We start from the raw sequence: 56222 nt of genomic DNA, 5'->3' as shown, positions 1-56222 counted from the left end.
AGTGAGCTGGGACAGGGGGCAGTGGCGATGTCGGCTCCGTCGGCGCTCGGCGGCGATGAGCCGGGCGGTGCGCCCGCTCCCCGGCCTCCGGGACCTCTTCGGGCATCCCCCCGATTGCCGGCATCACCGCGATTCCGAGCCGGGGCGGCGGGGCGGGCGGAACGGGGGCGGGCCTGGGCGGCTCAGATGTTGCTGCGGGTCCTGCCTTCTCCCCGCCGGTGCGGGGAGAAGGCAGGACCCGCGGGCTGGTTCAGGGGGTGGTGAGGCCGAACCAGTACTCGAAGGTGTCGAGGAGGCCGTTGAGCGTGTTGAGCGGGTCGATGGTGCCGCTGGTGACGGTGAGGGAGCCGTCGTCGAGGAGCTGGTCGGGGGTGGCGGCGGCGATGGCGAGCCGGTTGAGGCCGTCACGGGTGATGCCGTAGACGGCGTCGGCGGTGGCGGGTTCGAGGGTGCCGGGGTACTGGACGAGGACGCCGTTGCGCACGCGCAGGGTGTAGGTGGCGGGGTCGTCCGGGATGCCGCCGGTGACGGTGAGGCCGATGGTCAGGGGCTGCCCGGCGGCGTTCGGCCCGTTGAGGCGGATGCCGAGGTAGTCGAAGAGCATGTCCAGCGGCATCGCGGCGAGGACCGGAGGGGTGATGATCTGCGGCGAGGGCAGGGTGACGGGGCTGTCCGCCGGGCGCACGCGCAGTTCGTTGGCGGCGGCGAGGTAGAAGTTGCGCCAGGGGCCGCTCTCGGCCTGGTAGCCGAGCTGTTCGAGGATGTCGGCCTGGAGGCCGCGGGCGCCGGTGTTCGTGGGGTCGGCGAAGACCACGTGGGTGAGGAGCTCGGCGGCGAACCGGTAGTCCTGGGCGGTCTTGCCGTTCTTGAAGAGCAGGTGGGTCGGGACCGCCCTGACGCTGTACTTCGGCGGTCTCAGGAGGCGGAGGGCCCGATCTCCCCCGCGAAGACGATGACCTGGTCGATGAGGCTGCGCCGCAGATGGACGACGTCCGTTCCCGCCAGGCTGGGGCCGCCGTCCGGCGTGGTGAAGACCCACTGGTACCGGGCCCACTCGCCGGGCATGTCCACCGCCGAGCAGCGCGCCATCGTGCCGGGTCCCGCCGGGTGGCGCCGGAGGTCCAGCACGAACCGCTCGACCGCCGCGATTCCTTCGCTGCGCCCCAGCGGCCCCCAGAAGACCACGTCCGACGTGAGGGCCTGGGAGAGCAGGGCCGTCACATAGCTGTCGTCCGAGGCGTTGAACGCGGAGATGAACGTGTCGATCGCGGAACGTGCCGTCTCTTCCTCCATGCCCCCAGTAATACCAGCAGTTGCGTGTGCGATCGTCCCGCGAGCCACCTTCCGATCACGGTGGACCGTCCCGGTCACCGCACCGGGAACCCCTCGACCCCCGGTTTCAGGGCGGGCGGCACGTCGGCCGACTCCGTGACGATCAGGCGGACTTCCCGCCCGGGTTCGAGCCCGTCGCCGTGCTGACGGCAGGCGTGCCCCCGGGGGTTCAGCCCCCGGAGGCGCCCAGGAAGCGCAGCACGGCGAGCACCCGGCGGTGGTCCGCGTCGGCCACCGGCAGGTCGAGTTTGGCGAGGATGTTGTTGATGTGCTTGGCCACCGCGCTCTCGCTGACCGTCAGCGCCTCGGCGATGCCGGCGTTGGAGCGGCCCTCCGCCATCAGGGCCAGTACCTCCCGCTCGCGCGGGGTCAGGGCGGCCAGGGGGTCGCTGCGGCGGAGCAGGAGTTGGGCGACGACCTGGGGGTCCAGCGCCGTTCCCCCCTCGGCCACCCGCCGTACGGCTGCCGCGAAGTCCTGGACGTCGGCCACGCGTTGCTTGAGCAGGTAGCCCACTCCGCTCGTGTTGGTCGCCAACAGGTCGGCGGCGTACCGCTCCTCCACGTACTGCGAGAGCAGGACCACCGCCGTGCGCGGCCGGTCGCGGCGGATCACCGTGGCCGCCCGCACGCCCTCGTCGGTGAAGGTGGGCGGCATCCGGACGTCCACCAGGGCGAGTTCGGGCTGGTGCTCCTCGACGGCGGCCAACAGCGCTTCCGCGTCGCCGACTTCCGCGACGACCTGGAAGCCGCCCATCTCCAGCACCTTGACCAGGCCGACCCGCAACAGCACCGAGTCCTCGGCGATCACCGCGCGCACGGCAACTCCACCATCACGCTCGTCGGTCCCCCGACGGGGCTGCTGAGCCGGAAGACACCGTCGACGGAGCCCACCCGCTTGGCCAGCCCGCTCAGCCCCGTACCACCGGAGGGGTCGGCGCCGCCCAGCCCGTCGTCGGTGACGTTCACCCGCAGGACCGTCCCGACCCGTCGGACCGTCACCTCGACCCGCGAGGCGCCGGCGTGCTTGGTCACGTTCGTCAGCGCCTCGGAGATCACGAAGTACGCGACCGACTCCACGGCGGGCACCGCCCGTTCCGGCAGCTCGACCCGAAGGCGCACCGGCAGCGGAACCCGGGCGGCCAGTCCGGACAGCGCCGCGTCCAGGCCCCGGTCTTCGAGCACCGCCGGGTGCAACCCGCGTACCAGATCGTTGAGTTCGTCGATCGCCGCCTTCGCCTCCAGGTGCGCTTCCGCCAGCGCCTCACGGGCCTCGCCCGGCAGGTCGGGGCGGGTGGCCATGGCCAGTCCCAGGTTGACCGCCAGCGAGACCAGCCGCTGCTGGGTGCCGTCGTGCAGGTCGCGCTCGATCCGGCGGCGCTCGGCGTCGACCGCCTCGATCAGGTCGGTGCGGCTGCCCGCCAGGTACGCGACCCGCTCCTGGAGCCGATCGGCCCGGCTCGGGCCGAGCAGCGCCGCGGCGGAGCGCGACTCCGCCAGGGCCACCACTCCGGCGAGCCAGGGCAGGAGGGACAGCAGGAAGAGGCCGAGCACGGTGTAGCACGGCATCAGCGTCGCCCAGCCTAACCAGTCGCGCCGCACCCCGACCGGCAGCGCCCACACCCAGCCGTACCCGGTGGCGCCCGCCAGCCCCGCCGCCGCCACCACCAGCACCAACAGCTCCGACAAGGCCACCAGCGGGCCCAGCAGCAGGTGGTAGCCGACCTGGCGCCAGGCGCGCGGCGAGGAGAGCCACCGCAGGGCCGTGGTCGGCGACCACCGCTGCGGCACGGGCGCCGAGCGACGGATGTCCACCCCGAGCAGCGCCCGGTGCCGGTACCGCTGGACCATCGTCAGCACCGGGACGCCGCTCAGGACCAGGGCGACGGACACCGGGAGCGTGAGCGCCCAGTTCCCCGTCCTGGCCGTGGTCGTCGCGCCCCAGGCCCACACGGGCACCAGCGCCAGGTGCACCGGGACACCCGTGGCCAGGAAGCCGGTGTCCCGTCGCGCCCGCCGTGCCAGGCGCCCCAACCGGGGTGGAATCGTCATGGCTCGACGTTAGAGCACGTCAACCCGGGTCCGCCATGGATCTTGTATCCGCATCCATGGTGAACCCAGTACCACCATGCGGGGGCCGGTCCCAGAGGAGGTCGAGTCCCGTTTCTGACGGTTCGGTACCGCTCGATCGCAGCAGGGCCGGGATGATGCCGGGTTGGTGGCGGCGTCTCCGCGGGTGCTCCGTCCGTGCCCGGTGCGGGACGGGGGCCGGCGGGTCAGGTGTCCTCGTCGGGCGGGGTCGTGCGCAGGGCGGTGACGACGCCCAGGGCGGCGATCGCGCCGGCGAGGGTGAGGAGGGCGGCGAAGGCCGTCCCGATCAGATACCTCACGAGAAGTCCCGTTCCGCGTCGAGGAGCAGGACGAGGAGGTTGAGGAGAGTTGACGCGGGCGCGGTGTTGAAGCGGACGAGGACGCGGCCGTCGAGGGTCTGGTCGGTGGCGGCGGAGGGGAAGATCAGGCCGAACTTCCGCCCCCGCTCTTGGACTTCGGTGAGCAGGGTGCGGATGTGGTCGTCGGTGTAGTGCCGGATCCGGGGGTCGGTCGGCAGCATCGGGTGGCGCCGGGCCCTCACGCGGCACCGTCCAGCTCGAACCAGACGGACTTGGCGCGCTCGTGGGGCTCCACGCCCCAGCGGTGGGTGAGGGCCTCGACCAGCTGGAGGCCCCGGCCGGACTCGGCGAGGAGGGACAGCGGCGGGGTGGTGGGAAGGATCGGGCTCTGGTCCGTGACCGAGACGTGGAGGTTGCCGTTGGTGGAGATGACCTGGACGAGCGGGGCGGGGGTGTCCCCGTGCCGCCAGGCGTTGACGAGGAGCTCGCACAGGGCGAGCTGCGCGTCGAAGATCACGGACGGGGCCCAGCCGACGCCCGTCATGGTGCGGTGGAGGCTCTGACGGGCGATGGCGATGGTGGGGGTGTTGATGTGACGCATGGGAGTTCTCCCGAGGCGTGAGTGAGGGGAAGAACCGGCGGAACATGTGTCGCCGTGAGCCAGGCCGGTGGAGATGGACGTGGCTGTTCTGCGGTGCTTGCTAGCAGGCGTTACTGACGATCCGTCGGATCGGGTACTGAGATCGACCGTAGCGCACCCGTTCCTGAGTTTTTAGGCCAACGCCTATAAATTCGCTCTATCGTGTGGCTCTCAGATGGACCTGCACGCCGACAGCGCGGCACACTGACCCCAGCACCGCCAGAGAGGAAGCCATGCCCCTTCGCTCCAATCCGACCCTCCGTCAACGGCGGCTTGGCGCTGAGCTGCGGAGAATGCGGGAGCAAGCCGAGCTCGGCGGCAGCCAGCTCGCCCGCACTCTCGGCATCAGCCCCGGCCAAATGACGCAGATGGAGAAGGCGAAGATCGGCGTCAGCCCCGAGCGCTTGCGGACCCTGGCCTCGGCCTGCAACTGCGTCAACCAGCCGCTGATCAACGCCCTCGTTGACATGGCACTGGAGCGGGAGAAGGGATGGTGGGAGAAGTACCGTGGCACCCTCACCATCGACTTCCTTGAGGTTGCAGAGCTTGAGAACCGCGCCAAGCGGCTGACGATCTGCACGACCACCTACGTACCCGGCCTGTTGCAGACCAGCGGCTACGCCTCGGCCGTGTTTGCCCGGATCTTCCCTCCGCTGCCCCCTCAAGACATCGAGACCAGGACAGCCTTCCGAATCAAGCGACAAGAGGTCGTTCGCTCGGGCGCGATTCCTCTCCAGGTGTTCATCCACGAGGCCGCACTGCGGATGCAGTTCGGTGGTCTCAAGGTCCTCGTCGACCAACTCGGCTCGCTGCTCGACGATTCAGAGCAGCCCGGCATCTCGGTCCGCGTCGTGCCCTTCGCCGTCGACACCTTCCCCGGCTCCGGCGAGAACCTCACGTTCGCTGAAGGTCCCGTCCGCGAGTTGGACACCATCCAGATGGACGTCGCCCAAGGTGCACTCTTCTTCGACTCCCCAGCGGACCTGGCCAAGCACCGGGCGATCTTCGCTCGCCTGGACTCGACAGCACTCTCCGAAGAAGGATCACGTGATTTCATTCGATCCGTCATGGAGGATGTGAACCGCACATATGCGTAGTTCTGATTGGCAGAAGTCCAGCTACAGCGCCGCAAACAACGAGTGTGTGGAGGTCCGCACGGTCGCCGGAGCGGTCGAACTCCGCGAGTCCGACGAGGGGCACCTCGTCCTCCGCACGACCCCCACCGCCCTGGCCTCCCTCCTCCATGCCCTCAAGGCCGGCGAATTCGACCACCACGCCTAACCGCCCCACCCCCGCGCCCCTCGCCCACCCGGGCGATGGGCGCGACCAGAGAACCGCTCAGGAGGCGTGGACCCCCGCGTACTCCAGCGGCGGCGCGATCGCCTGCGCGTCCACCCCCTCCCCCACCCACAGCCCGATCAGGAAAGCCGCCGTCGCCTCCAGCAGACCCGCGCGGTGGAGTCCTCCCCCGTTGACCGGCACGCAGCCGAGATCACGCACGAGTCCCCGCACCGTCTCCAGCGCCACCTCGTCGTCCCCGCACACCGGTACCGCGAGGGGCCGGCCGTCGAAGACCGGCGGCGTCAACCCCCACACGCTCTCGTGGCAGAGGTTGAACGCCTTGACCACCGACGCCCCGGGCGCCGCCGCCGCGATGCGCTCGGCCGCCGAAGGCCCGCCCGCCGTCTCCAGGACGAACCCCGCCACCACCGGGTTGGTGCAGTCGATCAGCGTCCGGCCCCGTACGGCGTCGCCCAGCCCCGCCGCCACGCCGGCCGCCGCCGCGTACGGCACCGCCAGCAGCACGGCGTCCCGGCCGTACCGGGCCGCGTCCCGCAGGGTCCCCGCCCGCGCGCCGATCCGCTCCGCCAGCGCGGCGGCGCGCTCGACGTCCCGCCCGCCCACCAGGACGTCGTGTCCGGCCCGCGACCATCGGGTGCCCAGCACCCGCGCCATGGTGCCCGTACCGACGATTCCGATCCTCATCATGTCCAGCCTCCTGTGGGTTCCGTCCGTCCGTCGAAAACCGGGACCACAGTAGGAAGCGGCTCGGGCACCATCTGGTAAGTGACCACTGATCAGGACTTCCTCGCCGACTGCCGTGCCCGGCTCGCCTTCGACCTGCTCGCCAACACCTGGAACGCGGTGGTGGTGTGGGCGCTGCGCGAGGCGCCCGCGCGCCCCGGCGACCTGCGCGAGCGGATCGGCGGGATCAGCCCCAAGGTGCTGACGGAGACGCTGCGCCGGCTCCAGTTCAACGGCCTGGTGGAGCGCCGCGCGTACGCCGGGTCGCCGCCGCGCGTGGAGTACTCCCTCACCGGGCTGGGGCGGACGCTGCTGGAGCCGATCGAGGCGTTCGGCGCCTGGGCCTTCGAACACGGCGAGGACGTGATGGCGGCCCGGGAGCGGACCGAGGGCGTTCCTCAGGCGCCGGGCACCGCTGCCCCGCGCCTCTGACACAGAACTGCCGGAACCGCCGCGTGCGGGTCACGGGCCCGGGACGGCTACGCGCCGGCCGGCCGCCCGTCGGGTGCTCAGCGCCTCCTCAGCCGGCCCAGGAGGCTCTGGCCGCGGGTCGTCTGCCAGCGCGAGCGCGCCAGTCGCAGCACCGTGTCCCACTGCTGGCGGACCTCGTCGTCCGGAGGGCGCTCGCCGCGCCCGATCCGGTCGAGTTCGTCCTGCACCTCCCGTCCGATCGCCGCCGAGGCCACGGTCGCGAGCATGGCCCCGAACAGGGCCGAGAGCATGGCGAAGACCGCCCCGATCGCGCCGTAGCGGTCCGTGCTGGAGTTGAAGAGGCGGGGCAGGTAGACGCTCATGGCCACCGAGTAGCCGGACAGCAGGGTCGCCCCGATGCACCCGAACGGCACGAGGGCGGACCGGGGGATCCTGCCCGCGGACAGCAGCCGGCCGCCCCAGACGAGGAAGACCGCCGTCAGCGGCGCCTCCACCACGGCCGCCGCCAGTTCCAGCGGTCGGCGGCCGAGAGCGGCGTGGACCCAGCCGCTCAGTGCGGCGTACGCGGCCAGCAGCGCGATCCACTTGAGGCCGTTGACGGTGTTGCGCACGCTCAGCGGCTCCAGCTCCCAGCCCTGCTCGAACAGCCGCTGGGCGGCCCGCGCGAAGCTCAGCACCGAGACGAGGAGGAAGGCGAGCCCGAAGATCCCCGCGGTGCTGCTCCACTCGCTCGCCGGGGAGAGCATGTCGCGCACGGCTTCGGCGCCGCCTCCGGTGAGGCCGTAGCGGTCGATGACGCGTTCGGCGGCGTCCTTGCCGCCCAGGTGGACCACGAGCGCGCTGCACAGGACGGCCAGGGGCACCAGGGCCGTCAGCGCGGCGGAGGCCAGGGCCATCGAGCGGTCGAAGCCCACGAGCCGCTGGAACCGGCTGACCACGCGCAGCGCGAACGCCGGGCGGAGCCAGAAGGTCGCCGTCCTCAGGATGGTCTCGCGGCTGATCCGTCTCGTGTGGCCCTCCGGAGTGGCAGTGGTGGGGTGTCGGCGCGGGAAGCCGGGGAAGCCCGGGGGGAACCGGAAAAGCACGCCGCCGGTGTGATCTTCGCGCGGCGGGCTCGGCCCGCCCCGGCAACCCGCCGGAACGCGTGCCTCCGGCTGCGACCCAAGGGGTGGCCCACGGCGCGGGATGCCCCCGCCTGCGACCCGAGGAGTGGCCCGCGGCGCGGGAGCGGACCTCGGCCGGCTGCTGTGCTGTCGGGTCGGGCCCGTCCGTGGATCCCGGGTCGGGCTGCGGGGTTGCCGAGGAGCCCCCCGGTCTCGGGCACCGCACGGCGGTGCCCGAGGCCCTACGACCGGTCAGACGGTGAGGAGTTCCGTGGAGGTGGTGGCGGCCTGCAGGGCGTCGGGGTCGGGGACGATGCCGATCCCCGGGCCGGTGGGGACGGTCAGACGGCCGTCCTGGAGGACGAAGGGGTCGGTGATGTCGCGGGTGTAGTAGCGGGCCGAGGCCGAGATGTCGCCGGGCAGGGTGAAGCCCGGGAGCGCGGCCAGTGCCAGGTTGGCCGCCCGCCCCAGCCCGGTCTCCAGCATGCCGCCGCACCACACCGGTACGCCGTTCGCCAGGCACAGGTCGTGGATCCGGCGGGCTTCCAGGTAGCCGCCGACCCGGCCGGGCTTGATGTTCACGATCGAGCACGCCTCCTGCCGGATGGCGGTGGCCGCGTCCCGGGCCGAGGTGATCGACTCGTCCAGGCAGATCGGGGTGTCCATGCGGGCCGCCAGCCGGGTGTGCGAGAGCAGGTCGTCCGGGGCGAACGGCTGCTCGATCAGCGTCAGCCCGTAGGCGTCGAGCCGGCGCAGGTGGGGCTGGTCCGCCGGACCGTAGGCGGTGTTGGCGTCGACCTGGAGGGCGATGTCCGGGCCGAACGTCTCCCGGACCGCGCGCAGCGGCTCGATGTCCCAGCCCGGTTCGATCTTCAGCTTGATCCGGGCGTAGCCCGCGCGGAGGTAGCCGTCGACGGCGCTGATCAGCTCGTCGACGGTGTCCGTGATGCCGACCGACACGCCGACCGCGAGTTCGGTGCGCGTCGCCCCGAAGTACTGGGCGAGGCTGATGCCGGCGGTGCGCAGTTCGGCGTCCAGTACCGCCATCTCGACGGCCGTCTTGGCCATCGGATGGCCTCTGACCGGCCGGAGCAGCTCGGGCACCAGTGCCGCGGTCAGCCCGGGGGCCCGGGACAACCGGGGCAGCAGGAACTCGCGTACCACTTCCCGGGCCCCGGCCAGGTACTCGGCGCTGTACGTCGGATCGTCGTCGGCCACGCACTCGCCCCAGCCGACGGCTCCGTCGGCCGTGGTCACCTTGACCAGCAGCGAGTTCCGGTGTTCCTGGGTGCCCAGTGCGGTCCGGAACGGCGCGACCAGGGGCAGGGCCACCTCGCGCAACTCCACCTGTCGCAGCTTCATTGCGGTGTTTCCTTCCGTCGCAGGACGTACCAGCCGGACCGGTCGAACCCGTCGATCCGGTAACCGTTCTCCAGGGCGCCGCCGAGCGCCTGGCGCATCGCGGACCGCCAGCGCCGGGCGGCGGCCGGGTCCGTTCGCCGCAGGGACTCCGCGTCCACGGGGGTGGCACAGCGCAGTACGCCGCCGGTCGCGGCGCGCGGTACGGGCTCGCCGTTGCCGTCCGCTTCGAGCACGGGTTGCGCCGCGGCCAGGCCCGGCAGCGGTGCCGGTGCGTGCGGCGTCCCGTACGGCGTCCCGTGCGACGTCCCGTGCACCGGCCAGCTGACGAACAGCCGGTCGGAGGCGTCGCCGTCGTTGATGCCGTCGGCCAACGGCCCGTAGAAGTCGGGCAGGTACGCCTCCGCGACCGCCCCGAGCCGCCGCAGATTGAAGTGGGCGTTGCGGCGGATCAGCGGATCGTACGTCCACGAGATCGACGACAGGCCCGCCTCGGCGGCCCACTCCCGCTGGTGCGACTTCATCGCCGCGCCGATCCCGCGCCCGCGCATCGCCGGCAGCACGCCGGCCACGTGCGAGTGCAGGCTGTCCCCGATGGTGCGGAACCCGGCGGTCACGCCGACCATCGCCGTCCCGAGGTACGCCGCCGCGACGTAGCCGCCGGTGTGGGCGAGCGCGCACATCACGTCCAGGGCCAGCGGTGGCTCGGCGGTGTCCGGGGTGTTCCACACGGTGCGCAGCACCGCGTCGGCCTGCTGGAGTTCGGGGACGGTCCGGAGCAACCGGATGCGGACGTCCGGCCGTTGCGCGCCGGCGGAAGGAGATTCGACCATGTGACGAGTCTGCTCGGCGGACCGCCCCGGGGCATTGGCGTCCGGGCCCACGTTCACCTGGCCTCCTTTGTGCCGATGTCCGGCAGCCGTAGCCGCAGTTGCAGCGCCAGCGCCAACCGCAGGTCCGGATCGTCGATGTCGATCAGCTCGGCGAGCCGGCGCAGCCGGTGCCGCAACGTGTTGGGGTGCAGCGTCATGGCCTCGGCGACCCGTGGCACGTCGTAGTGCCCGGCGATCCAGCAGCGCAGTGTCTTCTCGTACTCCGTTCCGTGCCGGGCGTCGTGGTCGAGCACCGTCGACAGGGGCTCCCCGTGCAGGGCCGGACGGTACCGGAGCGCCTCGTGGACGTCCCGCAGGAAGATCGGGGCGGCCAGTTCGTCGTGCCGTCCGATCTCCGTCCTGCCGAACGGTCCGCACACCACTTCGAGCGCCTGCCTGGCCTGGCTCAGCCCGGTCGCGGCGTCGGCGAGGCCGGGGAGGGTGCGGCTGATCCCCGCCCGCCAGCCGCCGCCCAGGGTGTCCCCCGCCCGGGCCAGCACGGTCGCGATGATCAGCTGGAGCACGGGCGCGTCGGACGCCGTGTCGACCACCGCCACGGCCTGGCCGTCCAGTGCTCCGGCGGCGGCTCCCAGCCGGTAGGCGCAGAGCCCCATCCGCAGCAGGTCGCCGACGTATTCGGCGGCGGAGTCCGGCGAGACGCCTCGCGCGTGGCCGGCCGGGTCGCCGGAGCGGCCGATCGCCAGCACGGTCGCCGGGGCGTCGGAGCGTATCCCGAAGGAGTCGGCGAGCTCCCGGGTCGCTCCCCGGCCGCGGAGCAACCAGCCCAGGCGCTCGGTTCGTTGCCGGCGCTCGGCGTCCGCCGCGAGGCTGACCCGGGCCAGGTGGGGCGCGGCCAGCCGCGCGCCCTCGGCGAGGACGTCCGCCGCCTCCTCCGTCAGGGGCTCGTCGCCCTGGAGCGCCCAGATGGTGCCCAGCGCCTCGCCACCGTCCCGGATGGCGATGGCGAGGCGCGGCCGGTACTCCTTCGGCTCGTGGCTCCAGACCGCGGTGTCGGAGCGCAGGACGGCGGCGTACTCCTCGGCGTGGGTCGGGTGGTCCGGCACCCGGCGGCCGAGGATGCCGTCACGGCGCGGGTCGTCGACCAGTTGGCCCGGGACCGTGGAGTAGGCCAGCACGCGCATGGACAGGTCCTCGATCGCCACCGCGCCGCCGGCGCGCACGGCGATGTCGTTGGCGAGGGCGAACAGGTCGGTGGACCGGTGCCTGTTCGGCTCGAACACCGGGCTCGTGATCGCCCGCAGCGCGTCGATCAGGGTGTAGAGCTGCCCCCAGGAGATCTCGGCGCCGCGCTCCAGGAGCGCCACTCCGGTCCGTTCGGCCGCCTGTGTCAGCGCTGCCGTGTCCGTGGTGCCGGCGCGCATGACCACCGCCTTGGCGTGGTGCTCGGCCGCCCACTCCAGGACGTCGGCGGTCAGTCGGCCGGGTACCAGGACGATCGCGTCGGTCAGCGCTGTCCCGGGGGCGTCGGTGTCATGGATCGTGGGCGCCCCGACGGCGACCGCCCGGCCGTGCGGCAGTGCGAGCGGCCGCAGGAGGCCGGTTCCCAGGCTGTCGAGCACGACCCCGAGGGTGATCCCGGCGGGGGCTGTCATCGCCGCTCCGATCGCCGGATCGCCTCGGACGGATCCACCGTGCCGGCGTCCCGCACGTAGCCGTCGGGCTGTCGGACGAAGCGCATCCGGTGGACGCCGGGCGTGCTGATCAGGAGGTCGTCGCCGCTGGGGCGCAGGCTCATCAGGCCGCCCGCGCGGAACGCGCCGTCCGGTGCCGGTTCGATCGTCCCGACGAACTCCAGGCCGAGTTCGAGCGTGCCGTCCCGGGTGACCGTCGCCAGGACGCCGAGTTCCGGACTGCGGTAGACGGCCGGTGGCAGTGCGGCACCGGCCGCCGCGGGGGGACAGCGCCGGTACTGCGTGGCGCGGCCGGGGCGGTACACCGATCCGATCCTGATCGTGCCGGACGACACCCGCAGCCAGAAGCCGGCGCTGTCCTCCAGGCCCTGCCAGCTGCCGTCGACGGCCGGGGCGAACTCGCCGGCGGACGGCGCGTCGTGGATGCGGATCCGGCCGTTGCCCACGGCGTCGATCCGGAGGGTGAGGCCGGAGAGCGGATCCAGCCAGTCCCCCGCCAGCCGGGCGGCGGGCCCGGCGGCCACCGGGTCCGCCAGCAGCGCGACGGGATCGTCCTCGGGCAGCCCGGCGGCCAGCCGGAGCACCCGGGTGGCCAGCTTCGCGGCGTCGATCGAGGAGTTGTTGCTCAGCAGCGCCACGCCGAGGCCGGCGTCCGGCATGAACAGCAGCTGGGACCGGTACCCGGGGACACCGCCGGCGTGGCCGAACGCCGGGTGGCCCGCGATCGTCGTGTGGTAGAGACCCAGCGCGTACGGCCACTCCTGCCCGTCCCCGGAGTCGGTCTGCCGCACCAGTGCGTCGCGGATGTCGGCGCCCAGGACCCGGCCGTCCCGCAGGAACCCGAACCACGGCGCCAGGTCGGCGACGCTGGTGGCCAGGCCGCCGTCGCCGACCGCGGACTCCTCGGTGTCGGCGCGCCGGACGGTACCGCGGGTGACGTCGTACCCGTAGGCGAACCGCGGCAACGGCTCCCGGCTGTCCTCGCGGAACACGGTCTCGTTCATGCCCAGCGGTGTGAACATCCGGTCCGTGGTGAACTCCCCCAGGGTGCGGCCGGTGAGCCGCCGCACGAGCGAGGCGACCAGGACGTACCCCGTGTTGGAGTAGGAGAACGCGGTCCCCGGTTCGAAGTCGACCTCGGTCATCCCTGCCACGAAGGCCAGCGTCTGGTCCTGGGTGATCCTCGTCAGCGGGCGGCCGGCGATCGTCGTCAGGGCCAGCCAGTCCCGCAGGCCGCCCGTGTGCCGCAGACACTGACCGACGGTCACCGGCACCGCCAGCTTCAGCTCGGGCAGGTGCGTGCGGATGTCGTCGTCCAGCGACAGCCGCCCGTCCCGGCACAGCAGCAACGCCGCCGCGGCGGTGAACTGCTTGCTCATGGAGGCGATGTCGAACCGTGTGCGGGTGTCGACCGGCGCCTCGAACTCCACGCTCGCCAGCCCCGCCGACGCGTGGTGGATCAGCTTCCCGTCGGTGTAGATCCCGACGGACAGTCCCGGGTCTCCCGGGCGTACCGCCGCGCCCACGACCTCGGACAAGGGTGTTGAGATGGCCATGCGCCCCAGACTCTCAGCCGCTACCGCCCGGAGGGTTTGTCCTGACCGGCAAAGTCCGCTCGCCCGACGTTGGCCGAAAGGACATGCCCATGTGCCTGCTGACGTCAGGAGCACTGTCCGGGCGGGGGCGCGACCGTACGCGGCGTTCAACGGGGACCGGGCGCCGCTGCGCCGAGCCGCTGGTAGAGGACCTGCCGGGACCGACGGGTGCGGGTCACGAGTCCGGCGCGGTGCAGGAGTTGGAGGTGGTAGGAGACGGTGGCCGGGCTCAGGTAGAGCCGCCGGGCGAGCTCCGTCGTGGAGCGCGGCTGGCTCAGCTCCGCCAGGAGCCTCAGCCGCGTCGCGCCGATCAGCGGATGGTCCCGCTCCGGCGGAAGGCAGTCGACCTGCGCGGCGGGGTAGACGACCAGCGGCAGACGCGGGGCCGGCGCACCGGGCGGCTCACCCGCGCAGAAGAGCGCCCAGTCGACGAAGACGCTCGGCGTCAGGATCACCGCGTCCGCGTTCAGCGTCAGCCGGTGGGCGTTCCCCGGGCGGAGGTGGACGAGCAGCTCGCCGTCGCGCCACTCCAGGTTCGGGGCCAGCCGGTTGAGGACCTCGGCGAGCCCGCACCGGGCGATCTCGGCGGCCCGGGCGCCGACGTCGGCCTCCAGTCGGGCCCGGATGGCCGGCCACGACGGCTCCAAGGCCTCACTCCAGAACCGCGCCATCTCGTCGGCGAGACGGCGCGCGAAGTGGTCCTCGCCGCGGTCGAGGGCCCGCAGGAGCTGGGGCGGCGGCGGGTGGCCGCCCGGGTCCCAGGAGTGGCCGTTGACGGCGGCACCCAACTCGTAGCGGATCCGCTCCCGCGGAGTCGTCGCGATCTGGTGCAGCGCCGTGTCGATGTCGGTCAGGAAGGCCGGGGGCTCCGGCCGCAGAAAGTCCGGGGCGTAGCCGAGGGGGCCGCCTCCGCCGACCACGGCCAGCAGCCCGAGCCGGTGCCGGGACAGCACGTCGGTGGCCCTGGTCCGCCACGACGGGGTCAGCGTGCCCGGGCTGTAGCCGACGAGGCGGAGCAGGTCCTTCGCGGAGCCCACCGGCGAGACCGCGAACCTGACGCCTCCCAGCCCCCGGGCGCCCAGGCGGATCCGGATCACGAGCGTTCCCCCTTCGCCGGCCCATTCGAAAGAAATCGAATCATTCGACCGGTCAACCGGCGTGGCGTTTGCTGGATTCACCGCACAGCCCCAGCCCGCCGGGCTACGTCCCGACACGAAGGGAACACCACATGCGACTCACCGGCCGCAAGGCGACACGCACCCTGACGAAGCTCGGCGCGGGGGCCACGGGGCTCGCCGCGATCGCGCTCGCGGCGGGGGTGGCGCCGGCCTCGGCGGCGGCGCCGACCGCGACGGGGCAGCGCGGCGCGATCTCCTCCCCCTCGGTCAGGGACGGGGAGATCGTGGAGCTCTGGAACCTCAACAGCCAGCACTGCCTGTCGGTCGGGGGCGGGAGCACGGCGGGCGGGGCCGGGGTCATCCAGTGGTCCTGTTACGGCGGCGCCGAGCAGTACTGGGGCCTCTACCCCCTCCCCAACACCGGCGGCGGCTACGAGATCCGGAACAAGAACAGCGGCAAGTGCCTGGCCGATCCGGCGAGTTCGCAGAACGCCGGCGTCCAGCTGATCCAGTACGGCTGCGACAGCGGGCCGGAGCAGACCTGGTACTTCGGCTCGAACCCGGACACGGGCTTCGCCCAGATCAGGAACCGGGTGAGCAACATGTGCGCCGCGGTCGGCGGTTCGAGCACGACACCGGGCGCCCCGGTCGTCCAGTGGCCCTGCACCGGCGGCTCCGAGCAGCGCTGGACGGCCTCCGCGTAACGGCCGACCGGCCGGCCGCCGCCGCCCGGTGACCGACGTCCCGCGGCTTCGCCCCACCGAAGCCGCGGGATCCGCCCCGCGCCCCTCGCCCTGCCCGGGCGAGGGGCGCGACACCCGCGACACCCGCGACGCGGGTGCCGCCCGGGACTGGTGAGGCGCGGCGCCGTCTGCCCGGCGGCCGGGCGATTGGGTGGCGACCGCTATTGATCCCGCACTGTTCACCGGGGCCTGCTGGAGTGGACGGGCTCCCCACTCCCGTCGCCCCGCCGACAGAGCAGGTGAACGCCATGTCCGACCGCCCCCTCCGGTCGCCCCGCCCGCCCCGCCCGGCCCGGCCCGCGCTGTACCTGCGCTGCTACCCCGCCGACGCGGCGGGCCTGGAGTACCAGCGCGCGGTCCTGGAGCGCCTGGCCCGGCAGCGCGGACTGCCGGTGCCCGCCGCCTTCCTGGACGACGGGGTGCGCTCCGGCGACCGGCGCCCCGCCCTGGAGCGGCTGCTGGAGCGGGCCGGGCAGGGCTGGGTGAACGTGGTGCTGGTGCCCGGGCCGTTCGTCTTCTCCCTCGACGACCGCAGCGCGCGGGCCACCGTGCGCAGGCTGGAGGCGCTGGGCTGCACGGTCCTCGAACTCACCGGCCGGGGCGCCCTGCCGCTCCACGCCCTCACCGCCTGAACCCGGCGCCCGGACACACCGCCTGAACCCGGCGCCCGGACACACCGCCTGAACCCGGCGTCCGGACACACTGCCTGAACACAGCACCTGAACACCGTCCGCACACCCCCGCACCGCCCGTACCGCGACGGCGCCCCGGCGGTCACGGCCGGAGGCCGTCACGGCATGATGGGCCCATGGCCTTCGCAACCCTCCCCGGCGAGCGCCGCGCACCCGAACCGGCCGGGCGGCCGTGAGCCGGCCCGTCGAGCAGGGCGTGCCCGGCGCCGGTTTCGCGTTCGTCGGGCGCCACCCCGAACTGGACCGCCTGACCCGGGCGATGCTCAGCCCGCCCGCCGTCGTGCTGGTCGAGGGCGAGGCGGGCCTGGGCAAGTCCCGCCTGGTGGCCGAGGCCTCGGCCCGCGCCGCCGCCGAGGGCCGCCTGGTGCTGACCGGCTTCTGCCACCCCCTGCGCGAGCCGCTGGCCTTCGGCCCGGTGGTGGACGCGCTGCGCGGGGTCGGCCCGTTCCTGCCGCCCGCCGACCGCATCCCCGCCAGCGCCGGGGCGCTGCGCCCACTGCTGCCCGACCTCGCCGACCGGCTGCCGCCGCTGCCCGCGGCCGCCGGCGAGGGGCCGCCCGGGCTGCGGCTGCTCGTCCAGGCGGTGCGCGCCCTGCTCGGCGCGCTCGGCGAGACGGTGCTGGTCGTCGAGGACCTGCACTGGGTGGACGACGCGACCCGCGAGCTGCTCCTGCTGCTGGCCCGGGACGTGCCGCCGGGCCTGGCCCTGGTGCTCACCTACCGGGCCGAGGACCTGCCGCCCGACACCCCCGCCCTGGGCGCCGCCTACCGGCGCCCGGCCGGGGTGGGCGGCGCGCTGGTGCGGCTGGCCCCGCTCGCCGAGGCCGAGGTCCACGAGCTGGCGCGGGCCGCGCTCGGCCCGCGTGCCACCGCCGCCCTCACCCGGGTGCTGTTCGACCGCAGCGAGGGCCTGCCGCTGGTCGCCGAGGAGGACCTGATCACCCTGGGCGAGCGGCGCGGCGCCGACGAGCTGACCAACGCCGCGGACCTGGCCGCCGACCTGGAGCAGTCCGAGGTGCCGCGCGGCCTGCGCGACGCCGTCACCGAGCGGCTCGCCGCACTGTCCCCGGACGCCGCCGCGATCGCCTCCGCGGCCGCGGTGCTCGGCGTGCCGGCCGGGGAGGACCTGCTCGCCGCCGTGGCCGGACTCGGCCCGCAGGCCGCGGAGGACGGCCTCACCGAGGCGCTGCGCGCGGCGGTGCTGAGCGAGAAGCCGCTGGCCCGCTACGGGTTCCGGCACGTCCTGGCGCAGCAGGTGGCCTACCGTCGGCTGCCGGGGCCGCGGCGCAGCGCCCTGCACCGGCGCGCGGTGGCGGCGCTGGGCGCGCGCGAGCCGCGGCCGCTGGTGCAGATCGCCCATCACACCCTGGCGCTGGGCGACCGGGCGGCCTGGCAGGAGGTGGCCGAGGCGGCGGCCGGGCAGGCGGTCGCGCTCGGGGACAGCGGCAGTGCGGGCGCGCTGCTGCGCCGGCTGCTGGACGAGCCCGACCTCGATCCGCGCCGGCGCGGGCGGGCCGCGCTCGCGCTGGCGCGGATCGCCGCCGACGGCGTGGACTCGGTGGCCAGTGCGGCGACGCTGACGGCGATCATCGCGGACCCGCGGCTGCCGGTGCCGGACCGCGGCGAGATCCGGCTGTCGCTGGGCTTCCTGATGGCCGTTCACGGCGGGGACCGGGCCGGTTTCGACCGGATGGAGGAGTCCCTGGAGGAGCTGGAGCAGCGTCCGTCCCGGGCGGCCCGGGCGATGGTGGCGCTGGCGATGAACGAGCGCGACGGCGCCGGCGAGCGCGCCTGGCGGTGGCTGGAGCGGGCCGAGCGGACGCTCGCCGCGAGCCCGGACGAGGAGGTGGCGGCCGCGGTGCGGGCCACCCGGCTGACCTTCCTGGCGCGCGAGGGCGACCCTTCGGTGTGGGAGCGGCTGGAGGAGCTGCCGCGCAGCTCGCGGTGGCCGGAGATCGTCCGGCAGACCACCCGCGCGCTGTACAACGCGGGTGAGCTCGCCGTCGAGCTGGGCCACGACCGGCGGGCGGCGCAACTGTTGGAGGAGAGCCGGCGCCTGGCCCGGCAGGCGGCGATCCCCTATCTGGAGTGCTACAGCCGGATCGCGCTGGTGCGGCTGGACGGCCTGGCCGGGCAGTGGGAGGGGCTGGAGGAGCGGCTGGCGGCGCTGGGCGCGGAGTTCCCCGACCTCGCGATGGCCGGGGTCGAGCAGGCCCTGCTGCTGGGCCGGCTGGCGGCCGCGCGCGGTCGACTCGCGGTGGCGCACGCCCATTTCGCGGAGGCGGGCCCGTACGGGGAGCGGGAGTCGCAGGTGACCGGGGCGCTGCGGGCGGCGGCGGGGCTGGCGGCGTTGCAGCTGGCGGAGGGGGACGTCGCGCGGGCGGCGGCCACGCTCGGGCCGGCGCTGGAGGCGCTGCGCCGGGCGGGGGCCTGGCCGCGGGCGGCGGAGCTGCTGCCGGTGGCGGTGGAGGTGCTGCTGGCGGAGGGCGATCGGGCGGGTGCGGCGGAGCTGGTCGAGCAGGCGCGGGCGCGGCTGGAGGGGCGGGACGCGCCGGCGGCCGCGGCGGCGCTGGCCTTCGCCCGCGGTCTGCTGCTGGCGGACGGGGATCCGGCGGGGGCGTGCGGGCAGTTCGTGCGCTCCGGTGAGCTGTGGCAGCGGATCGGCCGCCCGTACGAGGTGGCGCGGGCCGAGGAGCGGGCCGGCGTGGTGTCGGCGGCGGGCGAGCGGGCGGCCGGGGTCGAGCGGGCGGCGGCCGGGGAGCGGATCGCGGCCGCCGAGCGGGCCTATCTGGCGCTGGGCGCGGCCTCGGACGCGGCCCGCTGCCAGCGGCTGCGCCGCGAGCTGGGCCTGGGCCGGGCGGCCTCGCCGGGTCGGCGCGGCTACGGGGAGCGGTTGTCCCCGCGGGAGCGTCAGGTCGCGGCGCTGGCCGCGCAGGGGGCGGCGAACCAGGACATCGCCCGGGCGCTGTTCCTGTCGACCCGTACGGTCGAGCACCATGTGGCGAGTGCGCTGCGCAAGCTCGGGGTGGGCCGGGCGGGGCTGGGCGAGGCGCTGGCCGCCGCGGACGACGCCGGCGCCTGAGGCCGCCGGGGGAAGAAGAGGGGTCCCGCCCGCTCCCTCAAGAAGGCGGGACCCGGTCCGGGGTCAGCCGTGCTGGTGGTGGCCGGCGCGTTCGACGAGCCGGGAGAGGCGGGCCAGCCGGGCCAGGCCGGGCCGGCGCAGGCCGCTGCGGCGGGCGGGCAGGACCAGCCCGGGGTCGGGGGCGGTGAAGTGCGTGTCGGCGTAGAGCCGGAGACGTTCGCGGCGGGTCATGGGCGACCTCCGAGGGGGGTGAGGGCCGTCGGTGTGGGGCGGGCTCCAGGAAACCGGCCGCAGGGGGGCGGGAACAATGCGTACCGCTACCCAATCGCGCGCCGAATCCTGGGTACCCGCTGTTCCCGCGCCTCGGACGGGCCGTCGGCCGGGCCGTCGGACGGCCCTTCGGCCGGTCCGTCACGAGGTCCGTCGGCGGTCCGTCACGGGACCCTGACGGCCGGTCCGTCAACCGGTGCTGGTCCGGGCGGGTGAAGATCCCGTCCATCAGGCTTCGGCGCCCGTCCGCGCAGGTACGAGGTTCTGCTGTTCGTGTCGCCTCCCGACAGCGAGGTTCCCGTGTCACCTGTCCGACGAATGCGTCCGCGCCCACCGCACGTCCTGTCCGCGCTGCTCGCGGTGGTGCTCGGCGCGGGCGCCGCCGCCCTGGCCCCACCGCTGCCGGCGGGGGCACCGCACGCCGGGCACGCCGAGGCGGCGCAGCCGAAGCCGCGCGGTGCCGGGACGCAGCGCCCGATCGGCCCGGACCCGGTGGTCGACCTGTTGGCGCACGGCAACCTCACGATGGCCTCCAACTCGGTGCTGACCTGCGACGACAGCGACGGCACGGTCTGTTCGGACACCGAGGGCTCGAACAACGGCCGCACCAAGTTCGTCAAGGTCGACCCGAACGCGCCGGGCCCCAACGCCTCCTCCGCCCAGCTGCTGCTGCCGGCCGGGGCGAGCGTCCTGTCGGCCCGGCTGTACTGGCAGTTCAACCCGACCAACACCAGTACCGCGGGCGGCACCTCCGGTGACATCAACCTGGGCAACCGGGTCTCCTGGAAGGTCCCGGGCGCGAGCGGCTACCAGCAGGTGACCGCGGACACCTACGACTGGTTCGACCAGATGGTCGGCGGGAACCCGCCGGAGCCGCTGCTGGCCGCCGGGGCGGTCAAGGACGTCACCGCGGAGGTCCGGGCGGCCGGTCCCGGCAGCTACACGGTGGCCGACATCCAGGCGTGCGCCGGCCGTTCCTCGGCGCAGAACTTCGGCGGCAACAACGTGGGTTGCTGGGGCGGCTGGTCGCTGGTGGTCGCGTACGAGGACGCGGCCGAGCCGCTGCGCTACCTCCAGGTCTGGGACGGCTACCAGCTGCTGCGCGACCCCAACGCCGAAACCACGCTCGTCCTCGGCGGCATCCGCACCCCCGCCACCACGGCCCCGCGGGCCACCATGGGGATCACCGTGGGCGACGGCGACGCGCCGATCGCCGGGGACACCCTGGCCGTCGGCTCCTCGGAGAGCAACCTGACCCTGCTGCCGATGCCCGGCCCCACCGGGGTCGGCACGGAGAACGCGTTCACCAGCCGCATCGACCACGTCGCGGCGGACGGCACCGGCACCAACATCACCGCCCGTGACCCCGACCCGGTCAACAACTACGGCTACGACGCCCGGATCATCGACGTGACCGGCAAGATCCCGGCCGGCAGCCACCAGGCGCTGGTGCGGATCAGCGGCGCCGGCGACGCTCTGGAGCCGCAGGCGGCCTGGCTGGCCGTCGACGCCCTGGAGCCCGACCTGCGGATCACCAAGGCCAACAACCCGCCCGGCACCCCCGACGGCAACCCGCCCGGGCTGGTCGGCCCCGGCGAGACCATCACCTACTCCTTCACGGTGGCCAACCGCCGCCAGGACGGCAGCAGCACCGACCTCGACACCGCGACCGGCGTCACCGTGACCGACGCGATCCCGGCCGGCACCACCTTCGTCCCGGCCTCCAACCCGGCCTGCCAGGCCAGTGGACAGACCGTCACCTGCGCGGTCCCGGACCTGGCGCCGGGCGCCGAGGCCACCGTCTCCTTCCAGGTCACCGTCGACGCCTCGACCGCCGTCGGCACCCACCTCGACGACACGGCCACGCTCCACTTCCGGGGCAGCCAGACCGAGCGCGCCCAGGAGCGCACCAGCAACACCGTCGGCAACACCGTCGCCGCCGTGCCCGGCTACACCATCGTGAAGACGGCCGACCCCACCACCGCCAAGCCCGGCGACACCGTCCGCTACCGGATCCAGGCCACCAACACCAGCCAGACCGACGCCCCCGGGGTGACGTTCACCGACGACCTGTCGGGCGTGCTGAACTCCGCGGCGTACAACAACGACGCCACCGCGGACCACGGTCAGGTCCAGTTCGCGGGCACCGCGCTGACCTGGACCGGTGACCTGCCCGTCGGGGCCACCGCGACCATCGGCTACTCCGTCACCGTGCGCTCCCCGCTGGCCGCCGACGCGGTCCTGCGCAACACCGTCTCCTCCTCCACCTACCCGAACAACTGCCCGCCGGACTCACCCGACGCCCGCTGCCGCGCCGAGGTCCCGGTCACCGTCCCGAGCCCCAGCCCGAGCCCGACGTCCTCGCCCAGCCCGAGCCCGACCTCCTCGCCCAGCCCGACGTCCTCGCCCAGCCCGAGCCACAGCCCGAGCCCCTCGCCGCACCCGAGCCACAGCCCGAGCCACGAGCCCCCGCCCGGCCACGGCGGCCAGCTGCCCGAGACCGGCAGCAACGCGGCCCGGCTGCTGCCCATCGTCGGCCTGGCCGCGCTCGGCGCCGTCGCCGCGGGCGCGCTGCTGCTGATCCGCTCCCGCCGCACCCGCTGATCCCCGCACCGACCGCACTCCCCCGGCCGCGCCCACGCCCCGCGTGGGCGCGGCCCCGCGCTTTGCGGCCGGTGCCCGCCCGGACGCGCCGCGGCCCCGTACCGCCGGGGACGGTACGGGGCCACGGGGGTGGCCGGACGGGCGGCCGGGGTCGAGGGCGGGTCAGTAGCGCAGGACGGCGGCGATGCGGTCGCTGTCGGCGAGGGTGCCGTCGGGGACGAAGCCGACCTGGCCGCCGGTGTCCAGGGTGCGCTCGATGACCTCGTCGACGATGTCCTCGCGGGCGCCGCTCTGGTCGGCCTCGGCGGGGACGAGGTGCCCGCCGTCGTCGCGCACGGTGGCGCGGTAGTTCTCCTCGACCACCAGGCGGGCGATCCGGCCCTCGCCGACGGTCTGCCAGACCTCGTCCAGGCCGGCCGCGAACTGCTGGGCGCCGCGGGCCTTGTCGAGCTGGGCGAGGTGCTCGGCGACCTCCTGCTCCGCGTGGGCGCGTACGGCGGGTTCGACCACCTTGCGGACCGTCTCGGCGTCGGCCTGGGCCAGGCCGCCGTGCGGGAGCTGCGCGGCGGCCTCCTTGGCGATCGGACCGACGGCGTCCAGCAGAGCCAGCGCGGCGGCCTCGCCGACCACGTACAGCGGGCGGGGGGCGGCGGCCAGCAGCTTGCCGACCAGGGTGTCGGCCTGGCGCAGGAAGGTCTTGGTGGCCTCGTCGCGGAAGGTGCTGGGCGTGTCGCCGATCTGCTCCTGCCGCTCGGGGTCGGGGTTGTCGAAGACGCGCACCAGCGGGAAGCCGCGGCCCTTGTCCTCGGTGGCCTTCTCCTCGGTGCCGTCCCAGAGCACCACCTTGTCGGCGGCGACGGCGAGCACCCAGTGCGGGCGCTCGGCGGCGTGCGAGGCGACCAGGTTGCGGGTCAGGTAGGTGTCGGAGAGGACCACCCGGGCGGGGGCGGTGCGCCCGAGTGACCAGACCTGGTGCTCGCCGGGCGCGGCGAAGATCGCCAGGCCGTCCTCGGCGTGCACCAGGTCGACCTCGGCAAGGGCCCGGTCGAGCTGTTCCAGCACGTCGATCCGGTCGGCGCGGGAGACCTCGGGGTCGGCCTGGACGCGCTCCTTGGCCTCGGCCAGCAGGTTGCGCAGCCGGACCGGGTCCTGGGTGTTGTCCGGCTCCCGGCGGTGGGTGGGCATCAGGATCGACACCGCCGGATAGGGCCGTGGCCGGCGCAGCTCGGCGAGGACGGCGGGGCTGAGGTCGGGGCGCATGGGGACCCTTTCCGAAGGCGGTCGGCCTTCTCGTGGACGCGCGAAGCCTGGCACTGCTGCCAAATGTCGTCAATGTACCTATTTGCGGCTTCTGTGGCGCGCGAGCACGGCCCGGGCGGGGTCGGATCCGGGGTCCGCGTACGGGTCCGCGGTACGGGCGGGCGCGGTACGGGCGGGCGCCCCGCAGGCGCCGCCCGGGGTCGGGCGGCGGCGCCTGCGGGGCGCGGCGGTCAGAACTGCACGTCGGTGCAGGAGTAGAAGGCGTTGCCGGTGTCGGCGACCTCCCAGACGGCGACGATCACCTGGTGGCCGGTGCGGCCGGTGGGCAGGGTCCCGGTGTGGGTGGTGGTGGCGGCGGGCTGGCGGCCGTTGTAGGGGACGGTCAGGAACGGGGTCAGGTCCAGGGCGGCCCGGGTGATCGGCTGGCTCGCGTTGTAGCCGGGCTTGGTCAGGTAGTACTTGAAGTTCGTGGTGGAGTGCCGGGCCTCGATCTCCCAGGTGAAGGTGAGCTGCTGGCCCGCCGTCACCTTGGTGGTGGGCCAGGCGCCGCCCCGGGGGTTGTCCAGCGGGGCCCAGCGGGCGTCCCCGCCGGCGCAGATGGTGCCGTCCGCCGGGCCGCGGCTCGGGAAGCCCTTGGGGCCCTCGACGCTCTGCGGCTCCCACTGGATGTCGCCGCAGTCCCACGGGACGGCGTTGGCGCCGCAGAGCGCGGAACGGCTCGGCGGCAGGTTGATGAAGCCGTGCGACTGGGCCGGCAGGGCCGCCGCGATCGGCAGGGCGATCGCGGCCGCGGCGGCGGCGATCAGGTGGCGCTTGCGCATGGTGCTCCTCCGTGGGGGTGGATGGAGTGTGCGCCCGGCGCGGGGCGTGCGCGTGCGCGTGGGGGTGCGCACGGCGGCCTGCCCGAGACATGGCATGCCCGCGCCAGACTGGTTGCCCGACACCGTAGGATCTGCCTTCCCTTCGCGTCAATGGTCTGAACCATTTGTGGCACCAGTGGTCTGAACCACTTGAAATAGTTGCACAAGCCCAATACATGCTCTAGCCGATATTTCAGCTCATGGCTTATCCTGGACCCAGCCACCCACGGAAGGAGACCGGGCCCCATGACCGCCACGGACCCCGCGCTCACCGCCCTCGCCAGCGGCTGGAACGCCCTGTCCCTCCTGCACGGCAGGATCGAGTCCCACATCGAACGCGCCCTGCAGGCCAAGCACGACCTGAGCGTGCGCGAGTACTCGCTGCTCGACGTGCTCAGCCGCCAGCACGACGACGTCGGCGGACACCTGCAGATGAAGCAGGTCGCCGACGCGGTCGTGCTCAGCCAGAGCGCCACCACCCGCCTGGTCACCCGACTGGAGGACCGCGGCCTGCTGTCGCGCTACCTCTGTCCGACCGACCGCCGCGGCATCTACACCAACGTGAGCGAGGACGGCCTCAGGCTCCTGGAGGAGGCCCGGCCGACCAACGACGCCGCGCTGCGCGAGGCGCTCGACGAGGCCGCCCGCAACCCCGAGCTGGCCTCGCTGGTCGAGGCGGTCGAGGCCGTGGACGCCGCCTCGCCCGCCCGCTGACCCAGCCGCCGACCTCCGGCCGGCCCCCGCACCACCACTCCCCCGGGCCCGGCCCGTCCGTACCGCACACGCGGTTCGGACGGGCCGGGCCCGGTCGCGTTCGCGGCACCCCGCACGGCCACCCGGCCCCGCGGCGCGGCGCAGCCACCCGGCCCCACAGCGCATGCCCCCTATCCGCGCTTGCACATATCGCGCGTCTGCAACTATTGTTTAAGCACGCAAGACGCTCGCTCAAGCAATCACAGAAGGGTACGGGCTCATGCCTCTCGCTCTCATCGCCCTGGCCATCGGCGCGTTCGGGATCGGGACGACCGAGTTCGTGATCATGGGTCTCCTGCCCCAGATCGCGGGCGACTACGGCGTCTCCATCCCCCACGCCGGCCTGCTGGTCACCGGCTACGCCCTCGGCGTGGTCCTCGGCGCCCCGCTGATGACCGCCCTCGGCACCAGGATCAGCCGCAAGACCATGCTCATGCTGCTGATGGGCCTGTTCACCGCCGGGAACCTGCTCTCCGCGTTCGCCCCGTCCTTCCCCGTGATGCTGGCCGGGCGCATCGTGACCTCGCTCGCCCACGGCGCCTTCTTCGGCATCGGCTCCGTCGTCGCCGCCGACCTCGTCGCCCCGCAGAAGAAGGCCGGCGCCATCGCCACCATGTTCACCGGGCTGACCGTCGCCAACATCGTCGGCGTCCCGCTGGGCACCTTCGTCGGCCAGGTCGTCGGCTGGCGCACCACCTTCGCCGTCGTCGCCGTGCTCGGCGTGGTCGGCCTGCTCGGCATCGCCAAGCTCGTCCCCGCCCTGCCCCGCCCCGAGGGCGCCCACCTGCGCCGGGAGCTGACCGCCTTCCGCAACCCCCAGGTGCTGCTCGCGATGGCGATGACCGTGCTCGGCTTCGGCGGCGTCTTCGCCGCGATCACCTACATCGCCCCGATGATGACCGACGTCGCCGGCTACGCCGACGGCTCCGTCACCTGGCTGCTGGTGCTGTTCGGCGTCGGCATGTTCCTCGGCAACCTGCTGGGCGGGCGCTTCGCCGACCGCAAGCTGATGCCGATGCTCTACACCTCCCTCGGCGGGCTCGCCGTCGTGCTGGCGCTGTTCACCCTCACCGCCCACAACAAGGTCCTCGCCGCCGTCACCGTCCTGCTGGTCGGAGCCCTCGGCTTCGCCACCGTCCCCCCGCTCCAGAAGCGGGTCCTGGACCAGGCCCACGGCGCCCCCACCCTGGCCTCCGCCGTCAACATCGGCGCCTTCAACCTCGGCAACGCGCTGGCCGCCTGGCTCGGCGGAATGGTGATCGCCGCCGGCCTCGGCTACACCGCCCCGAACTGGGTCGGCGCCGCCCTCGCCGCGGCCGCCCTGCTGCTGGCCTTCTGGTCCGCCGCCCTGGAGCGCCGCGACCACGCCCGTGAGGCCGTCACCACGGGCGCGGCTCCCCGCCACGCCGCCCTGCACCACTGACCATCGATCCGGACCACCCCGCACCACCGCACCACCGGGAGAACCACCGCCATGAGCACCACCGCCGCCGTCACCCCGCTGACCACCGCCGACGCCGAGACCCTCGTCGACGCCGCCCGCACCGCCGCCGAGACGGCGGGCGTGACGGTCAGCGTCACCGTCCTGGACGCGGGCGGCCACCTGCTCGCCTTCCGCCGCGACGACCGCGCCGTGCTGATCTCCGGCGAGACCAGCACCCGCAAGGCCTACACCGCCCTCCAGCTGAACGCCCCGACCGCCGACCTGGTCGACCTGGTCAAGCCCGACGGGCCGTTCCACTCCCTGCCCACCGCCCTGGACCGCCCGCTGCTGTTCATCGCCGGCGGCATCCCCGTCCACCGCGACGGCCGGCTGATCGGCGCCATCGGCGTCGGCGGCGGCGCCCCCGAGCAGGACCACGCCTTCGCCACCGCCGCCCTCGAGCGGCTCGCCCGCTGAGCGCCCGGACCGTCCACCACACCCGCACCACCCGCACCGCCCGAAGGAGCACGCGACCATGACCACCCCCGCCGTCCCCACCGTGAAGCTGAACAACGGCGTCGAGATCCCCCAGCTCGGCTTCGGCGTCTTCCAGGTCCCCGACGAGCAGACCACCGCCGCCGTCGCCTCCGCCCTGGAGGCCGGCTACCGCAGCATCGACACCGCCGCCATCTACGGCAACGAGACCGGCGTCGGCCGCGCCCTGGCCGCCTCCGGCGTGGCCCGCGAGGACCTGTTCGTCACCACCAAGCTGTGGAACGCCGACCAGGGCTACGACGCCACCCTGCGCGCCTTCGACGCCAGCCTCGCCAAGCTCGGCCTGGACTACGCCGACCTCTACCTCATCCACTGGCCCACCCCGGCCCGCGACCTCTACCTCGACTCCTGGCGCGCCATCGAGCGCCTCGCCGAGGAGGGCCGCATCCGCGCCGCCGGCGTGTCCAACTTCCAGCCCGCCCACCTCCGGCGCCTGCTGGACAACAGCTCGCTGGTGCCCGCCGTCAACCAGGTCGAACTGCACCCCGGCCTCCAGCAGGCCGAGCTGCGCGCCTTCCACGCCGAGCACGGCATCGCCACCGAGGCCTGGAGCCCGCTCGCCCAGGGCGCCGTCCTGGACGACCCGGCGATCACCGCCGTCGCCGAGCGCACCGGCAAGTCCCCCGCCCAGGTCGTGCTGCGCTGGCACCTGCAGCTCGGCAACATCGTCATCCCCAAGTCGGTCACCCCGGCCCGCATCCGGCAGAACCTCGACGTCTTCGACTTCGAGCTGACCGAGCAGGACATGACGGCGATCGCCGCCACCGACCGCGGCCTGCGCACCGGCCCGCACCCGGACCAGTTCAACTGATCCGTCCCGCCCCACCACTCCCGTCCCGGGCGGTCGCACCGCCGCCCGGGACGGGTTTTTCGTGAAGGACTCGCCATGGCACTGCCCCACCCCGCACCGGCCCACCCCGCACTCGCCCGACTGGCCCCCGCCGACGGCCGGCTGACCATCGGCCTGGAACTGCCCCTGGACAACGACTGGGGCCGGGCCCGCGGCCGGGCCGACCGCGAGGCCGGGCGCCCCTTCGGCGTCCCCGACCTCACCGAGCACGCCCGCCTCGCCGCACTCGCCGACCGCCTCGGCTTCGCCGCCCTGTGGGTGCGCGACGTCCCCCTCCACGACCCCCTCCAGTTCGGCGACGCCGGCAGCGTCTTCGAGACCTTCACCCACCTCGGCCACCTCGCCGCCCTCACCCGGGACGCGGTCCTCGCCACCGGCGCCATAGTCCTGCCGCTGCGCGAGCCGCTGCTGGTCGCCAAGGCCGCCGCCACCGTCGACGTGCTCTCCGGCGGCCGCCTGCTGCTCGGCCTGGCCAGCGGCGACCGCCCGGTGGAGTATCCGCTGTTCGACCGCGACTTCCACGGCCGCGGCGAGGCCTTCCGCACCGGCGTCGAGACCCTGCGCGCCGCCTGGCGCCCCGGCCCACTGGAACTGCCCGCAGCCGGCCTCGGCGCCGAACGGCAGCTGGAGGTCCTGCCCCGGCCCGTCCACCCCGCGGGCATCCCGATCGCCGTCGCCGGCGGCGCCCAGCAGAGCCCCGAGTGGATCGCCGAGCACGCCGACGCCTCCCTCAACTACCCGCGCGACCCGAACGCGCTGCGCCTGCGGATGCGCCAGTGGCGCGACCTCGCCGGCGACAAGCCCTACCTGACGCCGATGGTGCTCACCCTCGCCGAGGACCCGGCCACCGCGCCGCACCCCATCCGGCTCGGCCTCAGCACCGGGCGCACCGCCCTGATCGAGCACCTGGAGCTGATGTCCGAACTCGGCGTCGCCCACGTCTCCTTCAACCTGCGGCCCAACGACCGCCCGGTCGAGGAGCTGCTCCAGGAGCTCGCCGAGGAGGTCCTGCCCCGCTTCGCCGCCCCGGCGTCCGCCCCCGCGGCCGTCGCCGCCGCACCGGCCGGGCGGCACGGCTGAGCCGGGCACCGGCCCCGCACCGGCTCGCCCGTACCGGGCAATTTCCGCCGCGTCCCGCGCCCGGATCCGCCCGGGCGGGGCGCCGGTGTGGCAGGTAGGGGGACGACGGCCGGCAGACGGCCGTCGTCCCCCTACGGCCGAACGGAGCCCCCATGCGCCGACGCCGCGGCGTCCTGCTGACCGCCGCCCTCCTGGCCCAGCTCGCCGCCGGACCCTCCCACGCCGCGGCCCCCGCGCACGGCTGGGGGCCGGCCGGCCAGCGCGGGGTGGTGCGCAGCGGGGACGTCCCGCTGGGCGGCGCCGAGGTGACGCTCTACCAGGCCGGGGACGGCTCCGGCGGCGGGCCGCGGGTGCTGGCCCGCGCCCGCAGCGCGCCCGACGGGCGCTTCGTCCTCGGCTACCGGCGCCCCGAGGACCCGGGCGCCGTGCTGTACGTGCTCGCGGATCTGCCCGGGCCCGCGGGCGCGCGGGGCGGCGGGGGTTCCGGGGGTTCCGGGGGTTCCGGGGGCGGTGGGCCGGTGCGGCTGGCGGCCGTCCTGAGCGGGGCCGAGGCCCCGCCGGAGCTGGTCGTCAACGAGCGCACCACCGTGGCCGTCGCGTACGCGCTGTCCCGCTTCACCGGCCCGGACGGCGTGGCCGGCCCCCGTCCGGGGCTGCGCAACGCCGCCGGTGTCGCCCACAACCTGGCCGACACCGGCACCGGCGGCATCGCCGCGACGCTCGCCGCCCCGCCCAACGGCGCCCTCACCTCGACCCTGGCCGAGTTCAACACCCTGGCCAACCTGCTCGCGTCCTGCGTCGGCGGCGACGGCTGCGAGCGGCTGCTCGACCTGGCCCGGCGCCCCGGCGGCGAGCGGCCCCGCGACACCCTGCAGGCCGCCGTGGACATCGCCCACGACCCGGGCCACAACACGGCCGCGCTCTTCGACCTCGCCGCCACCACCCCCCGCTACCGGCCGGCCCTGTCCGAGGCCCCCGCGGCCTGGACGGTGGCCCTGCGCTACGGCGGCGACGGCCACGAGATCGACGGGCCGGGCAACATCGCCTTCGACGCCGAGGGCAACGCCTGGGTCAGCAACAACTACCGCTACGACCCCGACCCGACCGTCCCGGTCTGCGGCGGCGAGAGCGTGCTGAAGTTCACCCCCACCGGGCGGGACGCGCCCGGTGCGCCCTTTGCCGGCGGCGGGCTGTACGGCGCCGGGTTCGGTGTCACCGTGGACGCCCGGGGCACCGCGTGGGTCGCCAACTTCGGTTTCCAGGGCCGGGGTTGCCCGATCGACCCGACGCCGCTGGAGCGCAGCGTCTCGCGGTTCGCCCCGGACGGCACCCCGCTCTCCCCGCCCGAGGGCTGGCGCGCCGGGGGCATCGTCCAGCCGCAGGGCCTGGCCGCCGACCGCTCCGGCACGGTGTGGGTGGCCAACTGCGGGGCGGACAGCGTGACCCGTGTCCCCGAGGGCGACGCGGCCCGGGCCCGGGAGGTGCCCGTCCCGGCCCTGCACAAGCCCTTCGGCGCCGCCGTGGACCCCGCCGGGCGGCTGTGGGTCAGCGGCAACGGCAGCGACAGCGTGCAGGTCCTGGCCGCCGACGGCACGGTGGAGCGGGCCGTCACCGGCGGCGGTCTGCGGCGTCCGCTGGGCGTCGCCACCGACAGCCGGGGCAACGCCTGGGTCTCCAACAGCGGCATCCTGCCGGTGCCCTGCGGCGGCGGCACCGCGGGCGACCTCGCGGACGCCGCCGTCGCGGGTGACTCCGGTCCGCGTCCGGGTGCCTCCGTCACCCTGATCCGGGCCGACGGGACGCCGGCCCCCGAGCCGTTCACCGGCGGCGGCCTGTTCCTGCCCTGGGGCGTGGCCGTCGACGGCGACGACACCGTGTGGGTCGCCAACTTCGGCGGCCACCGGGTCGCCCGGCTGTGCGGCGTCGACCTGTCCGCGTGCCCGCCCGGCTTCACCACCGGGCAGCCGATCTCCCCGCCCGACACCGGCTACCCGAGCGACGGGCTGGAGCGCAACACCGGGCTGCAGATCGACCCGTCGGGCAACGTCTGGCTGGCCAACAACTGGCGCACGGTGCCCGTGCAGACCAACCCGGGCGGCCACGAGCTGGTCGTCCTGGTCGGTGCCGCCGCTCCCGTCCCCACCCCGAACCTCGGTGGCCCCGCCTCGCCGTGACGTCGGCCCTGCGGCTGCGGCCCGCGGTCTGCGGGCTGCGGTCTGCGGGCCGCAGCCGCAGGGCGGTCCCGGGGCGGTCCCGGAGCCGCGCAGCGGGCCGCACGGTCCCCGGGGCCGTAGGGGCGACTACCCGCCGGTACCGGTGGGCGGGGCCGGCGGGCGGGAACGCTGCGCCGGATCGGCGCACCGCCGTGCAGGAGACCCGGGAGCCTTCCATGCCGCCGTCCGCCCGTCCCGCCCCCTCGGCCACGCGACGGCCCGCCCGGCGCGCGGCGCTGCGCCGCCTGGGCGAGTGGTGCGCGCGCCACTCGCTGATCGTCATCGTGCTGTGGATCGTCGCCCTGGCCGGGATCCAGGCCGCCAACAAGTCGGTCGGCGGCGCCTACTCGGACGACTTCTCGCTGCCGGGCACCCAGGCGCAGCAGGGCCGGGACGTCCTCCAGGCGCACGAGCCGGCCGCGGCGGGCACCAGTTCGCAGGTGGTGCTGCACGACGCGGCGCCGCTGACGGGGTTCCAGCCGCAGATCGCCCAGGCCACCGCCTCGCTCCAGCAGCTGCCGCACGTGCTGTCGGTGCAGGGCCCGCTGCCGCCGCCGGGGCAGGGTCCGCAGCCGGGCGGGCCGCTGTCGGCCGACGGGCTGACCGGGTACTTCACCGTGCGGTTCGACACCAATCCGACCCTGCTGGGGGCGGACTACCTGCCGGGGGTGGACGCGGCGGTGGAGCCGCTGCGGGCGGCCGGGGTGCAGGTGGAGTACGGCGGGCCGCTGGGCGAGCTGGCCCGGCCTGCGGCGGACGACCGCTCCAGCGAGGCGATCGGCTTCGCGGTGGCGGTGGTGGTGCTGCTGGTGGGGTTCGGCAGTGTGATCGCGGCCGGGCTGCCGTTGCTGACGGCGCTGTTCGCGGCGGTGGTGGGGCTGGGGGTGCTGGGGCTGATCGCGGCGCTGTCGACGTTCGCGACGGTCGCGCCGACCCTGGCGACGATGATCGGTATCGGGGTGGGGATCGACTACGCGCTGTTCCTGCTGACCCGTCACCGGCAGAACCTGATGGACGGGGTGGATCCGGTGGCCTCGGCGGGGCAGGCGGTGGCCACCAGCGGGCGGGCGGTGCTGGTCTCGGGCTGCACGGTGATCATCGCGTTGTCCGGGCTGTCGGTGTCGGGGATCTCCTTCATCGCCAAGCTGGGGGCGGCGGCGGGCATCACGGTGGTGTCGGCGGTGTTCGGGGCGCTGACGCTGCTGCCGGCGCTGATGGGGCTGATCGGGCGCCGGATGGACCGGTTCGCGGTGCGCCGTCCGATCGCGGAGGCCGGCGGGGGCGGCGGGGACGGCTCGGGCGGCGGGGCGGTGGAGGGCGGGGCGTGGCACCGCTACGCCCGGCGGGTGGAGGCGCGGCCCTGGCGGTACCTGGTGGCGGGGGTGGTGGTGCTGGCGGTGCTGTCGATCCCGCTGTTCTCCATCCAGCTGGGCCACATCGGTGACGGCGCGGACTCCACGGAGTTCACCGACCGGCGCGCCTACGACCTGATGGCGCAGGCCTTCGGGCCGGGCTCGAACGGGCCGCTGACGGTGGTGGTCGACCAGAGCGCGGTGCCCGCCGAGGCGCGGGCGGGGCTTTCGGCCTCGGTGCAGCAGGCGCTCACCGGGCTGCCCGGCGCCGCGAGCAGCACCCCGCTGCAGACCAGCCCGGACGGCGCGGTGCTGTTCAACACCGTCATCCCGGCGAGCGCCCCGCAGGACCGTGCCACCACCGACCTGGTGAACCGGCTGGCGGACACCGTGCTGCCCGGCGCGGTGGCCGGCACGGGTGCGAAGACGTACGTGACGGGCAACACGGCGGCGCAGGTCGACTTCCTGGACATCGTGTCGAGCCGGCTGCTGCTGATCATCGTGGTGGTGGTCGGGCTGGCCTTCCTGGTCATCCTGCTGGTCTTCCGCGGCCTGCTGGTCGCGGTCAAGGCCGCGGTGCTCAACCTGCTGTCGATCGCGGCCTCGTACGGGGTGGTGGTGGCGGTCTTCCAGTGGGGCTGGGGCGGGCCGGCGCTGGGGGTGGAGGGGAAGGTGCCGATCGAGAGCTACGTGCCGATGATGATGTTCGCGATCGTCTTCGGGCTGAGCATGGACTACGAGATCTTCCTGCTGTCGCGGGTGCACGAGGCGTGGCTGCGCACCGGGCGCAGCCAGGACGCCGTGGCGCACGCGCTGGAGATCACCGCGCGGGTGATCAGCTGTGCGGCGCTGATCATGGTGAGCGTGTTCGCGGCGTTCATCGTCAGCGACAACGTCGTCATCAAGATGATGGGGCTGGGTCTGGCGGTGAGCGTGCTGGTGGACGCGACGGTGGTGCGGCTGCTGCTGGTTCCGGCGGTGATGACGCTGCTGGGGGCGGCGGCCTGGTGGACACCGCGGTTCCTGGACCGGGTGCTGCCGCACATCGACACCGAGGGCAGCGACGCCTAGGGGGCGGGGTGGCGCAGGGCGACGGCGGCGCGCACGGTGTTGGCCTGGTGGGCGGCCTGGCGGGCGACGGGCAGCCAGACGGGCTGGAAGGTCCGCTGGTACTGGGCGCACCAGTCGCGCAGGAGGTGGTCGAGGCGGGCGGCCTGGGGTGCGGCGGGCGCGCCGGCGACGCGGACGGCGCGGCGCAGCAGGGCGGCGGCGCGGACCGGGACGCGGTGGGCCCACAGGTCGATGCCGGTGAGGCGGGCGCGGGTGATCGGGGTGCGCAGGAGTTCCGCTCCGCGCATCTCCGGGTCCCAGGCGTCGGCGAGTTGGTGCAGGGCGGTGAGGGGGGTGCGGGCGGCGCGCAGCAGGGGGGTGTCGGGGTTTCGCACGTAGGGCAGGGCGGCGTCGAGGAGCGCGGTGAGGAGTGTGCCGCGGTGGCGCAGGCGGTCGGCGCAGGTGCGCAGGTACAGGCGGACGGCGTCGGCGGGGCGCAGGTCGCCGAGGTGGGCGCTGGTGAAGGCGGGGACTTCGACCAGGACGGTCTGGCCGCCGTGGCGCCCGGGGGCGAACCAGGTGCCGGCCCGGTCGCCGCGGTCCTGGTGGGGGGTGAGCATGCCGGTGGTGGTCTCCTGGTGGTCGATGTGGTGGGGGGCCATGAGGTAGAGGCCGGGGCCGGATTCGTGCAGGCGGTGGGTGTCGAAGTTGCCGGTTTCGACGGGGATGCCGAGGTCGGCGGCGGAGCGGGTGAAGGGGTGGGCGAGGTCGGCGGGGTCGCTGGTGGCCTGGACGAAGGTGCCGCCGACGTCGGTGCTGTGCAGGGAGAACTGGAGGGTGGGGCGCAGTTCGTCGATGAGGTCGAGGAGGGTGCGGCTCTCGGGGAGGTCGGAGCCGATGGCGGGGGCCCATTCGGGCTGGTCCTCGGCGGCGGGGCGGTAGTAGTGGTCGTAGTAGGCGCGCAGGGTGCGGGCGGTGCGGGCGGCGTCGGCGAGGTGGGCGCCGTCGGGGTCGAGGCAGAGCAGGAAGTGCCAGGCCAGGTCCGGGTGCGGGGAGGTGAGGGCGTGGTGGGCGAGGTCGGTGACGGCGGCGCGGGAGGCGAACTCGTCGGCGTGGGCGCCGGCGACGACGAGGAGGTCGTGCGGGCCGTGGCCGACGCTCAGCAGGGTCAGGGGCCGGCCGGCGCGGGAGGTGCCGACGGTGCGCACCCGGCACAGGTCGGGCCGCCAGGCGGCCAACTGGTGGGCGGTGGCGTTGAGTTCGTCGAGGCTGGGGTAGCGGTCGTGGAGCTGGGCGGCCCGGCCGGCCGGGGTCGTCGTGTCGGTCACCTTCGGTTTCCTCCCCTGTGGTCGTGGCAGTAGTTCTACCGGGCGCGGGGGGCGGCTGGTACGGGCCGGGCCCGTCCGGGCGCGGGGGCTCGGACGGGCCCGGGTGGGGCTGGGGGCCGGCGGGTTGTCAGCCGGTGATGGGGCGGGTGTCGAGGCGGATGTGGTCGACGGCCCAGTACCAGTTGTTGCCGGCGTCGTACATGCGGAACCTGAGGGTGACGGTGCGGGCTCCGGCCGGGACGGCGAAGCTGCGGGTGATCCGGGTGTTCTGGGCGTCCTTGCCGGCGTTGTCGTTGCCGGTGGTGTCGGCGCTGTAGGCGAGCAGGCGGGTCTCGGTGCCGTTGTCGAAGACGGCGGTGACGGTGGCCTTCTGCGGGGCTTCCTGGCGGTAGTGGGAGTCGAAGGCGAGGTGGAGGGTGTCGGTGCCGGCCGGGACGGTGACGGCGGGCGAGACCAGGGTGGAGTCGAAGACGCCCTTGCGGGAGGGCGCGCCGGTGTCGTCCCAGTCGTCGGGGTCGGCGACGGCGACGACGCCCAGGGCGCGGGTGAAGTTGCCGCGGTCCTGTCCGGCGGGGACGGACCACTCGCGCTTGGTGTGGAAGGTCCAGCCCTGGAGGCGGGTGGTGCCCTGGGGCATGGCGGGGGCGTTGACGACCGTCCAGCCCTTGGGGGCCTGGGCGGTCCAGCCGAGGACGCCGGCCTGCGGCTGGAGGGTGTCGGCGAGGGATTCGAAGTCCTCGTCGAGGAGGTGGCCGGTCATCACCGGGGCGGGGCGGGCGGCGAGTTCGCCGTCGGCGAGGGCGAAGCGCGCGTCGGCCTGGGCGCGGGCGGTGACCAGCAGGCGGTGAGTGGCGGTGGCGGGCAGCTGGGCGGGCGGGGTGACCTGCCAGACGGCGGTGGCGGCGGCGCCGGCGGCGAGCTTGTCGGGCGCGGCGGTGAGGGTGGTGGCGCTCCAGCCGGGCGGGAGCAGCGGCTGGGCCTCCAGGCGGGTGAGGGCGGTGGTGGCGGTGAGGGTGGCGGTGACGGTGGCGGGGCGGCCGGGCAGCAGGACGGGTTCGTCGATGGTGGCGGAGGCGGCGCCGAGGGCGAGGTTGACGGTGAGCGGGTCGGCCAGGCCGAGGGCGGGGTCGGTGACGGTGCGCTCGTCCCAGGGGAAGCGGCCGGCGATGCGGCGGCGGAAGCCGAGGTCGCCCTGGACGGCGACGGCGACGTCGTACCAGCCTTCGGGGCCGACCTTGAGGTTGACGGTGCGGTCGTCGCCGGCCGCCACCCGCACCTCGCGCAGGCCGTCGCCGTAGGCGAGGTCGCCGACGAGGAAGGTCTGGGCGGCGCGCGAGCGGTTGATGACGTCGACTTCGAGGACCTTGCCGTCGCTCTCCTCGGAGAGCGAGACCTCGTAGGTCGAGGCGGTGTCGCCGCGCAGGTGCCACAGGGCGCCGTCGGGGCCGTGGACGCGCAGGTCGTAGCCGGCGGGGCCGACCTTCCAGACGTCGGACAGGCGGCTCCTGGCGGCGACGGTGTAGTGCTTGGGGGCTTCGCCGGGGGCGGGGTAGACGGCGAACACGGCGCCCTGGCGGCCCTGGTTGACGAAGTCGAGGGTGAGTTCGCCGCCCTTGAGGCGGGGCTTGACGAGCAGGTCGTAGGGGGCGGGGCGGGAGGTGCGGGTGCCGCGCTGCTGGCGGGGGAAGGTCTGCGGGCTGGGCACGGTGGGGGCGGGGAGCTTGCCGGTGTCGACGACCTTCTGGCGGTTGCCGCTGGTGTCGGGCAGCTGGGGCCAGGCGGGGTTGCGGCCGGAGAAGTCGAAGACGCCGGTGAGGTCGCCGCAGACGGCGCGCCGCCAGGGGCTGATGTTGGGCTCCTGGACGCCGAAGCGCTGTTCCAGGAAGCGCAGCACGGAGGTGTGGTCGTAGACGGTGGAGTCGACGACGCCGCCGCGGGTCCACGGGGAGACGACGATCATCGGCACCCGTACGCCCAGGCCCATCGGGTAGGGGCCGGAGACGAGGGTCTCGCCGGCGGGGAGGGTGGCGGACCAGGTGAGGCCGCCGTCGGCGGCCTTGACGCGGTACCTGCCGTCCTGGCCGACCACCCGGTGGTAGGTGGAGGAGCCCTTGGCGACGCGGACGACGACCTCGCCGTCGACCGGGACGTTGGACTTGCCGCGGCCGTCGGCCAGCGGCGGGACGGGCGGCAGCTGGTGGTCGAAGAAGCCGCCGTGCTCGTCGTAGTTGAGGATGAAGACGGTCTTCTGGAACACCTCGGGCTTGGCGGCGAGCGCGGACAGCAGCCGGGAGGTGAGGTGCTCGCCGTTCGGCGGGGCGTAGTTGGCGTGCTCGGACAGCGCGGCGGGGGCGACGATCCAGGAGACCTGCGGGAGGCGGTCGGCCTGGACGTCGGCGGTGAAGGCCTCGACCAGGGCGTCGCCCATGGCGAACGGGTCGTTCTTCCCGGCCGGGTCGCCGACGGCGCGCAGGCCGCGCTCGTACAGCGGCTCGCCGGGCTTGGCCTTGACGAAGGGCGCGAACCAGGCGAGGGCGTTGTCGTCGAAGTTGTCGAGGGCCTGGTAGGTCTTCCAGCTGACGCCGGCCTTCTCCAGGCGCTCGGCGTAGGTGGTCCACTCGTAGCCGCCGGGGATCTCGGTGTTGTCGGTCACCGGAGTGTCCCGCACGGTGCCGCCGCTGGTGCCGGTCATCAGGTGGTCGCGGTTGGTGTTGGTGTTGCACTGCACGGAGGCGTGGTAGGCGTCGCAGACCGTGAACACCGAGGCGAGGGCGTGGTAGAAGGGCATGTCGGCGGGCTCGTAGTAGCCCTGGCCGAGCCAGCCGGAGGAGCGGCGGGTGACGGAGCCGTCGGCGCGGCCGTCGTTCCAGGCGTTCATGGAGTCGCCGTAGCCGAAGGCGGGCGCGCCCTGCTGGTAGGCGTTGGTGTGGGCGGCGTTCATCGCGAAGGGCAGCAGGTAGCCCTCCTTGCGGCTGGGGTCGGGCTGGTGGAACACCGAGCGGCCGTCGACGCCGCGTACGGCGGTGCGGTCGCCGAAGCCCCGTACGCCGGCCAGGGTGCCGAAGTAGTGGTCGAAGGCGCGGTTCTCCTGCATGAACACCACGACGTGCTGGATGTCCGCCAGCCGTCCGGGCCGGGCCGGTGCGGCGAGCGCCTGCTGGACGCTGAGCGGGAGGGCGGACAGCACCGCGGCCGCCGCCGCGCCGCCGAGGACGCTGCGGCGCGACAGTTCGGGCTTCGGACTCATCGGGGTGGGGCTCCTTGCTGACGGACCGCGGGTCTTCGGTACGGGGGCCGGCCGCGCGGTTCGGACCGGACCCGTTATGTGTACGAGACCGAGATGGACGCGGCCGTGGCGTCCGATGACGGGCCGATGACCGGCAAGAGGCCCCGAGCTGTACAGACAACTTGACGCCAGTCGATCAAGCAGTTGACCGATCAACAGGCCGGACCGGCCGTCAGGCGCGGCCGTCGCCACCAGCGGTTCACACCGCGCGCCGGGGGCAGACGCGCGGTGTGAACCCCATCGAGCGGGGCCTGCGGGCCGTGGACGGCTTCCAGCAGCGCCACCGGGCCCCCGGCCTGGTGATCGGCGTCGTGCGCAAGTACGGGGACGACCGGGGCGGCCTGCTGTCCGCCCTGATCACCTACTACGGCTTCGTCGCCCTGATCCCCCTGCTGCTCCTGCTCAGCACCGCCCTCGGCTTCGTCCTGCACGGCCACCCCGGCGCGCAGCACGCCGTCCTGGACTCCGCGCTCGCCGACTTCCCGATCATCGGCGACCAGCTGCGCCAGAACGTCCACTCCCTCCAGGGCAGCGGCCTGGCGCTGCTGATCGGCGCGCTCGGGCTGCTGTACGGGGCGCTGGGCATCGCCCAGGTCCTGCAGCACGCCATGGCCGAGGTCTGGAACGTGCCCGGCGTCCAGCGGCCCGGCTACTGGCCGCGACTGGCACGCAGCCTGCTGCTGTTCGCCGTCCTGGGCACCGGGCTGGTGCTGGGCACCGCCGCCGCCTCGCTGGTCGGCGACACCCTGGCCGGGACGGCCGCCCGGATCGGGGCCCTGACCGTCTCGGCACTGGTGAACACCGCCCTGTGCCTGGCCTGCTTCCGGGTGCTCACCCCGCGCGAGATCCCGCTGCGGCTGCTGCGGCCGGGCTGCGCGCTCGCCGGGCCGCTGTTCACCGCCCTCCAGGCGGGCGGCTCCCTGCTGGTCACCCACGAGCTGCGCCACGCGAGCCAGGTCTACGGGTTCTTCGCGACGGTGATCGGGCTGCTGTTCTGGCTCTACCTGACCGCGCAGGTCACCGTGTACGCGGCCGAGGTCAACGTGGTGCTCGCCCGGCGGCTGTGGCCGCGCAGCCTGCTCCAGCCGCCGCTGACGGACGCCGACCAGGCGGTGCTGTCCTCGGTCGCCCGCCAGGAGGAGCGCCGGCCCGAGCAGCGGGTCGACGTCTCCTTCCACGAGGGGCCGGACGGGGACGGCGGGCCCGAGGGGCCGGACGGGGACGGCGGGCCGGACGGGGAGGACGGCGAGGACGGTGCGAAGGACGGGCAGGACGGGTCGCAGGGCCGGGAGGGCGGCGGCGGCCGGTGACGCGCGCCGGGGGGCCGGCCGCGGGTCAGCCGCGGGTCAGCCGCGGGTCAGCCGGTGGGCGTCGAACTCGGCCCAGATCGCCTTGCCCTGGCCGTGCGGCTCGCCCCCCCAGCGGTCGGCGGTGCGCTCCACGATGAACAGGCCGTGGCCGCCGGGCAGGGCCGGCTCGTGCGGCAGGCGCAGCGCGGGCATGGCCGGGCTGCGGTCGCTGACCTCCACCCGCAGGCGCTGCCCGGTGGCGTGCAGGACCAGCTCCAGCGGGCCGTCCCCGTGCAGCATGGCGTTGGCCACCAGTTCCGCGACCAGCAGCACGACGTCCGCGCCGACGCCCTCGTGGGCGCCGGGCGCGCCGGCCGGCGGGTACCAGTCGCCGACGGCCTCGGCGGTGAAGGCGCGGGCCCGGGCGACCGGCTTGGGCAGCCCGGCCAGCGGCAGCCGCCGGCGCTGGCCGCCGGGCGGCAGGGCGGGCCCGGCCGGGTGCGCGTCGCCGTCCAGGGTTCCCCGGCTCATCGTCATGTGAGGGCACCCTTCGGATCGACGGCGGTTCGCATGGTCGGATTCCCGGCGCTCCCGGGATTATGCCTGCCCCGGCCCCGGGCGCGCGGCCCCCGCGGCACACCGTGCCCGGGGGCGGGCGCGGGGTGGCGTGTCCGGGCCGCTCAGGCCGCCAGGGCCTCCTCGGCCGAGCGGTGGATGGAGAACACCGCGTGGGTGCCGGTCAGTTCGAGGACCCGCATGACGGTGGGCGGCACCGCGGCCAGGTGCAGGTCCACGCCCTCCTCCCCCGCCGCGAGACGGGTCTTGAGCAGGAGGTTCAGGCCGGAGGAGTCGCAGAAGCCCACCCCGGCGAGGTCGATCACCACCGCGCCGGGCCGCCGGGCGACCAGGGCGGTGAGCGTGTCGGCGGCGGGGGCGAGCGTCTCGATGTCGAGGTCGCCCGTCAGGGCGCAGACCACCGCGCCGGCCGCCGCGGGGCGGGTCCGTACCGCCAGCTCCGCACGGTACGGGGAGGCCGCCGGCGCGGGGCCCCGCTGGTCGTCGTCGGATGGCATCATCGTCGTCCCCTCCTTGTCCGTGCCCTCCGACCTTACGGAGACGGCGTCCCGCGGCCAAGCGGGTGCGGGGCGCCGGGCGCTCTCAGTCCTCCTCCAGCCCCTCGCGCAGGCGCCGCAGGGTGCGCGAGAGCAGCCGGGAGACGTGCATCTGGGACACCCCCAGGCGGGCGCCGATCTGCGACTGCGTCAGGTCCTCGCAGAAGCGCATCGACAGGATCAGCCGCTCGCGCTCCGGCAGGGCGGCGACCAGCGGCTTGAGCGCCAGCAGGTCCTCCACCCGGGAGAGGTCCGGGTCCTCCTCGCCGAGGCGCTCGCCCAGGCTGCCGGGGCGGTCGTCGTCCTCGGTTCCGGTGTCCAGGGAGCCCGCGGTGTGCCCGTTCGAGGCGGTCAGCCCCTCGACCACCTCCTCCGCGGAGAGCCGCAGGTGCCCGGCCAGTTCGGCCACCGTGGGCGCCCGGTCCAGCTCCTGGGCGAGGCGTTCCTGGGCCTTGGCCAGGACGATCCGCAGCTCCTGGAGCCGGCGGGGCACGTGGACGGCCCAGGTGGTGTCCCGGAAGTGGCGGCGGATCTCGCCGAGCACGGTGGGCAGCGCGAAGGTGGTGAACTCGGCGCCCAGGTCGGGGTCGAAGCGGTCGATGGCCTTGATCAGGCCCACCGCACCGACCTGCAGCAGGTCCTCCTGCGGTTCCCGGTGCGCGGTGAAGCGGCGGATCGCGTACCTCACCAGCGACAGGTTCATCTCCACCAGGGTGGCCCGCACGTACGAGTACTCCCGGGTGCCCTCCTCCAGCGCGGCGAGGCGGCGCAGCAGCACCCGGGTCAGCTCACGGGCGTCGGCCGGCGCCACCTCCCGCAGGTCCCGCGCCGCGGCCAGCTCCGGCGGCAGCAGGTCGCGCAGCCCCGCCGTGGCGCGGGCGGCCGTGCGGGAGGGGTCCTTCGTCGGCGAAGCGGCGGAGGCGGTCAGTTCACCAGTGGTCGTGACCATCGGAGTCCTTCCTCGTGTCGGCACGGTCGAACGCCCCGGATACCCCGCCCCGGCCGATCGATGCCCCCGTGCCGCGTGGAGGTTTCGTGAACCCGTGCGGGCGTGCGGCCGGGCCCTAACGGGCCGTGGGGTGGTGGAGCCGGCGGGCGGCGGTGCGGATGGCGAGGGTGTACGGGGCGTCGAGGGCGCGGGTGCGGGCGTCGAGGTCGGCGAAGGGCACCAGGGCCTTGTGGGTGTCGTCGGTGGTCTGGGTCCAGGCCGTCCAGGCGTTGTGGACGTCCTCGTCGGTGACCTGATCGCCCTTGGCCTGCAACAGCACGGCGTAGATGCGGAAGAGGTCGTCGGAGCCCGCGGGTGGTCTGGCCTCCGAGGGCAGGCAGGAGCGGATCAGGTCGGCGATGGGATCGAGGTGGCTCATACGGTCAGTGTGCCGGTGGCGAGCGTGCCGGTGAGCAGGATCAGATGAGCCACCGCGAATATCATCGGCACGAGCCGTTCGGTGGTGCCGAGTTCGGTGTAGTGGCGGTGGCGGCGGCCGGGCGTCGCGGCGTTCCTGAGGACGTCCCACTCGTCGGTGTAGATCCGCGCGGACAGCTTGTCCTCCAGGTTGTTGATGACCTGGAACTTGGCGCTGTTGAGGTCCCGGTAGCTGCGCAGCTGCATCCACCAGGCGCCGGAGAGGGTGATGCCGGCCAGCGCGACGGCCGTCGCCACCCACCACGGGGACTCCGACAACTTGGGTATGCCGAAGCCGATCAGGGTGACCAGCGCGGTCTGCACGGACAGGAAGAAGGTGTTGGCGCTGCCCCGCCGGGCCGAGACCCGGTCGGCCATCTCCACGGCGAGCTTGTACAGCTCCAGCAGCTCGGACTGACGGTCGGACCGACGGTTCGGCTCCGGCGGCGTGGTCATCGCGAACCCCCCTCGGGCAGGTGGTGTGCCGGCTTCGCCCGCTGCCCGGGCTCCCCCCGTTGCGTTCCGGACTCCCCCGTGTGTTCCATCCTTCCCGGCGAGCCCGCCCGTCAGTGCTGCGCGGCGGCGGTGGCCCTCACCCCGACGGCGCCCCTCGCGACGGCGCCCGCCGGCGCCGGGGTGCCGGCCGACAGGGCGCGCAGGGCCGCGCCGGCCTCCGCCTCGCCCTCCCCGTACTGGTGGGCGCGGGCGGTGCGCAGCGCGGCGTCGAGGTGGAGCGCGGCCTCCTCCGGCTGGCCGGTGGCGGCCAGGGCGCGGCCGTAGAGGGTCTGCAGGACCACCCGGCGGGTGACCGGGAAGGGCGGTTCGGCGACGGCCAGGCCGCGGGCGGCGTGGTGGGCGGCCTCCTCGGCGGCGCCGGCGGCCAGGCTCTCCTGGGCCAGGTGCAGGCGGGCGAGGCCCACGAGGTCGGCGCGCCCGGCCCGTTCGGCCAGGGACAGGGCCCGCACCAGCAGGCCGCGGGTGCGGGCGCGGCCGGCGCGGTCGCCGTGGCGGGCGAGGGCGACGGCGAGGTTGACGAGGGCGACGGCCTGGGCGGTGCCGTCGCCGGCCCGGGCGGCGAGGTCGGGGGCGCGTTCCAGGTGGACCAGGGCCTGCTCGGGGCGGCCCTCCTCCAGCAGGACCCAGCCCAGCAGGGCCCGGGCGCGGGACTGGGCGCCGGGGTCGCGGTCGGCCTCGGCGGCGGCCAGGCCGTGTTCGAGCAGCGGCGCCCAGCCGTCCCGGACCTGCCAGACGATCAGCGGCCACTGGAGCAGCACCAGGCGCCAGGCGCGGTCGTGCAGTCCGGCGGTGACGGCCGCCTCGACCGCGCCGCGCAGGGTGTCGCGTTCGGCGGCGTACCAGGCGAGCGCGGTCGCCCGGTCGGGGAAGGGGCGGACCTCGGCGGGGCGGCGGGTGCCGGGCGGCAGGGTGCAGCACGGTTCGCTGCCCGGTTCGGCGGCGGCGCAGGCGGTGAGCAGGGTGTTGAGCAGGTGGTCGAGCAGGCGGGGCAGGACCTGGGTGTCGGTGTCGCCGGGCAGGCTGCGGGCGTAGAGGCGGACCAGGTCGTGCAGGGTGTAGGCGTCCCGTCCGATCTCCACGATCAGGTGGGCGGTGGCCAGTTGGGCCAGGGCGTCGGCGGCCTCGGCGGGGCGGCAGCCGGCCAGGGCGGCGGCGGTGCGGCTGTCGAGGGTGGCGCCGGTGTGGGCGCCCAGGCGGCGGAACGTGCGGCGGACGGGCTCGCTCAGGTGCTGGACGGTCAGCGCGAGGGCGGCGGCGACGCTGGTGTCCTCGACGTCGAGGAGGTCCAGGCGGTCCTGTTCGTCGGCGAGTTCCTCGGCGAGGGCGGCCAGCGCGCGGGCGGGGCCGGTGGCGAGGCGGGCGGCGGCCAGCCGCAGGGCCAGCGGCAGGCCGTCGCACAGGCCGGCCAGGCGGGCGGCGGCCTCGGGGTCGGCGGCGACCAGGTCGGGGCCGAGGGTGGCGGCGAGCAGGGTGACGGCCTGCGGGGAGGAGAGTTCGGCGAGCGGCACCGGGCGGGCCGCGTCGGAGGCGACCAGGCCGCCGAGCCGGTCGCGGCTGGTGACCAGGGTGACGCAGTCGTCGCCGTCGGGCAGCAGCGGGCGGACCTGCTCGGAGCGGCGGGCGTTGTCCAGGACGATCAGCATCCGCCGGGTGGCGGTCAGTTCGCGGTAGCGGGCGGCCATCGCCTCGGGGGTGGCGGGCATCTGCTCGGCGGGCAGGCCCAGGGCGAGCAGCAGTTCGCGCAGGACGGCGGCGGTGTCGCGTTCCGGCAGCGGGCTGTGGCCGCACAGGTCGACGAAGAGCCGGCCGTCGGGGAAGTCCTGCTGTCGGCGGTGCGCCCAGTACAGGGCGAGGGTGGTCTTGCCGACGCCGGCGCCGCCGGTGAGCACGGCGACGGCGCCGGGGGCGGCGGTGGCCCGGTCGAGCGCGGCCAGCTCGTCCTCCCGGCCGGCGAAGCCGCGCGGGCGGCGGGGGAAGGGCCAGGGGGTGGGCTGGTACCAGGGGGCGGCGGCGGGCGGCGCGGCCGGGGGCGGTACGGGGGCGGGCTGCGGGGCCTCGGGCCGTACGGGGGCGGGCTGCGCGGCGGGAACGGGCGGCGCGGCCGGGGGCCGCCGGTCGGGGACGGAGGCCAGGCCGCCGACGGTGGCGACCCGCGCGGGCGGGACGCGGTCGGCCGGCAGGCGGTCGGAGGGCAGGCGGTCCGGCGGTTCCTGGTCGCTGGGGAGCCGGGCGGGCGGCACCCGGTCGGAGCGGCCCGGCGGTACGGCGGTGCGCTGCGGCGCGGCCGGGTGCGGCGACACGGCGGGGTGCGGCGGGGCGTCGGTGCGCAGCAGGCGGTCGTAGGCGTCGGTGAGTTCCGGCCCGGGGTCCATGCCGAGTTCCTCGGCCAGGGCGCGGCGGGTGCGGTGGAACCAGTCCAGGGCCTCCGAGCGGCGCCCGGCGCGGCCGAGGGCGTGCATGAGGTCGGCGACCAGCGGTTCGCGCAGCGGGTTGGCGGTGGCCTCGGCGTGCAGCAGGTTCGCGGCCGCGCCGTGGTCGCCGAGGCGGCCGTGGGCGCGGGCCAGTTCCTCGGCGGCGGCCAGCCGCAGTTCCTCCAGGGCCTGGGCGGCGCACTGCAGCGGCAGGCCGGGGGTGGTGCCGGCGAGGGCTGGGCCCCGCCACAGGGCGAGTGCCTCGCGCAGGTCGGCGGCGGCCCGGGCGGCGTCGTCCCGGGCGCGGGCGCGGGCCACCAGTTGTTCGAACCGTAGGGTGTCCACCGCGTGGTCGGGTGCCCGCAGCAGGTAGGCGCCGTTGTCGGTGACGAGTTCGATGCCGGCGGCGGGGGCGTCGTGGGCGGTGAGCAGGGCGCGCAGCCCGGAGACGTGGTTGTGGATGACGGTGCGCGAGTGCCGGGGCGGTTCCTCGTCCCAGAGGGTCTCGGTGAGCCGTTCGACGGTGACGGGTGCTCCGGGGTTCAGCAGCAGCATGGCGAGCAGGCTGCGGCGTTTGGCCGATCCGGCCGGAAGCTCCCGGCCGTCCGCGGCCACCACGGCCACCGAGCCCAGCAGTCGGAACTCCACGCACCCCCCTTAGATGGATTAGATGTATATGACAATCGTATGACAGCCGGCGACCTGACGATCGCGGAGCGTCGTCCCGGGCACCGCCGGGCGGCGGGCCGGGGCCGGCCCGCCGCGTCCGGGGACTACCAGGTGACGGCGTCGTCCATGTCCTGCTGCCAGGAGCCGGCCTTGAACGAGCCGTCGATGGACAAACCCCGCGAGGGCAACGAAGGGTTGCTTCCCGCGCCGACACTCTCGTTGCCGGAGGGGCCGTCGAAGTGGACGGCCGGTGAAGTCTCGGTGTGGCCGAGGCCGCCGCCGGCACCCGCCGGACGGAGCTTGCCCGGTGATCCGTCCCGGGCGCCAGGGGCAACGGCCGATCAGGGACGGTGGGACGCCGGAACGGGCCCTGAGCAGGGGGAATGCCGGGGCCCTGGAACGCGTGCATGGAACGCGGGGCGGGGCGGCGGGGCGGCAGGGTGGGTCGTCACCTGACGCGCCGTTCCGGGCCGGCCTGCGGCCGGGGCCCCCGGAGGCCCCGGCCGGCCGGGGGGTCCTCCGGTCAGCGGGTCTCGATGACGACCTTCTCGATGACCACGTCCTGGACCGGGCGGTCGTTGCGCGGGTTGGTGTCCGTCGTCGCGATGGCGTCGACGACCTTCTGGCCGGCCTCGTCGGCGACCTCGCCGAAGATGGTGTGCTTGCCGGTGAGCCAGGTGGTCGGCCCGACGGTGATGAAGAACTGGGAGCCGTTGGTGCCCGGTCCGGCGTTGGCCATGGCCAGCAGGTAGGGCTTGGTGAACGCCAGGTCCGGGTGGAACTCGTCCGCGAACTTGTAGCCGGGGCCGCCGGTCCCGTTGCCCAGGGGGTCGCCGCCCTGGATCATGAAGCCCTCGATGACCCGGTGGAAGACCGTGCCGTCGTACAGCGGCGCGTTGCTCGGCTGACCGGTGTTCGGGTCGGTCCACTGCCGTTCGCCCGTGGCGAGCTCCACGAAGTTCTTGACGGTCTTGGGGGCGTGGTCCGGCAGCAGCCGGACCACGATGTCGCCCTTGTTGGTCTTCAGCGTCGCGTACAGCTCTTCCGCCATGGCACGTCCTTCTTCGGTGGGTCCTACGGGTTGCGGCCAGTCTTCAGGGCGGCGGGCCGGATGGAGGGGCGGCGACGCGGCGATACGCCCACACGGGTGGCGCCCCGCGAACGGGCGTCCGAGCGGCGGCCGGATCCGCGACGCGCGGGCGGGGCCCGTAAGATCCCGACAGCATCAGGCCCGTCCGGCCCCACCCCACGTCTCCGCAGCTCACGCGGCTGCGCGTGATCGCCGGGACACCCGGCGGCCACCACAATGGTGCGAACGGTTCCCCGGAAGTACAGAGAAAGCGAAACATCACCATGGATCTCGGCGTGCGCTGGAAGCTGCACGGTGACGGGCGCACGCCCGCACCGGGGGCGGTGGTCCGTCCCGACGAACGGCTCTCCTGGCCCCGCACGGTAGGGCTCGGCGCCCAGCACGTGGTGGCGATGTTCGGGGCGAGCTTCGTGGCGCCCGTGCTGATGGGGCTCGACCCGAACCTCGCGATCATGATGTCCGGCGTGGCGACCGTGATCTTCCTGCTGGCCACCAAGGGCCGGGTGCCCAGCTACCTGGGCTGCTCGCTGTCCTTCGTGGGCGTGGCCGCGGTGATCCGGGCGCAGGGCGGCACCAGCGCCACGGTGACCGGCGCGGTGTTCGTGGTGGGCGTGGTGCTGTTCCTGGTGGGTGTGGCGGTCCAGCGGTTCGGGGCGCGCATCATCCACGCCGCGATGCCGCCGATCGTCACCGGCGCGGTGGTCATGCTGATCGGCTTCAACCTGGCCCCGGTGACCGCCTCGGTGTACTGGCCGCAGGACCAGTGGACGGCGCTGCTGGTGATGCTGTTCACCGGCCTGGCCGTGGTGTGCCTGCGCGGCTTCTGGTCGCGGGTGGCGATCTTCCTGGGGCTGCTGTTCGGATACGGGATCTCCTGGCTGTTCGACCGGGTCTTCGGGAAGATCCACTCGGTGGACGGCGGCGGGCACATGTCCGACCACTGGCGCCTGGACCTGTCGGGCGTCGGCAAGGCGGACTGGATCGGCCTGCCGACCTTCCACGGCCCGTCCTTCCAGTGGTCGGCGATCCTGGTCGCGCTGCCCGTGGTGATCGCGCTGGTCGCGGAGAACGCCGGACACGTCAAGGCGGTCGGCGAGATGACGGGCTCGAACCTGGACGACAAGCTGGGCACCGCGATCTCCGCGGACGGCATCGGCTCCATGCTCTCCACCGCGGTCGGCGGCCCGCCGAACACCACGTACTCGGAGAACATCGGCGTCATGGCCGCCACCCGGGTCTACTCGACGGCCGCCTACTGGTGCGCCGCCGGCTTCGCGCTGCTGTTCGGCCTGTGCCCGAAGTTCGGCGCCATCGTGGCCGCGATCCCGGGCGGGGTGCTCGGCGGCATCACCGTCATCCTGTACGGCATGATCGGGCTGCTGGGCGCGCAGATCTGGACCAGGTCCCGGGTGGACCTGAGCAACCCGCTGAACCTGGTGCCGGCCGCGGCGGGCATCATCATCGGCATCGGCAACGTGACGCTGAAGTTCACCGACACCTTCAGCCTCAGCGGCATCGCGCTCGGCACGCTGGTCGTCATCACCGGCTACCACGCGCTGCGGGCGCTGGCGCCGGCGCACCTCAAGACGCAGGAGCCGCTGCTGGACGAGGGCACGTCCTCGTACGACGAGGACGCCGACGGGCAGCCGGGCAAGCCGTAACGGACGGCGGCGGGTCCGGGTTCAGGCTCGGGAGGACGGCCGGCGGAAGTCCGAAAAGGATCTTCCGCCGGCCGTTCCGTTGGCCGGACCCGGCCGGGTGGTGGTCAAATCACCGCACGTCAGTATCCGGTCACTCACCCCCCGGGAGAGGCATGTCCCTTCTGCCCCGCCGCCGCAAGGCCGCCGCCGCGGCCGCCGCCCTCGCCACGTTCGCCACCCTGGCGGCCACCTGCGGCCAGGCCTCCGCCGCCGACGCGGGCAAGGTCCTGTGGACCCCGAGCACCAGCACGGGCCCGTCCTCGTTCAAGGCGGTCCAGTGCGCGGCCGGCAACTTCGGGGTCGTCAAGGACTCCGTCAAGGGCAGCGTGTGGCGGGCCTTCCAGGCCGCCGGCGAGGAGCGCTGCGAGACGCTCAGCCCGGACCTGAAGGAGGGCGACACCTTCTACCTGGGCTGGTCGTCCAAGGTGGACGTCAAGGACACCAACAGCCGGTACGTGTTCCAGCTGAAGTGCTCGCCGAGCACCGACACGGCCAACCACCCGATCGAGATCGACATCGCCAACGGGCGCGTGCGCCTCCAGGAGTGGGACACCGCCCACGTCTCCCACTCCCTGTGGACCGCGCAGACGGCCAACAACACCTGGCACTCCTACGCCCTGAAGATCCGCCTGGGCCGCACGGACGGCACCATCGACTTCTGGTTCGACGGCGTGAAGCAGACGTTCACCACCGGCTCGGGCACCTTCAAGGGCACCACCTGGGACGGCGACCGCAACTACCTCAAGTGGGGCTCGTACCACGAGTCCACGGGCGACGCGACGAACACCTTCACCAGCCCGGTCATGGCCACCACCCTGGAGGCGGCCACCGCCGGCTCGTAGGACCCTGAGGGGCGACCCGCGGGCCCGGACCGGTTCACGGTCCGGGCCCGCGGTCCGGCGGAGTCGCGGTCGCCCGCCCCGCATGCGAGTTCCAGCACGCACTGGCGCGTTGCCCGCCCGGGCAACCTTTGCTGCCCGCCCGTACCTGGCACTGGTTCCCCCGGCCCAGTATCAAGGAGGAGTCGACAGCCCCGCGCCTGTGGAGAGCCTTCCTTGCACGATCACGAGACCACCAGAGCCACCGAGGCAGGCGGCCGTACTCCCGCCCGCAAACCCAGCCCCGCCCCGCCCACGCGGCTGCTCGGCCTCCAGGCCACGGTCGGCAACGCCGCGGTCGTCCAGATGCTCCGCCAGGCCGGCCGCTCCCAGGCCCAGCCCGGACGGGACCGGCACGCCGCCGGCCACGTCCCGGCCCGTCCTCCGGCCGCCGTACAGCGCGCCGAAGGCGGAGCGGACACCGACGCCGAATCCGAGTTCCGGCTGGGCACCGCGGCCGCGTTGGAACGGATCATCAGCAAGGACGTCAAGGACCGGCTGGGTGTCAGCGGGCTGCATCTGAGCATCGGCGGCGGAGGCGGGGTGGCGGCGCTGAAGGCCGCCCGGCCCGTCCAGGATCTCGATCTGCGGCTCCACATCTCCGACCCCGAGGGCAACGACCCGCAGCTGCGCCGGGAGGTCATCGCGTACCTCGAAGCCCTGCTGCAGGACGAAGCGGGCACCGACCCCAACGGCACGACGGTGAAGGGCACGTTCGGCGGGGCCGAGGTCAGCGTCACGCTGGGCAAAGTGCCCACGGAGACGCGGAACATGCAGGTGCACGAGAGCTCCGCCCGGGTTCCCCTGACGGTCGTGGCGCCTCTGCGCCTGTTCACGGACAAGGTGACCGCCTTCGCCATGCGCAAGGAGAAGGAGGGAGAGGTCCTGGCGGAGAAGCGGCAGAGGGACGCCCGTGACCTGCTGACCCTCTACCCGCAGATCACCGCCGAAGGGGAACTGGCGGACGTACTCACCGAAAACGCGGACAAAGACGAGTTCATTCACCACGGCCTGAGCAAAGCGGCCCAGTTCACGCAGGAACTGGGCCGCTACCGGAAGGAACACACGGGCAATTTCGAGCCCGAGGAGTGGGAGCGCCTCCGAGAGATCGGGCGGACTCTGGAGAGGGTCGCCAAGAACCTGCGCAAGTCCAAGGCCGAGTCCCCGGCACAGCCGGCAGGCGTGGTGACAGGCCCCTCCGGCACCACCCCGGCGGCCGTTGACGCCCCCACCGGCACGGACCCCGGAGGAATGACCAAGGCCGAACGCAAGGCTGCCAAGCAGGCCAGGCGCCAGCAGAAGCTGACCGAACGGCCACCGACGGACTGAAGGCTCCCGCTAGGGACCGCAGGCCCGGACCGCGTGGAGGCGGTCCGGGCCTGCGGCTGTCGGACTGGGCTGTCGGACTGGGGCTCGGACCTCGCCGAACGCGCCGCTGCGAACAGCGGACAAGCGCCCCGTCGCTCCGGACGTGGCGGGTACCTTCCGAGTACGGCCGTGCACCCGGAAGGAACCCAGGATGACGCAGTGGACCGACTACACCACAGGCGAGCGGATCAAACTTCTGCGCGGCCCGGACATGACCCAGGAGCAACTCGCCGAGGCCTCGGGACTCTCGGTGGCAACGATCCGCAAGGCCGAACGCGATCTCGGTGGGAGCCTTCAAACGTTGCTTCGGATCTCGGCCGCGCTGAACACGGACGTTTCGGTGGTCCTCGGCCAGCAGGCGCCCCGACGCGCGATGCGCGGTACCGACCGGGCGATGATCCGTGAACTGTCCCGCGCCGTCCACGACACCGCCGCCGGGGCCGGTGTCGACGTGCAGCCACCGCCTCCGGCCGAGCTGGGTGCCGGACTCGGCGCCGCATGGGAGGCCTACCGTGTCGGCGACTTCGTCGGCGCGGGCGTGCGTGTCGCTCCGGCTCTGCGCGAAGCCGCCGCCGCTCTGCGGGCTGCAACCACCGACCGGCGGGGCGCGGCGGCCGGCTTCCTCGCGGACGCCTACCGGCTCGCCGCCTACGTGGCGAACCAGTTCGGCGCCCGCGACCTCGCGTACGCCGGTATCGGCCATGCGCAGCACCAGGCCCACCAGGCCGGGGATACCGTCCGTTCGGCCATGGTCGCATCGGGCCGCTCGTGGATCTACCTGCGGGATGCCCGGCTCGACCAGGCCGAGCAGACCGCGCGGTTCTCCTACGAGGCGATCGAGCCCCGGTACGGGGACCGTGATCTCGATCTGCTCGCCACGTACGGATGGCACGTGACCTTCGCCGCCGTCATCGCGGCACGGCTGGGCGACGTCGCGGACGCGGACGATCTGCTGTCGCAAGGGCACGCCGTCGCCGCCCGGATGGGCCGGGACGTCACGGTGAACGGTACGGCGTTCGGGCCGGCCACGGTCACCGCGCAGGCCATCGGCATCGCGGTGTCGACCGGGCGCCCCGGCAAAGCCCTCGGTCTGTTCTCGTCGATCGGCGACACGTCCAGCCTCACCCCGTCCGCGCGCAATCGGATGCTGCTGGACGTCGCCCTCGCCCAGGCGGAGACCCGGCAGTCGGACACGGCGCTGGACACCCTGCTGGACGTGTGCTCGGCCGCCCCCGGGTGGGCCAGGCACCAGGCTCTGCCAGGAGTGATCGCCCAGAAGGCAAGTGTCGGCAGCGCGACCACCGCCAAGCTTCGGAAGCTCTCCGGCATCCTCGGGACTTCCACGATCATCAGTTGACGAGTGATACGGGGCGTATCACTTGCGTCCGGTAGGACTTCGGAAAGTGATACGCCCCAACCGTTCACCGACAGTGCACGCATGGTCACAGTGGATCCGTGCTGATGCGCCGTCACGAAGTGGTGTGTCAGCCGCAGATGCCCCCACGGCGGCCGACACCTCCCGTCCCCGAACGCGGTGCCGGCAACCGCACCACCCGACCTGAGGGGAAGCGACACCATGTCCGTTCTGACCGATCGACTGCCCACGCTGAACATCGCCGTGAACGCGGAGCCGACCGGCCCGCTCGCCACCCGGCCGTTCGGGCTCGACGCCATCACCAACCCGGTGACCGTCGCGCCGCTGCCGCCCGCCCGCGTCGACCCCGACACGCAGTTGTCGCTGATCGACGGCCGCACGGCGATCGACCTGCCCACCATGGACGGATCGGGCTGTCAGACCGAGTCCGACGGGCAGACCGTGATCAGCGTCGACTACGACCAGAACGACGACTGATGTCCGACGGCGCCAGGAGCACGCGGGGCACCTCTCCCCGCGTGCTCGTCATCACCCACGACCTCGACCCCACCGCCGACTACGTCCTGCGTGAGCTCAATGCCCGAGGCATCCCGTTCTGGCGCACCGACGTCGCCGACTTCCCGCAGCGCACGACCATGACAGCCGAGTTGGGGCCCGACGGCCAGTGGGTCGGCACCCTCAGCGGCGCCCTGCGGGGCGTCGACCTGTCCGAACTCGCGTCCGTGTGGTGGCGCAAGCCCACCGCCTTCCGGTTCGCCGCCGGCATGTCCGGCCCCGAGCAGCGGTTCGCCGCCTCGCAGGCCAAGCGGGCGTTCGCCGGCGTTCTCGGCTCGCTGCCCGGGGTGCTGTGGGTCAACCGCCCAGAGCGCAACGCCGACTGCACGAAGCCCGCGCAACTGACCGCCGCCGCCGGGGCCCGGCTGCCCGTGCCGGCGACACTGGTCACCAACGTCCCCAGGGCGGTACGCGAGTTCGCCGAGCGATGCGGCGGCCGGATCGTCACGAAGGTACTCGGCGGGATCGTCCACACCGAGAACGGGCAGCGGGGCCAGATGTACACCACCCGTGTCCCCGAAGACCGGTGGGACGATCCGCGTACGGCGCTGACCGCGCACCTGTACCAGCAGGAGATCACCGACAAGGCGTACGAAGTCCGGGTGACCTGCGTCGCCGGTCAGCTGTTCCCCGTGCGGATCGACGCCCCGGACGGCCCCGGCCGGCTGGACTGGCGTACCGATTCGAAGAACCTCACCTACACCCCGGCACGGCTTCCTGAACCGATCCGTACGGGCATCCTGGACATGCTGCGGCGTCTCGGACTCGTCTTCGCTGCCGTGGACCTGATCGTGGACCGGTCCGGGACGCACTGGCTGGTCGATGTGAACCCGGGCGGGCAGTGGGCCTGGATCGACGTCACCCGCGACGCCGTCACCAACGCGATCACCGATCTCCTCCAGAAGGGCACCACGTGACCGACGCTGCCGAGCCGATTGCCGAGAGCCTGCGCCAGGCCATGGTCGACGCGCTGATCGCCGACGGTTCCCTCACCGATCCGGGGTGGCAGCGCGCGTTCCGGGACGTGCCCAGGCACCTGTTCGTGCCGTACTTCTACCGGCAGGGCCAGGGCGGCAGTCAGCAGCGGGTCAGCGGTGACGACCCCGGGCACGCTGCCGAGTGGCTGAAGGCCGTGTACGAGAACCGGGCACTGGTCACCCACCTGATCGACGGGAACGCCGCGTCGTCGTCCAGCCAGCCCTCCCTGATGGCCGTGATGCTCGAAGCGCTCGGCGAGCGGGCCGACATCCGGGTGAAGGAGATCGGTACGGGGGCCGGTTACAACGCCGCGCTGCTCTCCCATCGCTACGGCGACGACCAGGTGGTGACCCTCGACATCGACCACGACATCACCGACACGGCACGGCGCCGCCTCGGCCGCGCCGGCTACCGGCCGACGGTGCTCACCGGCGACGGCGCCGCCGCCCACTCGCCCACTGAGCCGGGGCGATCGGAACCACGCCGCTACGGCGCGATCATCGCCACGTGCGGGCTCTCCCGCATCCCGCTCGCGTGGCTGCCCGAGCTCGCCCCCGGCGGCGTGATCGTCGCGCCCGTCGGATACGGCATCGCACGTGTCCACCGGACCGGCGAAGCCGAGGCCGACGGCCGGTTCCTCACCACCCCTGCCTACTTCATGCCCCTGCGGACAGTCGGGGACAGCGGGATCATCCGCCGGCCACAGCTCTCCGACGGCGACCGCCGGCCGTCCGCCATCGGTGCCGATGCCCTGGCGGACGAGGACTTCCGCTTCCTGGTCAGCATCACCATGCCACCGCTCGGCTGGCAGTACGACCTCGGCGACGGCGGGACACCGGTCGGCGCCCGGGTGTGGACGTCGAACGGATCGATCGCCGAACTGCGGCCCGACGGCACCGTGACCGAGACCGGCCCACGCCCGCTGTGGTCCGAACTCGAATCGGCGCACCGCGTGTACCGGGCCCACGGCCGGCCGGCCCGAGACCGGTACGGCATCACCGTCACGGGCGCCGGACAGCAGGTGTGGCTCGACCGTCCAGACGGCCCGTCATGGACGTTGAGCCCACGACGCTGACCGGCACTACGGCCCCGAGGCGGGCCGCGCCGGCACCGCGTCAGTCTGCGTCGGGTTCCTCCGCCCCACTGGGTCGTCGGCCGGTGCCGAGCCTGCCGCAGCCGGCGGAAATGGGAACAGACCGCAGGCCCGGACCGCGTGGAGGCGGTCCGGGCCTGCTCGTCAGGCACGTGCGGTGGCCGGGCGGGGCCGGCGACGGGTCAGCAGTACTTGAAGGAACTGATCTTGTCGTTGATCCACGACGGGACCGAGGGCCACCGCTCCCAGGGGCCGATCCTGAACTCCGCGCCGCCGTAGTCGTTGTGCTCGTAGAAGCAGATGCTGCTCCCGGTGTTGTTCAGCACCGACGAGGTGACGTCCTGCATCCCTTGCCACAGGCCGTTGTCCCGCTTCAGCTTGCCCATGTCGCTGATGTTCTGGTCCGAGGCGATCGCCGGGAACTTGCCGGTGGAGCCCGTGTTGCCGACGTAGCTGTTCTCGGTCCACAGGCAGACGTAGTTGGTGGGGCACGCTCCGGCTCCCTGCCCGATGCCGAGGATCGTGTTGGCGCTGGCGGAGCCCGCCACGGTCACGACCAGCCCGACGGCGGCGGCGGCGCACAGGCCGAGCCTGGTCATCTTCTGGGAAATCTTCATGACGATCCGTTCAGCTGGAAGGAGAGGAAGGGGTCAGCAGTACTTGAAGGAGCTGATCTTGTCGTTGATCCACGACGGGACGTAGGGCCAGTGCTCCCCGGGCCCGATCTTGAACTCCAGGCCGCCGTACCAGTTGTTCTCGTAGAAGCAGATGCTGCTCCCGGTGTTGTTCAGCACCGACGAGGTGATGTCCTGCATGCCCTTGTCCCCACCGGAGTCGCGCTTCTGGAGCTTGCCCATGTCGCCGGTGTTCTGGTTCGACGCGAAGGAGCCGAACTTCGCGTCGTTGATGGTCCCGCCCCGGATGAAGTTGGCCTCCGACCACAGGCAGACGTAGCCGTCGGGGCACGACCCGGCCCCGTGGCCGATGTCGTAGACGTTGGTGGCGCTCGCGGAGGTCGCCCCGGTCACGATCAGGCCGGCGGCGGCGGCGGCGGACAGGCCCAGCTTGGCCAGGTTCCTGGAGAGCTTCATGACGATCCGTTCAGGTCGAGGAGGTAAGGGGTCAGCAGTACTTGAAGGAGCTGATCTTGTCGTTGATCCAGGACGGGACCGAGGCCCACTTCTCCCAGGGGCCGATCCTGAACTCCAGGCCGCCGTAGTTGGTGTGCTCGTAGAAGCAGATGCTGCTGCCGGTGTTGTTCACGACCGAGGACGCCTCGTCCGTCATGCCCTTCCAGCGCCAGAGCTTGCTCTCGAACTTGAACTTCCCCAGGTCCGCGATGTTCTCGTTCGCGCCCACGGCCCCGTAGTCGACCCCGCCCTTCGGGTTCCCCACGATGTAGTTGTTCTCGCTCCACAGGCACACCCAGTTGGCGGGGCACTTGCCGGGACCGGTCTCGATCGAGGTGAGGATGTCGGCGCTCGCGGTCGTCGTCGTGGCGGCGAGCACCCCGGCCACGGTGGCGGCACCGATCGCGAGCCTCGTCGCCATTCGCCGCAGGTTCATCACTGGTCTCCTCTGTTCTCTCTGCTGCCAGGGGGTCTGCTCCGACGGTGCGTTCTCTCGTTCGCGGAGCGACACCACTGTGGCGGCGAGGACACAGGGGAGACATCAGTCATCCGACTGCATGGGAAGGCGACGCCGTCGACCTAAGTCGGCCCCCCGGCGGCGTACGCCGACTCAGGAACAGGCGTGGGGGGGGGGGGGCCCCCCCCGGGGGGGGGCCCCCCGGGGAGCCAGGGCCCCCCCCCCCCCCCCCGCGGCCCCCCCCGCCCGCCCCGCCCCCGCAGCGTGCGGGGGGGGGAAC

Annotated in this window: 50 protein-coding genes; 22 read left to right on the top strand and 28 right to left on the bottom strand. The window is 73.9% G+C overall.

What is annotated here, in order from left to right:
* Positions 1 to 250: 250 nt before the first annotated feature.
* From ACFWP2_RS11220 to ACFWP2_RS11195, 6 genes are all read right to left on the bottom strand, one after another.
* Complete coding sequence (locus ACFWP2_RS11220) at positions 251 to 877, bottom strand: alkyl sulfatase C-terminal domain-containing protein (RefSeq protein WP_380450181.1); 627 nt, start codon at positions 875 to 877, stop codon at positions 251 to 253.
* Between the two features lie 38 nt (positions 878 to 915).
* Positions 916 to 1293 (bottom strand): nuclear transport factor 2 family protein, encoded by a 378-nt coding sequence (locus tag ACFWP2_RS11215; RefSeq protein WP_380450096.1) that lies wholly within the window; start codon positions 1291 to 1293, stop codon positions 916 to 918.
* 208 nt (positions 1294 to 1501) lie between these two features.
* The gene (locus tag ACFWP2_RS11210) at positions 1502 to 2149 is read right to left on the bottom strand and encodes a response regulator (protein WP_380450095.1); all 648 of its coding nucleotides are present in this window, start codon (positions 2147 to 2149) and stop codon (positions 1502 to 1504) included.
* Positions 2137 to 3381 (bottom strand): sensor histidine kinase, encoded by a 1245-nt coding sequence (locus ACFWP2_RS11205; RefSeq protein ID WP_380450094.1) that lies wholly within the window; start codon positions 3379 to 3381, stop codon positions 2137 to 2139. The genes ACFWP2_RS11210 and ACFWP2_RS11205 overlap by 13 nt, the downstream gene beginning before the upstream one ends.
* 334 nt (positions 3382 to 3715) lie before the next feature.
* Positions 3716 to 3961: a hypothetical protein gene (locus tag ACFWP2_RS11200; RefSeq protein WP_380450093.1), complete on the bottom strand. Its 246-nt coding sequence runs from the start codon at positions 3959 to 3961 to the stop codon at positions 3716 to 3718.
* Positions 3958 to 4320, bottom strand: coding sequence for an ATP-binding protein (locus ACFWP2_RS11195; protein ID WP_380450092.1), 363 nt, complete (start codon positions 4318 to 4320; stop codon positions 3958 to 3960). The genes ACFWP2_RS11200 and ACFWP2_RS11195 overlap by 4 nt, the downstream gene beginning before the upstream one ends.
* 272 nt (positions 4321 to 4592) lie before the next feature.
* Between ACFWP2_RS11195 and ACFWP2_RS11190 the strand changes: the two genes are divergently transcribed.
* A complete protein-coding gene (locus ACFWP2_RS11190) occupies positions 4593 to 5456 on the top strand; it encodes a helix-turn-helix domain-containing protein (RefSeq protein WP_380450091.1) in 864 nt (287 codons plus the stop codon).
* Complete coding sequence (locus ACFWP2_RS11185) at positions 5449 to 5640, top strand: DUF397 domain-containing protein (protein WP_380450090.1); 192 nt, start codon at positions 5449 to 5451, stop codon at positions 5638 to 5640. The genes ACFWP2_RS11190 and ACFWP2_RS11185 overlap by 8 nt, the downstream gene beginning before the upstream one ends.
* Positions 5641 to 5697: 57 nt before the next feature.
* On the opposite strand, the gene ACFWP2_RS11180 is transcribed toward ACFWP2_RS11185, so the two are convergent.
* The gene (locus ACFWP2_RS11180; protein ID WP_380450180.1) at positions 5698 to 6345 is read right to left on the bottom strand and encodes an NADPH-dependent F420 reductase; all 648 of its coding nucleotides are present in this window, start codon (positions 6343 to 6345) and stop codon (positions 5698 to 5700) included.
* 81 nt (positions 6346 to 6426) lie between these two features.
* Here ACFWP2_RS11180 and ACFWP2_RS11175 point away from each other — a divergent pair, with 81 nt between their 5' ends.
* A complete protein-coding gene (locus tag ACFWP2_RS11175; RefSeq protein WP_380450089.1) occupies positions 6427 to 6816 on the top strand; it encodes a winged helix-turn-helix transcriptional regulator in 390 nt (129 codons plus the stop codon).
* Positions 6817 to 6893: 77 nt separating this feature from the next.
* On the opposite strand, the gene ACFWP2_RS11170 is transcribed toward ACFWP2_RS11175, so the two are convergent.
* The 6 genes from ACFWP2_RS11170 to ACFWP2_RS11145 form a co-directional block, all read right to left on the bottom strand.
* Positions 6894 to 7901 (bottom strand): hypothetical protein, encoded by a 1008-nt coding sequence (locus tag ACFWP2_RS11170; RefSeq protein ID WP_380450088.1) that lies wholly within the window; start codon positions 7899 to 7901, stop codon positions 6894 to 6896.
* A gap of 270 nt (positions 7902 to 8171) precedes the next feature.
* Positions 8172 to 9281, bottom strand: a complete 1110-nt coding sequence (gene menC, locus ACFWP2_RS11165) for an o-succinylbenzoate synthase (protein WP_380450087.1) — start codon at positions 9279 to 9281, stop codon at positions 8172 to 8174.
* On the bottom strand, positions 9278 to 10111 hold the full coding sequence (locus tag ACFWP2_RS11160) for a GNAT family N-acetyltransferase (RefSeq protein WP_380450086.1): 834 nt from the start codon (positions 10109 to 10111) through the stop codon (positions 9278 to 9280). Before ACFWP2_RS11160 ends, menC begins: the two co-directional genes overlap by 4 nt.
* Before the next feature lie 53 nt (positions 10112 to 10164).
* Positions 10165 to 11763 carry a PucR family transcriptional regulator gene (locus ACFWP2_RS11155; protein WP_380450085.1) on the bottom strand — a complete coding sequence of 533 codons (1599 nt, stop codon included), beginning with the start codon at positions 11761 to 11763 and terminating at the stop codon, positions 10165 to 10167.
* Positions 11760 to 13358 (bottom strand): serine hydrolase domain-containing protein, encoded by a 1599-nt coding sequence (locus ACFWP2_RS11150; RefSeq protein ID WP_380450084.1) that lies wholly within the window; start codon positions 13356 to 13358, stop codon positions 11760 to 11762. The genes ACFWP2_RS11155 and ACFWP2_RS11150 overlap by 4 nt, the downstream gene beginning before the upstream one ends.
* Before the next feature lie 146 nt (positions 13359 to 13504).
* Positions 13505 to 14494: an ArsR/SmtB family transcription factor gene (locus ACFWP2_RS11145; protein WP_380450083.1), complete on the bottom strand. Its 990-nt coding sequence runs from the start codon at positions 14492 to 14494 to the stop codon at positions 13505 to 13507.
* A 131-nt stretch (positions 14495 to 14625) separates the two neighbouring features.
* On the opposite strand from ACFWP2_RS11145, the gene ACFWP2_RS11140 reads away from it, so the two are divergent.
* The 3 genes from ACFWP2_RS11140 to ACFWP2_RS11130 all read left to right on the top strand — a co-directional run bounded on the left by ACFWP2_RS11140 (position 14626) and on the right by ACFWP2_RS11130 (position 19032).
* The gene (locus tag ACFWP2_RS11140) at positions 14626 to 15219 is read left to right on the top strand and encodes an RICIN domain-containing protein (protein ID WP_380450082.1); all 594 of its coding nucleotides are present in this window, start codon (positions 14626 to 14628) and stop codon (positions 15217 to 15219) included.
* Between the two features lie 287 nt (positions 15220 to 15506).
* On the top strand, positions 15507 to 15890 hold the full coding sequence (locus ACFWP2_RS11135) for a recombinase family protein (protein WP_380450081.1): 384 nt from the start codon (positions 15507 to 15509) through the stop codon (positions 15888 to 15890).
* A gap of 232 nt (positions 15891 to 16122) precedes the next feature.
* Positions 16123 to 19032, top strand: coding sequence for an ATP-binding protein (locus tag ACFWP2_RS11130; protein ID WP_380450080.1), 2910 nt, complete (start codon positions 16123 to 16125; stop codon positions 19030 to 19032).
* A gap of 63 nt (positions 19033 to 19095) precedes the next feature.
* On the opposite strand, the gene ACFWP2_RS11125 is transcribed toward ACFWP2_RS11130, so the two are convergent.
* Positions 19096 to 19263, bottom strand: coding sequence for a hypothetical protein (locus tag ACFWP2_RS11125; RefSeq protein WP_380450079.1), 168 nt, complete (start codon positions 19261 to 19263; stop codon positions 19096 to 19098).
* A gap of 357 nt (positions 19264 to 19620) precedes the next feature.
* Here ACFWP2_RS11125 and ACFWP2_RS11120 point away from each other — a divergent pair, with 357 nt between their 5' ends.
* Entirely contained in the window at positions 19621 to 21906 is a 2286-nt protein-coding gene (locus tag ACFWP2_RS11120; protein ID WP_380450078.1) for an LPXTG cell wall anchor domain-containing protein, read from the top strand.
* 162 nt (positions 21907 to 22068) lie between these two features.
* On the opposite strand, the gene ACFWP2_RS11115 is transcribed toward ACFWP2_RS11120, so the two are convergent.
* A complete protein-coding gene (locus ACFWP2_RS11115; protein WP_380450077.1) occupies positions 22069 to 23166 on the bottom strand; it encodes a chemotaxis protein in 1098 nt (365 codons plus the stop codon).
* A gap of 230 nt (positions 23167 to 23396) precedes the next feature.
* The gene (locus ACFWP2_RS11110; RefSeq protein ID WP_380450076.1) at positions 23397 to 23987 is read right to left on the bottom strand and encodes a lytic polysaccharide monooxygenase; all 591 of its coding nucleotides are present in this window, start codon (positions 23985 to 23987) and stop codon (positions 23397 to 23399) included.
* Between the two features lie 285 nt (positions 23988 to 24272).
* Between ACFWP2_RS11110 and ACFWP2_RS11105 the strand changes: the two genes are divergently transcribed.
* The 7 genes from ACFWP2_RS11105 (at position 24273) to ACFWP2_RS11075 (ending at position 33323) form a co-directional block, all read left to right on the top strand.
* The gene (locus ACFWP2_RS11105; RefSeq protein ID WP_380450075.1) at positions 24273 to 24740 is read left to right on the top strand and encodes a MarR family winged helix-turn-helix transcriptional regulator; all 468 of its coding nucleotides are present in this window, start codon (positions 24273 to 24275) and stop codon (positions 24738 to 24740) included.
* A gap of 259 nt (positions 24741 to 24999) precedes the next feature.
* Positions 25000 to 26202, top strand: a complete 1203-nt coding sequence (locus tag ACFWP2_RS11100; RefSeq protein WP_380450074.1) for an MFS transporter — start codon at positions 25000 to 25002, stop codon at positions 26200 to 26202.
* Positions 26203 to 26253: 51 nt separating this feature from the next.
* Positions 26254 to 26679 carry a heme-binding protein gene (locus ACFWP2_RS11095; protein WP_380450073.1) on the top strand — a complete coding sequence of 142 codons (426 nt, stop codon included), beginning with the start codon at positions 26254 to 26256 and terminating at the stop codon, positions 26677 to 26679.
* Positions 26680 to 26737: 58 nt separating this feature from the next.
* Positions 26738 to 27568 (top strand): aldo/keto reductase, encoded by an 831-nt coding sequence (locus ACFWP2_RS11090; protein WP_380450072.1) that lies wholly within the window; start codon positions 26738 to 26740, stop codon positions 27566 to 27568.
* Positions 27569 to 27643: 75 nt separating this feature from the next.
* On the top strand, positions 27644 to 28687 hold the full coding sequence (locus ACFWP2_RS11085; RefSeq protein WP_380450071.1) for a TIGR03571 family LLM class oxidoreductase: 1044 nt from the start codon (positions 27644 to 27646) through the stop codon (positions 28685 to 28687).
* Between the two features lie 152 nt (positions 28688 to 28839).
* Positions 28840 to 30861, top strand: coding sequence for an NHL repeat-containing protein (locus ACFWP2_RS11080; protein ID WP_380450070.1), 2022 nt, complete (start codon positions 28840 to 28842; stop codon positions 30859 to 30861).
* Positions 30862 to 31076: 215 nt separating this feature from the next.
* On the top strand, positions 31077 to 33323 hold the full coding sequence (locus ACFWP2_RS11075) for an MMPL family transporter (RefSeq protein ID WP_380450069.1): 2247 nt from the start codon (positions 31077 to 31079) through the stop codon (positions 33321 to 33323).
* Here the strand turns inward: ACFWP2_RS11075 and ACFWP2_RS11070 are convergent.
* Positions 33320 to 34630 (bottom strand): M14 family zinc carboxypeptidase, encoded by a 1311-nt coding sequence (locus tag ACFWP2_RS11070; protein WP_380450068.1) that lies wholly within the window; start codon positions 34628 to 34630, stop codon positions 33320 to 33322. The two genes, ACFWP2_RS11075 and ACFWP2_RS11070, sit on opposite strands and share 4 nt — an antisense overlap.
* A 127-nt stretch (positions 34631 to 34757) precedes the next feature.
* Positions 34758 to 37877, bottom strand: a complete 3120-nt coding sequence (locus tag ACFWP2_RS11065; RefSeq protein WP_380450067.1) for a phosphocholine-specific phospholipase C — start codon at positions 37875 to 37877, stop codon at positions 34758 to 34760.
* Positions 37878 to 38146: 269 nt separating this feature from the next.
* On the opposite strand from ACFWP2_RS11065, the gene ACFWP2_RS11060 reads away from it, so the two are divergent.
* A complete protein-coding gene (locus tag ACFWP2_RS11060) occupies positions 38147 to 39226 on the top strand; it encodes a YihY/virulence factor BrkB family protein (protein WP_380450066.1) in 1080 nt (359 codons plus the stop codon).
* A gap of 36 nt (positions 39227 to 39262) precedes the next feature.
* Here the strand turns inward: ACFWP2_RS11060 and ACFWP2_RS11055 are convergent, their stop codons facing one another.
* The 7 genes from ACFWP2_RS11055 to ACFWP2_RS11025 all read right to left on the bottom strand — a co-directional run bounded on the left by ACFWP2_RS11055 (position 39263) and on the right by ACFWP2_RS11025 (position 46369).
* Complete coding sequence (locus ACFWP2_RS11055) at positions 39263 to 39742, bottom strand: ATP-binding protein (RefSeq protein ID WP_380450065.1); 480 nt, start codon at positions 39740 to 39742, stop codon at positions 39263 to 39265.
* Between the two features lie 143 nt (positions 39743 to 39885).
* On the bottom strand, positions 39886 to 40281 hold the full coding sequence (locus tag ACFWP2_RS11050; RefSeq protein WP_380450064.1) for an STAS domain-containing protein: 396 nt from the start codon (positions 40279 to 40281) through the stop codon (positions 39886 to 39888).
* Between the two features lie 82 nt (positions 40282 to 40363).
* Entirely contained in the window at positions 40364 to 41266 is a 903-nt protein-coding gene (locus tag ACFWP2_RS11045) for a SigB/SigF/SigG family RNA polymerase sigma factor (RefSeq protein WP_380450063.1), read from the bottom strand.
* 115 nt (positions 41267 to 41381) lie between these two features.
* Positions 41382 to 41684, bottom strand: a complete 303-nt coding sequence (locus ACFWP2_RS11040; RefSeq protein ID WP_380450062.1) for a hypothetical protein — start codon at positions 41682 to 41684, stop codon at positions 41382 to 41384.
* Positions 41681 to 42178 (bottom strand): hypothetical protein, encoded by a 498-nt coding sequence (locus ACFWP2_RS11035; protein WP_380450061.1) that lies wholly within the window; start codon positions 42176 to 42178, stop codon positions 41681 to 41683. Before ACFWP2_RS11035 ends, ACFWP2_RS11040 begins: the two co-directional genes overlap by 4 nt.
* Before the next feature lie 110 nt (positions 42179 to 42288).
* Positions 42289 to 45297, bottom strand: coding sequence for a BTAD domain-containing putative transcriptional regulator (locus tag ACFWP2_RS11030; RefSeq protein ID WP_380450060.1), 3009 nt, complete (start codon positions 45295 to 45297; stop codon positions 42289 to 42291).
* A gap of 544 nt (positions 45298 to 45841) precedes the next feature.
* Positions 45842 to 46369: a peptidylprolyl isomerase gene (locus tag ACFWP2_RS11025; protein ID WP_380450059.1), complete on the bottom strand. Its 528-nt coding sequence runs from the start codon at positions 46367 to 46369 to the stop codon at positions 45842 to 45844.
* Positions 46370 to 46671: 302 nt separating this feature from the next.
* Here ACFWP2_RS11025 and ACFWP2_RS11020 point away from each other — a divergent pair, with 302 nt between their 5' ends.
* From ACFWP2_RS11020 to ACFWP2_RS10990, 7 genes are all read left to right on the top strand, one after another.
* Positions 46672 to 48069, top strand: coding sequence for a uracil-xanthine permease family protein (locus ACFWP2_RS11020; RefSeq protein WP_380450058.1), 1398 nt, complete (start codon positions 46672 to 46674; stop codon positions 48067 to 48069).
* A 152-nt stretch (positions 48070 to 48221) separates the two neighbouring features.
* Positions 48222 to 48950 carry a hypothetical protein gene (locus tag ACFWP2_RS11015; protein ID WP_380450057.1) on the top strand — a complete coding sequence of 243 codons (729 nt, stop codon included), beginning with the start codon at positions 48222 to 48224 and terminating at the stop codon, positions 48948 to 48950.
* A gap of 342 nt (positions 48951 to 49292) precedes the next feature.
* Positions 49293 to 50315, top strand: a complete 1023-nt coding sequence (locus ACFWP2_RS11010) for a hypothetical protein (protein ID WP_380450056.1) — start codon at positions 49293 to 49295, stop codon at positions 50313 to 50315.
* Between the two features lie 190 nt (positions 50316 to 50505).
* Positions 50506 to 51711: a helix-turn-helix domain-containing protein gene (locus ACFWP2_RS11005; protein ID WP_380450055.1), complete on the top strand. Its 1206-nt coding sequence runs from the start codon at positions 50506 to 50508 to the stop codon at positions 51709 to 51711.
* A gap of 219 nt (positions 51712 to 51930) precedes the next feature.
* Positions 51931 to 52206 (top strand): putative ATP-grasp-modified RiPP, encoded by a 276-nt coding sequence (tgmA, locus tag ACFWP2_RS11000; protein WP_380450054.1) that lies wholly within the window; start codon positions 51931 to 51933, stop codon positions 52204 to 52206.
* 41 nt (positions 52207 to 52247) lie between these two features.
* Positions 52248 to 53201: an MvdC/MvdD family ATP grasp protein gene (locus ACFWP2_RS10995; protein ID WP_380450053.1), complete on the top strand. Its 954-nt coding sequence runs from the start codon at positions 52248 to 52250 to the stop codon at positions 53199 to 53201.
* Complete coding sequence (locus tag ACFWP2_RS10990) at positions 53198 to 54337, top strand: hypothetical protein (RefSeq protein WP_380450052.1); 1140 nt, start codon at positions 53198 to 53200, stop codon at positions 54335 to 54337. Before ACFWP2_RS10995 ends, ACFWP2_RS10990 begins: the two co-directional genes overlap by 4 nt.
* A gap of 200 nt (positions 54338 to 54537) precedes the next feature.
* On the opposite strand, the gene ACFWP2_RS10985 is transcribed toward ACFWP2_RS10990, so the two are convergent.
* The 3 genes from ACFWP2_RS10985 to ACFWP2_RS10975 are packed head-to-tail and all read right to left on the bottom strand — an operon-like array spanning position 54538 to position 55921.
* A complete protein-coding gene (locus tag ACFWP2_RS10985; protein WP_380450051.1) occupies positions 54538 to 54972 on the bottom strand; it encodes a peptidase inhibitor family I36 protein in 435 nt (144 codons plus the stop codon).
* A 33-nt stretch (positions 54973 to 55005) separates the two neighbouring features.
* Positions 55006 to 55446, bottom strand: a complete 441-nt coding sequence (locus ACFWP2_RS10980) for a peptidase inhibitor family I36 protein (RefSeq protein WP_380450050.1) — start codon at positions 55444 to 55446, stop codon at positions 55006 to 55008.
* 31 nt (positions 55447 to 55477) lie between these two features.
* The gene (locus tag ACFWP2_RS10975) at positions 55478 to 55921 is read right to left on the bottom strand and encodes a peptidase inhibitor family I36 protein (protein ID WP_380450049.1); all 444 of its coding nucleotides are present in this window, start codon (positions 55919 to 55921) and stop codon (positions 55478 to 55480) included.
* Positions 55922 to 56222 lie beyond the last annotated feature (301 nt).

Origin of the sequence: Kitasatospora sp. NPDC058444 (assembly GCF_042721415.1) — a bacterium.
Taxonomy (GTDB): Bacteria; Actinomycetota; Actinomycetes; order Streptomycetales; family Streptomycetaceae; genus Kitasatospora.
Note: the sequence above shows the minus strand (reverse complement) of the source record. Positions and strands in the feature narration are given on the sequence as shown.

Bases quoted from the DNA above. Each gene is read 5' to 3' on its own strand.
- ACFWP2_RS11010 (WP_380450056.1), top strand. From the start codon at position 49,293: ATGCTCCGCCAGGCCGGCCGCTCCCAGGCCCAGCCCGGACGGGACCGG.
- ACFWP2_RS11020 (WP_380450058.1), top strand. From the start codon at position 46,672: ATGGATCTCGGCGTGCGCTGGAAGCTGCACGGTGACGGGCGCACGCCC.
- ACFWP2_RS11110 (WP_380450076.1), bottom strand. From the start codon at position 23,987: ATGCGCAAGCGCCACCTGATCGCCGCCGCCGCGGCCGCGATCGCCCTG.
- ACFWP2_RS11100 (WP_380450074.1), top strand. From the start codon at position 25,000: ATGCCTCTCGCTCTCATCGCCCTGGCCATCGGCGCGTTCGGGATCGGG.
- ACFWP2_RS11215 (WP_380450096.1), bottom strand. From the start codon at position 1,293: ATGGAGGAAGAGACGGCACGTTCCGCGATCGACACGTTCATCTCCGCG.
- ACFWP2_RS11050 (WP_380450064.1), bottom strand. From the start codon at position 40,281: ATGATGCCATCCGACGACGACCAGCGGGGCCCCGCGCCGGCGGCCTCC.
- ACFWP2_RS11195 (WP_380450092.1), bottom strand. From the start codon at position 4,320: ATGCGTCACATCAACACCCCCACCATCGCCATCGCCCGTCAGAGCCTC.
- ACFWP2_RS11090 (WP_380450072.1), top strand. From the start codon at position 26,738: ATGACCACCCCCGCCGTCCCCACCGTGAAGCTGAACAACGGCGTCGAG.
- ACFWP2_RS11120 (WP_380450078.1), top strand. From the start codon at position 19,621: ATGCGTCCGCGCCCACCGCACGTCCTGTCCGCGCTGCTCGCGGTGGTG.
- ACFWP2_RS11155 (WP_380450085.1), bottom strand. From the start codon at position 11,763: ATGACAGCCCCCGCCGGGATCACCCTCGGGGTCGTGCTCGACAGCCTG.
- menC (WP_380450087.1), bottom strand. From the start codon at position 9,281: ATGAAGCTGCGACAGGTGGAGTTGCGCGAGGTGGCCCTGCCCCTGGTC.
- ACFWP2_RS11055 (WP_380450065.1), bottom strand. From the start codon at position 39,742: ATGACGATGAGCCGGGGAACCCTGGACGGCGACGCGCACCCGGCCGGG.
- ACFWP2_RS11040 (WP_380450062.1), bottom strand. From the start codon at position 41,684: ATGAGCCACCTCGATCCCATCGCCGACCTGATCCGCTCCTGCCTGCCC.
- ACFWP2_RS11015 (WP_380450057.1), top strand. From the start codon at position 48,222: ATGTCCCTTCTGCCCCGCCGCCGCAAGGCCGCCGCCGCGGCCGCCGCC.
- ACFWP2_RS11125 (WP_380450079.1), bottom strand. From the start codon at position 19,263: ATGACCCGCCGCGAACGTCTCCGGCTCTACGCCGACACGCACTTCACC.
- tgmA (WP_380450054.1), top strand. From the start codon at position 51,931: ATGTCCGTTCTGACCGATCGACTGCCCACGCTGAACATCGCCGTGAAC.
- ACFWP2_RS11075 (WP_380450069.1), top strand. From the start codon at position 31,077: ATGCCGCCGTCCGCCCGTCCCGCCCCCTCGGCCACGCGACGGCCCGCC.
- ACFWP2_RS11115 (WP_380450077.1), bottom strand. From the start codon at position 23,166: ATGCGCCCCGACCTCAGCCCCGCCGTCCTCGCCGAGCTGCGCCGGCCA.
- ACFWP2_RS11085 (WP_380450071.1), top strand. From the start codon at position 27,644: ATGGCACTGCCCCACCCCGCACCGGCCCACCCCGCACTCGCCCGACTG.
- ACFWP2_RS11150 (WP_380450084.1), bottom strand. From the start codon at position 13,358: ATGGCCATCTCAACACCCTTGTCCGAGGTCGTGGGCGCGGCGGTACGC.
- ACFWP2_RS11035 (WP_380450061.1), bottom strand. From the start codon at position 42,178: ATGACCACGCCGCCGGAGCCGAACCGTCGGTCCGACCGTCAGTCCGAG.
- ACFWP2_RS11045 (WP_380450063.1), bottom strand. From the start codon at position 41,266: ATGGTCACGACCACTGGTGAACTGACCGCCTCCGCCGCTTCGCCGACG.
- ACFWP2_RS11025 (WP_380450059.1), bottom strand. From the start codon at position 46,369: ATGGCGGAAGAGCTGTACGCGACGCTGAAGACCAACAAGGGCGACATC.
- ACFWP2_RS10985 (WP_380450051.1), bottom strand. From the start codon at position 54,972: ATGAAGATTTCCCAGAAGATGACCAGGCTCGGCCTGTGCGCCGCCGCC.
- ACFWP2_RS11135 (WP_380450081.1), top strand. From the start codon at position 15,507: ATGTCCGACCGCCCCCTCCGGTCGCCCCGCCCGCCCCGCCCGGCCCGG.
- ACFWP2_RS11185 (WP_380450090.1), top strand. From the start codon at position 5,449: ATGCGTAGTTCTGATTGGCAGAAGTCCAGCTACAGCGCCGCAAACAAC.
- ACFWP2_RS10975 (WP_380450049.1), bottom strand. From the start codon at position 55,921: ATGAACCTGCGGCGAATGGCGACGAGGCTCGCGATCGGTGCCGCCACC.
- ACFWP2_RS11105 (WP_380450075.1), top strand. From the start codon at position 24,273: ATGACCGCCACGGACCCCGCGCTCACCGCCCTCGCCAGCGGCTGGAAC.
- ACFWP2_RS11140 (WP_380450082.1), top strand. From the start codon at position 14,626: ATGCGACTCACCGGCCGCAAGGCGACACGCACCCTGACGAAGCTCGGC.
- ACFWP2_RS11205 (WP_380450094.1), bottom strand. From the start codon at position 3,381: ATGACGATTCCACCCCGGTTGGGGCGCCTGGCACGGCGGGCGCGACGG.
- ACFWP2_RS11095 (WP_380450073.1), top strand. From the start codon at position 26,254: ATGAGCACCACCGCCGCCGTCACCCCGCTGACCACCGCCGACGCCGAG.
- ACFWP2_RS11005 (WP_380450055.1), top strand. From the start codon at position 50,506: ATGACGCAGTGGACCGACTACACCACAGGCGAGCGGATCAAACTTCTG.
- ACFWP2_RS11180 (WP_380450180.1), bottom strand. From the start codon at position 6,345: ATGAGGATCGGAATCGTCGGTACGGGCACCATGGCGCGGGTGCTGGGC.
- ACFWP2_RS11160 (WP_380450086.1), bottom strand. From the start codon at position 10,111: ATGGTCGAATCTCCTTCCGCCGGCGCGCAACGGCCGGACGTCCGCATC.
- ACFWP2_RS10980 (WP_380450050.1), bottom strand. From the start codon at position 55,446: ATGAAGCTCTCCAGGAACCTGGCCAAGCTGGGCCTGTCCGCCGCCGCC.
- ACFWP2_RS11065 (WP_380450067.1), bottom strand. From the start codon at position 37,877: ATGAGTCCGAAGCCCGAACTGTCGCGCCGCAGCGTCCTCGGCGGCGCG.
- ACFWP2_RS11080 (WP_380450070.1), top strand. From the start codon at position 28,840: ATGCGCCGACGCCGCGGCGTCCTGCTGACCGCCGCCCTCCTGGCCCAG.
- ACFWP2_RS11190 (WP_380450091.1), top strand. From the start codon at position 4,593: ATGCCCCTTCGCTCCAATCCGACCCTCCGTCAACGGCGGCTTGGCGCT.